Below are 57,182 nucleotides of genomic sequence, written 5' to 3'. Positions count from 1 at the left end.
CATCGACGCCGGCGTGAAGAAGGTCGTGGCCCTGTCGACTGACAAGGCGTCCAGCCCGATCAACCTGTACGGCGCCACCAAGCTGACCGCCGACAAGATCTTCATCCTGGGCAACCACTACGCCGCGGCGTATCCCACCCGGTTCGCCGTGGTCCGCTACGGCAACGTCACCGGCTCACGCGGTTCGATCATCCCCAAGTTCCGGGCGTTGCACGCCGCGGGGGAGTCGCTGCCGATCACCGACCTGCGCTGCACCCGCTTCCTGATCACCCTGCCGCAGGCGGTCCAGATGGTGCTGGACACCTTCGAGATGATGCAGGGCGGGGAGTTGGTCGTCCCGCACATTCCCTCGCACAAGGTCACCGATCTGGCCCAGGCCATCGCACCGGGCGCCAAGATGCACGACATCGGCCTGCGCCCCGGCGAGAAGTTGCACGAGGAGATGATCTCTCCCGAGGAGGGCCGCCGCGCGGTCATCGTCAACGACGGCAAGTACTACGTGCTGGAGCCCGAACTGGCGACCTGGGGTTACAAGCCGATCGAGAACGCCGTCCCCGTCCCCGAGGGCTTCCACTGCTCCTCGGACAAGAACGACCTGTGGTACTCCGCTGAGGACATCCGCGGCGTCCTGGAGTCCGGGGTCTGATGCTCCCGTACGGGCGTCAATCGATCGATGAGGACGACATCGCCGCGGTGGCCGAGGTGCTGCGCGGCAACTGGCTGACCACCGGTCCCGCGGTCGCGCAGTTCGAGAAGGACGTCGCGGCGGTGGCGGGCGTGACCGACCCCGCGGTCGCGGTGACCTCCGGGACCGCGGCCCTGCACACGGCGTACGCCGCGTCGGGGGTCGGTGCCGGCGACGAGGTCATCACCACGCCGCTGACGTTCTTCGCCACGGCGACCACCGCCATGTGGCAGGGCGCCCGGGTGGTCTTCGCGGATGTCAGCGAGGACACCGGCAACCTGGACCCGCAGGCCGCTGCAGCCGCGGTGACCGATCGCACGAAGGTGATCGCCGGCGTCGACTACGCCGGGCACCCGATCGACGCGCCCGCTTTGGCCAAGGTCGCGCACGACGCGGGGGCGCTGTTGCTGGAGGACGCCGCGCACAGCGTCGGCGGTTCGTTGGACGGCGTCCCGGTCGGTTCGCTGGCCGACCTGACCACCTTCTCGTTCTTTCCGACGAAGAACCTCACCACCGCCGAAGGTGGCGCGGTGGTCTCTCCGAGCAGCGAACTTCTTGCTGCGGCAAGGGATTTCAAGGGTATCGGCTACACCCGCGACGAGGCCAAGCTGCGGGTGACGGACGAGGGGCCGTGGTACTACGAGGTGCACAGCCTCGGTCTGAACTACCGGCTGCCGGACGTGCTGGCCGCCCTGGGCTCCTCCCAGCTGACCCGCCTCGCGCAGTTCAAAGCGCGCCGGCAGCAGATCACCGATCGGTACAACGCCGGTCTGGGCGGCATTGACGTCCTGCGCACCCCGGCGCACCGCGCTGGAGCCGAGCCGGTCTGGCATCTCTACCCGCTGCGGATCCTCGACGGCCGCCGCCGGGAACTGTTCGAGCACCTGCACGCGGACGGAATCGGGGTGCAGGTCAACTACATCCCGGTCCACACGCAGCCGATCTTCACCGACCTCGGCTGGCGCAAGGGTCAGTTCCCGATCGCCGAGGCCTACTCAGCCCAGGAGATCAGCCTGCCGATGTTCCCTGATCTCACCGACGCCGACGTGGATCGGGTGATCGACTCAGTGCGCACCTTCGTGGGGGCCTGATGCATCACGCAAATCATTTCTACGGGCACGCGCACATCATGGCCCGCTACGTCGGTCTCGAGGAGCCGCCGCGGATGTGGGGTTACCTGCAGCACGGCTGGAACATGCACGACGGGTTCGCCGTGGGCACAGTGTTCGCGCCGCGCTACCCCAAATTCGTCTGGTCGCAGGCCTGCGCCCGGCGCGGTTGGGCCGATGGATTGCGCGACTACGTGACCGTCGGCGCGCCCTGGCTGTACCTGCTGGAGTTGGAGAAGCAGCGCGAGTGGCTGGCCAACGCGCCGGAACGGACCGGGACGATCGTCTACCCCTTCCACGGCTGGGAGGGCCAGCAGGTCGTCGGCAGTCACACGGAGTACGTCGAGGAGATCAAAGCCGCTGAAGGCGATGTGCCGATCACGGTGTGTCTGCACTGGAACGAGTACGACAACCCCGAGGTGCGCCGCGAATACGAAGAGGCTGGGGTGCGGGTCATCACGCACGGCCAGCGCGGGTACCTCTGGCAGGACACCGACGTGGCGTTCCTCTACCGGCAGTTGGCCGAGATGCGCCGTCACAAGCGCGTGGTCTCCAACCGGATGAGCAGCGCGGTGCTCTACGGGGCGACCGCGGGCAACGAGGTCGGGGTCTACGGCGACCCGATGGAACTCGAGTCCGACCACGCGATCCTGGGCGGCGCCAGCAAGCCGCGCCGGATGTGGCCGCAGATGCACCAGTTCTCGGTCCCGCGTGACTACGCGTACACCGTGGCCGCGGACGAACTCGGACTCGACCACGTGCTGCCCGAGACGGAGATCATCGACGTCTTCGGCTGGGGCGATGTGTTGACCCACCCGCTGCCGCCGCCTCCGGCGCCGCCGTTGGAGGAGAAGCACAGCAACCGCGCCGCGTCCCGGCGGGCCCGCAGCAACGCGCACCGCGCTCCCGTCGACGCCGAGCCCACCGCCGGTCTGGTCATCGACGTGGACGAGCAGATCGCCGACGACGGGCTGGCAGAGGCTCCGGCGGCGGAGACGCCCGCGGAGACCGCCGAACAGCCGGAGGTCAGCGCTGCTACCGAGCCGGCGCGCACCGACGCCGAGCCGCTGCCGCCGCCGGTCGCCTGACTGCTTCGCGCTAGTCGCCCAGCCGCTTGGCCAGGTTGCGGGCCTTGCTCATCGCACCGGGCGGCAGCACCTGATCCGCGGTCGACTTGGCCATCGAGACGGCCCGGTTGGTCGCGATCCGGCGCGGCGCACGCATCAGGTCAACGGCCTTGTAGGTCAAGGTCATCTCGTAGGTCTCGATCGTCTTCTCCAGGCGCCGGATGTAACGGTCGCGGTGCCGCAGCGTTCCCTCCAGCCACAGGATCTGACCGTCCTTCTGGCGCATCTCGCTGGCGACAGCGCGCAGCCGGGTCAGAAGTTCGCGGTAACCGGCCTGGTCGGCAGCGGGCAGGTCACGAGCGTGCCGACCGCTTTCCAGATCCAGCTCCAGCAGTTCATCGGCCAGCTCCGGCGTGCCCAACAAGGTGGCCCGGATGTGCGTGGAGGTGGCAGCGACCCGCGCGATGTCGGCCGGGGTGACGGAGAAGCCGGCCATGGCGGCCAGCGTGACCGTGAGCTCATCGGGGGTGACGCCCACCCGCCACGGATGCGCGCCACCGGTGGCGAGCAACCGGGTGGCAAACGTCCGCAGGCCGCGCACGAGGGTGTCTCCAGCGGAGGCAATGCCCGCCCGGGTCCAGGTCTGGTCGAGCATCGCTAAGCCGTCGTCGGCGACCAGCACGTTGTCCGGTGTGGCAAAGACCCGGTGGCTGGCGGTTGCGGGAGTCCAGATGGACTCATCGGCCAGCCACTCGGCGTACGTGCGGACAAGGGGCCGGACCGCCGACTGCTGGCGGGTCGCGGCGGCGGCACGTAGGCGGGTCTCCAAGGTGACTCCGGCGGGGAACTCGGCTCGCAGGGTCCGGGTCAGATCCGTCTCACTGCGGTCGGCGTCCCGGCCTCCGTCGCTCCAGGAGCGGGTCAGCGAGTCGCCGTCCAGCACGAGCCGCTGGGCCCATCGGGTAGGCCCGGACTCGACGTAGACGGCATCCGGCAACGTCGTGTCGACGGGTGCGCCCTTCCCGGCAACGATCAGCCAGGCAGGGGCCAGGTCGTCCAGTTGGCCCGCGGCGGCCACCCGGTCCAGCGTGGCGTGCACATCGCGAAGCATCGGCAGCTCGCTCAGTTCCTGGGTGGTGACCTGCGCGGCGACGGCGCGGACCGCGTCCACGCGATCGGCGTCGGTCGCGATGTCCCGTGCGATCAACAGGTTGTGCGCGTCCAGGTCCGGCAGCGCGGCGTACGTCGAGTGGCAGGTCAGTCCGGCGGCGGCCAGCAACCCGTCGCGCTCTCGGGCGTAGGTCGCACGAGTACTGAAACCGTCGGCCCCGATCCACCACGAGACGTCCTCCTCGGCCTGCGGGTCGGGTACGGCGCGCACCAGGTCGGTCAGCCCCAGCTCGTTGGCGAGGTCGGTCACCAACAGACCGTCCGCGGTCAGCGCATCACCGAGTCGGCTGATTGTCCCGCCGATCGTCAGTCCGGCGCGATCGGGGCTGAGCAGTCGCTGGGGACCACCAAGAGCCACGATCAGGTCGTAGTCCCGCTCCGGTTCGAAATCGAGGAAACCTCCGCAGTAATAGGACACCCGCGAGTGCATCCCGCCGAGGATCTCCAGGGCGCGGATGTCGTCGAGCGAGCGGGTGAGAACGTCGATGCGCGACGTCGTCGGCAGTTGGGGCAGGAGCAGACCGGCGCGGGGACCGGCCAGCAGCACCTTCTGCGGGACGCGCGCACTCACGAGCCGCTCGATCACGGCAGCGGTGGCCGCCGGAGGGGTCAGGTCCTGCAGATCGGACCAGGCGATCATGTCACCGACGATCACGGTTGCCCCGGAGACGGAGTCCTGTCGGATGCCAGTGTCGGTGAGCTCAGCCTGTTCGGTCATGGGGGCCAGCTTAGTTGGGCGCTTTCAGATCAGATCCCAGGACAACGCCGTACCGCGTTTCACATCGGTGGCGAAGGTGCGGCCCTCGACCACCCGGAACAGGTCGGGCGCCAGGCCCAGCGCCGGCCGGATCGAGCGGACGTTGGCCGGAGTGACGACGTCACCGGCCTTGACGTCCTCGACGACGTAGAGCGAGCGGCGGAACCGAAGTCCTTCGCGCTCACCGGCTTTCGCGCCGATCCGGGCCTGGCCGAGGCACTGCCAGGCGACCTCGGACTCGCGGACCAGCGCGGCCAGCTCGTCGGGTTCGAGGGAGAAGGAGGAATCCACCCCGCCACCCTCGCGGGCCAGGGTCACGTGCTTCTCGACGACCACCGCGCCGAGCGCGACGGCGGCCAGTGGGGCGCCGATGCCGGGGGTGTGGTCGGACAGGCCGATGTGCGCATCGAAGGCGTCGCGCATGACCGGGATGCCGCGCAGGTTCGACTCCGCCGGGTTGGCGGGGTAGTCGGCAGTGCAGGAGAGCACGATGATCTGCTCGTTGCCACTTTCGCGGGCGGCCGTCACGGCGGCGTCGATCTCGCTGATGGAGGCCATGCCGGTGGAGATGATGATGGGCTTGCCCTTGCTCGCTGCGAGCCGGATGAGCGGCAGGTCGACGATCTCAGAGCTGGCGATCTTGTAGGCCGGGGTGTCCAGCGACTCCAGCAGGTCGATCGCGGTGGCGTCGAACGGGCTCGAGAAGCACACCAGGCCGAGGTCGTTGGCCAACCGGAAGATCGGCTCGTGCCATTCCCACGGGGTGTGTGCCTCGGTGTAGAGGTCCCACAGGGTGCGCCCGCCCCAGAGTTCGTGCCCGTCGGACAGGCGGAAGTCGGGGGCGTCGGAGTCGATCGTGATCGTGTCCGGCTTGTAGGTCTGCAACTTGATCGCCTGGGCGCCGGAGTCGGCGACCATGCGCACGATGTCGAGGGCCTTGTCCAGCGATCCGTCGTGGTTGCCGGAGACCTCGGCAATGATGAACGGCGCGTGGTCGGGGCCGATGGAGTGTTTGCCGATCGTGATGTCGGGGAGTTGCGTGCTCATGTACCTAGCCTTCGTCACGGGTGCGGCAGTGTCCAACTGCGATTGCCGATCAGCCTATCCGCCGGGCCGATAGGGCCAGGTCACCGCAGTGGCTTGTTGCCCAGGTCGGCCAGCTGCTGTGCGTAGGAGGCGGGGAAGCGGGTACGGCGCTCGGTCTCGTCGGTCAGGACGGCAACACATGCGTCTTCGCGGATGGTGATCGCTGCCACCTCGGGCCACGGGATGTCCTTGTGCGCGAAGCCGCGGATGCCGTTGTCGTCGGCGACGCCCGCCGAGTCGCGGTACTTGACCACCAGCAGCAGGAACAGGCCGATCAGGATCAGCCACAAGATCGATTCTGGTGCGACGTCCTCGAACGGTTGGCCGCGGACCAGTTGGTAGACAACGATGCCCACCACGAGCACGGCGTATGAACCGGCCACCGTGAAGTAGCCCCGCCGCTCGCGGGGTGTCTGCCGGGTGTACCGCAGTTCCCTGGCGTCGTCGCTCATTTCAGCGGCTTGTTGCCGATGGCCGCAAGGCGCTCGGCGTACTCGGGCGGAAACCCAGTGCGTTTGGTGCTGCCGTTGCGCATCATGACGAAGGCGCCGTCCGACCATTGGCTGGGTGCCAGCACATGATCCACATCGGCCCACTGAAGATCGCGCAGAACGCTGGGTCGGCGGATGGCGGTGGCGTCGGCACGGAAACGGACGCGTCGTCGCGACAGAAAGCGCTGATAGATGAGCCCCGCCAGGCCGAGCACGATCCACACGATCGCGGTAATCGAAATACGGTGCTGGGTGAACCACCGACCGACCAGGGAGGCCAAGCTCAGCACAATCGCGGCCAGGGCTAACCACGCTAGCCATCGCGGAAGTTGCGCCCGTTCCATCTCGTATTCGAGCGATTCTGTCTCCCCCACGACGCAGAGCATGGCGCGACTGGAGGCCGGGTAGGTCACCCTCGGGGGTGGATGATGGCCGGGATGGACGTTGATTTCGAACTGCTCGAGGACTTCCTGGCGGTGGCGCAGGAGGGTACGACGGTTGCGGCGGCCCGTGCGCGACACGTCTCCCAGCCAGCGTTGTCCGCGCGCATCGCGCGTCTCGAAAAGGTCGTCGGCACAACGCTTTTCGACCGTGTTCCCCAGGGGATGAGGTTGACCGCCGACGGGCAGACGTTCCTCCCGTACGCCGAGCGCGCCCTGGCCGCGGTGCGCGACGGTGTCGCCGCACTCGCTGGGTCCACGCCGCTGCGGGTCGCAGTCGTCGACGACGAACTGGCTGTGCCCGCAAGGGTTATCGCCGCTCTGGGTGGACCGGTGCAGGTCATCCGGGCCGGTGAGGCCGAGCAGGACCGATTGGTCCGTGACGGCCAGGTCGACGTGCTTGTCACGGGCGATCAGGCCGGCCGCCCCGCCGTCCGGTTGGGGCACGAGAATCTGGCACTCGCCGTACCCGCAGATGACGCATTAGCCGCGCTCGACGAGGTGGACCTGAAAGACACCGGCGACCGGGTGCACTACCTGCCCCGGGAGGCGTTCGCGCCACACTGGGTCGCGCTGTTACGCCGGATCTACGCCGAGGCCGGGATCGAGCCGAGAACGTACGCCGCGCAGGCAGATTCGAGCACAACTCCCCTTCGCTGGGTGGCGGCCGGGGAGTGTGTCGCGATCAGCCTCGCGGGGACGCCGGTCCCCGCCGGCGTTCGGCTTGTGCCGCTCAAGGGAAGTCCGACGTACGACTGGTTTGCTGTTGCGGCCAACGACCACTCAGCCACGCGAGCCGCCCTCGACCGCCTACAGCGAAGCGCCCGGAAATTGGCTGGAATCGGCTGACCCGCTCTGTAAGAGTCGCTGATCGTGATGAGCGACGAAGTGCTACCCACCCCCGCAGACACTCGCGACGACGGCCCGATGCTGGGCTCCGAGCGCGAGGTTCTCGACCACTGGCTCGATCTGTATCGCCAGACGGTCCTGCTGAAGATCGGGGGTTTGACGGCCACGCAACTGTGCGAGCGCTCGGTACCGCCGTCAGCGATGAGCCCGATCGGGATCGTGCGGCATCTCACCGAGGTCGAGGCGTACTGGGTGCGCGTCGTGGTGATGGACGAGCAGGACGTGCCGGACTACTACTGCGTGCCGGAGAGCACGGAGGGTGACTTCGACGATGTTTCGCCGGACACTGCCGTCGCTGACGTCGCGACCTATGAGAGCGAAATCGAGCGATCGAGAGGGCTGTTGGCTGGTTGGACAGACCTCGCGGATCCGGTCCGCGGCCAGCGGCGCGGCCGTCCTGTGAACCTGCGGTGGGTGATGGTCCACCTCATCGAGGAGTACGCGCGGCACCTGGGGCACTTGGATCTGCTGCGGGAGCGGATTGACGGGCAGACCGGTTACTGACGAGCGCTACGGGCTGGGTGTAGTCACGGCGCAGGTCGAAGGCGGAGACTCACTGGGTGGCCATCAAGGTGCGATTCGCCCGCGTCGTCGCGTTGGCGGTTCTGGCGGTACTGGCCGCTGGCTGCTTCGCCCTGGTCGCGGCGTACGTCATCAATTGGCACCTGCCGGTGCTGTGGGGCAGGTACACGGCGTCCAAGACGGTGTGTTCGGGCTCTGGACGGTTCACGCAGTGCATCATGACCGGCGACTGGGTGAGCACCGATGGTTCGAGGGCGGTCACGGATCTCACCCTGGATCGCCGGTTCGCACCCTCGGGGACAGTCGCTGCGGGCTATCGCGACGGTGGCCTGCTCGACGGTCAAGGCTTGATCGTCACGCAGTCCGGGGTGCAGATGACTCCCGGCCCGTGGGTCGTCCTGGCGGCGGGGGCCGTGTGCTCGGTGGCGTTCTACCGGACCCTGCGACGGGAGTGACGCCGACTCAGCGGTCGCCGGGTTGCACTGATCGCCGGATCCGGTGCACCACGGTGACCAAGCCGTCGATCTCGACGTCGTCGACACCGACCTCCTCGAAACCGTTGCGTTTGTTCATCGAACGGACCGCCTCGTTGGCTTCGAGCACTTCACCTTCGAGCACGTCCAGCGCCAGGCCGCCCTTGTCCGTGGGGCCGAAGGCGAGTTTTACCGCTTCGCGCTGGATCTTGATCCACGCCGGGAGCAGTTGTCCTCGGGCTTCGAGGCCCTCGTTGTCCAGGTAGTAGCCCCACATCGCGTAGCCGTCGTCGATGTCGAAGAAGGTGACGACGCCGGCGGGCGTGTTGTCCAACTCGTAGATGTAGACCTTGCGGTGCCGGTTGTCCTTCAGCGAGGCCCAGTACTGCGCGTGCTCGTCCTCGCTGATCGGCTGCTGCTGGAGAGACACCGCCCGCACCACCGGGTGATTGCGCCACTTCAGCGCCAGGTCCTTGTCGTCGTCCGTAGCTGCTCGCAACACATCGCTAAACTACTCGGTGATTCCCGAACACAACCACGGAGGTTGAAAGTGGCCACGCTCTCGCGCGACCAGGTACGCACCCTGATGGGGGAGGTGCTCTCGGCGCAGGGCAAGCAGCTTCCCGCCGACGACTCGACATTGCTGACGGAGATCGGCTTCCGCTCGCTGGACTTCTCCGAGCTGGCGCTGCGCGTCGAGGACGAGCTGGACGAAGAACTCAACTTCGACGCTCCGGGCCTGCGTTCCATCGAGACAGTGTCCGACGTGTTGGATTTCGTCGACCAGTTGCAGACCGCGTGACACAGCCGGCGGGCGCCGGTAACCGGGTTGTTGCCGGTGACACGGCGACGACCTGGGAGGACCTGGGCGGCGCACCGGCCGGCTTTCCCAAGGCCGCCGCCTTCCTGACCGCGAGCAACCTGCAGGCGGCGCACGCGGTCTGGGCGCACGTGCTCGACCCCGGCCGGGAAACTCTCATCGCGGCCCGCACCCGGATCGACGCCCAGCAGGAGACCGAGCTGCGTGAGGCCGGTCTGGCGATCATCGAGGGCCACGACATCACGCCTGCGCTGACCGACCGCCCTGCAGAAGCGGGCCGGATCTGGCTGCTCACCAGCGGTTCCACCGGTCGCCCCAAGCAGGTCGCGCACACCCTCTCGTCGCTGACCACGGTCGGTGGAGAGCAGCCGCCGCGCACCTGGCTGTGCCCCTACGCGACCGGCGCATACGCCTGGTGGCAGGTGGTCACCCTCTCGGTGAGCCTGCCGGGCCAGGACATCGTCTTCGTCGAACCGTCCGAGCTGGACTCCTGGCCGGCGAAGGCGCAAAAGTACGGCGTGACGGCCGCCTCGGGGACCCCCACCTTCTGGCGGCAGGCGATCTTCCGCTCCGGCGAGACCATGGCCACCTTGCCGCTGGAGCAGATCACCCTCGGTGGTGAACCGGTCGACCAGGCGATCCTCGACCAGCTGCACGAGCTCTACCCGCAGGCCCGGATCTCCTGGATCTACGCCTCCTCTGAAGCGGGTGCCGCGATCGCGGTGCACGACGGCCACGCCGGCTTCCCCCGCGCCTGGCTGGACCGGGACACCCCTGGCCGACCGCGGTTGTCCGTCGAGGGCGACGAACTACTCATCGCGTCCTCACACGCCGCCGAAGGAATGGATGCCGTCATCCGCACGGGCGACCGCGTGGAACTGACCGACGACCGTGTGCTGATCACCGGCCGCCTCGCCTCCGACGAGATCAACGTCGGCGGCTCCAAAGCCTCGGCCGGCAAAGTGCGCGACGCATTGCTGAGCCACCCCGGCGTGGCCTGGGCCGCCGTACGCGGACGCAAAGCGCCACTGGTCGGCAACATGGTCGTCGCCGACGTCGTCCTCACCGACGGGGCCGAGGTCAGCGACCAGGACCTGGTTGCCTATGCCAGCGAGCGCCTGCCCGACTACTCCGTGCCGCGGCGGATCCGCGTGCTGCCGCAGATCCCGATCAAGGAAAGCCTGAAGAGCGATGTCTGAATCCACTCCCATCCCGGCCGCGAAAGTCGTTCTCGTCTCAGGCGGTTCGCGCGGACTGGGTCTCGACCTGGTCCGTGGCGCCCTCGACGGTGGCGCCAAGGTCGCCACGTTCGCCCGCACCATCACTCCCGAGTTGGAGCAGCTCGCGAAGGAACGTCCGGACGATGTCCACATCGGCTCGGTCGACGCGACCGACGAGAAGGCGGTGCGTGCGTTCATCAAGGAGGCCGCCGAGCACCTCGGTCCGATCGACTCGCTGATCAACAACGCTGCCATCGGGCAGGATTCGCTGCACGTGCACACCTCCCCGGAGCGGATCGCCGACATCATCGGCACCAACCTGACCGCCCCGCTGTTGCTCACCCGGGCCTTCCTCCGGCACGCGATGGCCAAAGTCGGCCGCGGCCGGATCATCATGGTCACCTCGATCTGCGCGCAGCGCGGCTACTCCGGTCTGGTCGCCTACTCGGCCACCAAGGGTGGCCTCGACTCCGCGATGCGGGCACTGGCCCGGGAGATGCACGGCCGCTTCCTGGTGAACTCCATCGCGCCGGGTTTCTTTGCCTCCGAGATGAGTTCGGTGCTGGGCACCGAGCAACTGTCGACCATCACCCGACGTACGCCGACCGGTCGCCTTGTCGAGCCGGCGAACGTCACGCCGTTGGTCAAGTCCCTGCTCTTCGACGACACCAACCTCAACGGCCAGGTCATCGTGGTCGACGGTGGCGGCAGCATCTGAGCCGGTGTCGGAGCAGCCGCGCGTCGTTCCGGCGGCCCAGGCGCGAGCACGCGAGACGGGCGCAGCGAGCTATCTCGCCGACGGTCGCGCCGTCGTGTGGGACGTTCCTGCCGACAACCACGCGGTCGATGCGGAGATCGCAAGCCAGCCTGTCCCGCCAGCCCTCGCGCGGCGTACGGGGATTGAGGATCCAGCAATCTTCTGGCCGGCCTGGACCCGGGCGGAGGTCGTCGCCAAGCTCACCGGCGAGCCGATCCTGCTCCTGGTCACGCGCGCGGGGCTGCCGATCGACGTACCTGAGGGGATCGAGGTGAGCACGATCGAACGCGAGGATCTGGTGATTAGCCTGGGCACCATGACGGACAAGCCCACGGTCGGTGTCGTCATGCTGCACATGGGCGACCGGCCGGTCGAACTGGCCACGGCCCTGGACACCCTGAAGGCCCAGCAGGGCGTCGAACTTGATGTCGTCCTCGTCGGAAACGGTTGGGCGCCAACGGGATTGCCCGACTGGGTGCGCACTGTCCACCTCACCGAGAACGTCGGTATCCCGGAGGGCCGCAACGTCGGCGCCAAGGAAGCGCGCGGTGAGTTGCTCTACTTCTACGACGACGACGCCAGCTTGCCGACCACGGACGTGCTTGCCCGGCTCGCTGCGGTGGTCCTGGCCGAACCGGATATCGCGGTCGCGCAACCCCGCGGCGAGGATCCGACCGGCAAACCCGCGCCGCGTCGCTGGGTGCCGCGCTTCGACGTGTCCGACGGGGGAGCCGCCGGTGAGGCGACGTGGTTCTGGGAGGCGGTCTTCATGATCCGCCGCAGCGCGTTCGAGCAGGTCGGCGGCTGGCCCGGACAGTTCTTCTTCGCCCACGAAGGCATCGATCTGGCCTGGCGGCTGGTCGACGCGGGCTGGCGGATCATCTACGCGCCCGACATCGTCGTGAACCACCCCTCGACCGACGCCGCCCGGCACGCGGTCTACTACCGCACCAACGCCCGCAACCGGGTGTGGGTCGCGCGGCGCAACCTGCCGTGGCCGCTCGTGCCGATCTACCTGGGCAACTGGACCGCGATCACGCTGCTGCGAGTGCACGACAAGGAGTCGCTGAAGGTGTGGTTCAAGGGATTCGGGGAAGGCGTGCGGGAGCCCGCGGGGGAGCGGCGGCCGATGTCGTGGAAGACGGTGGCCCGGTTGACGCGGGCGGGGAGGCCCCCGGTCGTATGACGGTGCTTGTGACTGGCGTCCGCAGCCGGACCCACCTGGTCTACGTCGCCTCCTACCTGCGCACCCTGCCGCCGGACACGACGGTGCGCTACCTGGAGGGCGGCAGCTTCCTGTCGGCGACCGTGAGCCGCGACGACGTGATCAACGCGTTGCCGTTGTCCGTCGAATTCACTGACAGCACAACGGGTTTGGCGCCCAAAGGACCCGTCACGTACGTCGCGGTCGGAGCTCCCGGATTGCGTCCCCTGGCCGCGTTGCGGCGATCCGACCCGCTGCGCCGGATCACCACCGTGGTGGTGGACGAGGGGCTCGGGACGTACGGCGACTGGCGGACCCGGCGCGCGGCGTACCTTCGTCAGGGTGGTTCGCAGGCCCGCTCCACGGTGCGAGCGGGCGCGATCGCTACGGGGCAGCGGACGCTGACCAACCTGCGGTGGCCGCTGTATCGCAAGGAAGCCGACTGGGCGGTCTTCGAGCCGGTTGCGGCGGAGTTCCACCGGGCGCTGGGGCCGGTCGATGCGACCGCGTTCGAGCCTGATCGGGCCATCCTGCTGACACAGCCGTGGGTCGACCTGGGGTTGGTCGACGCAGCCACCTACGCCCGGCACGTGGCGGCGCTGGCCGCGGAACAACGGGCTGCGGGGCGGCAGTTCCTGGTGCGTTCCCACCCGGCCGAGGCCCCCGGACGGTACGCGGACTACGAAACCCTGCCGATCGACGTACCGGCCGAATTGGACCCAGCGGTCGTGACCGCAGACCTGCTGATCGGCGCCTCCAGCACCGCTTTGCTCAACCTCGCGGCCCTGCATGACCGGCCGGTTCTGCGCGTCCTGCCTCCGGGGACGGAGGCGTTGGAGCGGGCGTTGAGCGCCGACCAGCGCAGTTTGCTGTCGCGTTATCTCCCGCCCCCTGTCAGTCCCGTCGTCTAGGGTCAGTGCTGTGAAGGCCAACCCCAAGACGGCCGCGCTGATCGCGTCCGCGCCTGTAGTCCGCAACGCCTTCGATCGAGCCCGCACCGCCGCCCGGGATACGGCGGCCCGGTTACCGCGCAACAGCGGGCCGCTGGACAAGTCCCATCTGGCCGGAGTGCGGCCCACCGCGCTGCTGGTCGACGGCAGCCAGGCCAAGGCCGCGCGCCGCGCCGGTCGGCTGTTGCGGATGCCGCGCACGATCGACGACACAGCGGCCTGGGCCGCGCTGGGCGCCCTGGCGGCCCTCGTGCGGGTCGTCGATGACGGTCGGCACCGCTCCGTGGTGGTCGACGCGGCCGGCCCGCGGTCGGTCTTCACCCGCTGGGCGTCCCGCGCCGGCTTCGCCCCTTTGTCACTCAACGTCATGCGAGCCGACGTGGTGGGCACTGACCTCGACCCGGGCACGGTGGACATGGTGGTCCGCCTGCACCCGCACTCGGCGACGCCGGACACCATTGATCTCGATCTGGCCCACGGCAGCGCAGCGCTGCGGCACGGCGGGCTGATCAGTCTCACCGCCCGCCTGGGTCCCGCCGACGAGGGGTCCTTCTCCGTGGCGGACCTGCGCGGCGTGATCGCCCGGGCCGACGAGCAGGGACTGGGTCTGATCGGCGACGTCGGTCTGGTCGAGGGTCAGTTGGCGCGTCGGATCGCGGACTCCGGGGCGTCGTACGGGCTGGCCCTGCTCACCTTCCGGCGACGGTGACGCCGCTCACCACCACCTTCCGGCCCGGGCGGCCGGTGCCGTTGCGCTCGATCCTGGGTTTGCTGCGCCGCGGGGCCGGTGACCCCACCTGGCGAGCCGACTCGACTGGTCTGTGGCGCGCCTCCCAGACACCGGACGGCCCGGTCACCACGCGGTTCATGGCGCGGGCCGATGGAGTGGACGTCGCCGCGTGGGGTCCCGGTGCCGCGTGGGCCATCGCCCAGGTCCCGCGACTGCTGGGCGACGTCGACGACCCGTCCGGTTTCCAGGTTCACCACGCGGTCCTGCGGGACGCTGCCCGGCAGCACCGGGACTGGCGCATCGGGCGCACCGACCGGGTCATGGACGCGCTGATCCCGGCGATCATCGAGCAGCGGGTGACCGGCAAACAGGCGTTCGGAGCCCACCGCAGACTGGTGCAGCGGTACGGCGAGCGGGCGCCCGGACCGCGGACCGACCTCTTCGCGCCGCCTGCGGTCGGGACGTGGGCCCGGATCCCGTCCTGGGAGTGGCTGCGGGCCGGGGTTGATGCGGCGCGCTCGGACACGATCATGCGAGCTGTGCGGGTGGCCGAGCGTCTCGAAGAGGCCGTGTCGTTGCCGGTGGCCGATGCCTGGCGCCGGTTGCGGGCGGTGCCGGGCGTCGGGGTGTGGACCGCGGCCGAGACGCTGCAGCGGGCCATCGGAGATCCGGACGCGGTCAGTTTCGGGGATTACCACGTGGCCAAGGACGTCGGGTTCGCTCTCACCGGCGCGCCGGTGGACGACGCCGGGATGGAGGAGTTGCTCGCGCCTTATGCCGGTCATCGCTATCGCGTGCAGTTTCTGGTCACCGCCGGTGGGCTGGGCGCGCCCCGCCGCGGTGCCCGGTTGACGCTGCCGACCCATCTGCCCACATGGTGACGCCGTCCTGGATCAGGATCTTCCTCGATGTGCCGGCGCCTTCCTGGGATGCTGCGCTTGCCTTCTGGCCGGCGGCTTCTGGTTGTTCGTCCGTTGAAATCCTCGGGGAGACAGGGCAGTTCGCCCGGCTGGTCCCGGCGCATGGAGACTCCTGGGTGGAGATCCAGCGCATCGACGACGCTCGACCGCGGGTTCATCTGGACCTGGACAGCACTGACCGACCCGCCGCGGTACGCCGATCGCTGGACCTTGGCGCGCAGCCCGCCTGGACCCGGCGCGGGGAAGTGGCGGTCATGCGCTCACCGGGCGGCTTGCTCTACTGCCACACCGTCGACCTACCAACGGAGGGCATGGTCCGGGATGGGTTGGACATCGTCCTCGACCAGGTCAGCATCGACATCCCCGAGGCGTTGTGGGAGGCGGAGGTGGCGTTCTGGCAGCAGCTGACCGGCCGTTCCTTGGAACGCGGCCGACGACCGGAGTTCGCGTTCCTCGGGGACCCCGATCCGGCTGGTGCGGTCCGGATTCTGCTGCAGCGTGTGGGGTCTGGTGACACCGTCACGGCGCACCCGGACTTCGCAGTGGCTGATCGTCCGGCGCAGACGGTGCGGCACGAGTCGCTCGGAGCGGTCGTCGAGCAGGTCTTCGAGCGGTGGACGGTTCTGGTTGCTCCAGACGGTCGTCGCTACTGCCTGACCGATCGCGATCCCGCGACCGGACGGCTCGCGTTCTGACCGAGCCTGGCGACCGCGAGGCACATCTCGACGAGTTGTGGTCGGGGATGACGGGCAGCCAAGGGTCGAAAGCTAGGGTTGGCCGCATGTCCCAGGCGCACGACGTACGTCAACAACTCGCTGACCGGACCGGGACGCAAGCAGAGGACTGGCACCTGGTCTTCAAGGCCCGGCACGGCATGCAGGTGGTCTTCGAGGAGATCGCCGTCGACGGTCCGGGACGGGTCGCGACGCAGCTGCTGACCTGCGCGACAGCGGTGGATCCGATCCTGGTCGCGGGTCTCACCCCGGCGTACGGGGAAGTGCATCCCGACTCGTTGGCCCTCGACCCGGAGACGCTGCCCACGGACACCCGAGCCGTCGTGCTGCAGCACACCTTCGGGATCGTCGACGAGGCCCGCGCCCGGCAGATCAAACAGACAGCGCAGGGTGCGCTGCTGGTCGAGGACTCCTGCCACTGCGTCACGCGAATGGCCCGCGCTGAGGACGGGACGCCGCTCGCGGACATCTCCGTGCACTCCTTCGGGATCGAGAAGATGCTGCCCACCCGCTTCGGCGGCGCGATCTGGGTGAACCCCGAGTTGAGCGACCGCGACCTGCACGCGCGCATCACTGGCCGCCTGGCCACACTGCCCGTCGTCGACGGTCGCCTGGAACTCGCCGTACGCAGCTATCGCACCCAGAACGGTCTGCTGAACCGGCTCCCGGCGGCGGTGTCCGGCCGTGCTCGTAAGGCGTTGGTCGCCACGGGAGCCCTGGAACCGGCGATCGCGCCCGTCGAAACCCGGGGCGGGCTGAGCCACGCCCCGCTGGCCCCGAGCGAATCGGTGATTGCCCAGATCGCGCAGGCGCTTCCCGGTCTCGACGCGACCGAAGAGCGGCGCGCGGCCGCGGTGGCCATCTACCGGGAGCTCCTGGCCGACGTCGTACAGATCCCCGAATCGGCCACTGCCACAAGTCCGTTGGTGCGCTTCCCGTTCTTCGTGGCCGACCCCGCGGATGCCGAGCCGACGTTGCAAAAGCTCACCGCTGCCGGTCACTACGCCGGTCGTTGGTACCGGCCCGCGCTGTTCCCGGGCGCCGCCAACCCCGCCGACTACGGCTACACGCCAGGAGACCCGTCGGTCGCCCGCACCGAGGACCTGATCTCGCGGATCGTGAACCTGCCGACCGACGTGACGCCGGACCGTGCCCGGGCCGCTGCCGACGTACTGGCCGAATCCCTTACTGCGAGCGCGTCTTCGCGTACTTGAAGTAGGCCAGCGTGTGCCGGGCGTCGATCCGGGCGATGTCGATGCGCCGGGCAGGACTCAGGTCGGGCGCGTAATCCAGCGTGTGCACCTTGCCGTTCTTGGCAGCCGACTTGTATTGCGCCCGAAGGGATTTCGGCGCGAACTTGAGCACCACCGGGTAGGGCACATTCAGCCAGAGCCGTTCTTCGGTAGCAACCGTGAACGGCACCGGCCGGTTGTAGACCAGATCCTGAACGACCGGTCGGATCAGGTTCCCACCGCCGGCCATCGCGTAGTACGACGTGGCGCCCGGTCGCAGGTTCACCTCGAGGAGTTTGCGCAGCCCGGTGCGGTTGTCGTGCATGACGTCGAAGTTGGCCAGACCGACGTACCCGACGCCGTCCAGGAAGCGCCGCATCGACTCCACGAGGTCGTCGTCACGCACCGAGATGATCGCGTTGTTGTTGCCCACCAACGCCGGATCCCACTCGGTGAGCACCACCTGCCCGCAGGCGGCGAACCGCATCGAACCGTGCTGGTCTGAATAGGTGTTCGCGACCCGCATGACCGCCTCGTCGCCGGCGAGGTACTCCTGCACCACCAGATCGTCGTCATAACCCGCCACGAAGATCCGACCCGCGATGTCCCGCAGTTCCGCGGCGTCCTGCACCACGTAGACCTTCTGCTTGCCGGCGAAATCCAGCCGCGGGTAGATGTCGGTGTTCGACGGTTTCAGGATCACCGGGTAGGGGAACGGCAGGTCGGTGCCGAACGTGTCGCCCAGCGGAGTGTCCGGTCCGACGATGACCGTCTCCGGGTGGGGCACACCCAACTCGGCACACGTGCGGTAGAAGTCGGTCTTGTTCATCAGCCGGTCGGTGACGTCGCGACCGGGCAGCGGCACGACGTACCGCTCATCCAGCTCGCCGCGGCGGTCCAGCACGACGTTGGTGTAGAACTCGATCGTCGGGATCAGCAACAGCGTGCGGTCGGGGAACTCGCGTGCCACCTCGTCCAGGACGCTCACGATGACGTCGGCGTCGGCGAAGTCGGCGCGGGCCCGCACCTCGACGATCGTCGAGTCCGCCGTCTCCCGGACCGCGAACCGCCCAAGGGCCAGCGACCGCACGCCGTACGCCTCGTGCAGCGACCGGGAGATGTTGTACGCGTTGAGGTTGGTGCCCAGGATCACCGGGACGAAGTCGTCGTTGCCGAGTTGCACCCGGCCGATTCTAGAGCGCGTCCTGGTCGCGCACCGTGAGCCGGACCCGGTCCGGGGCGAGTCGCTGCGCGCTCCAGGCCAGGCGTTCACCGGCCAGGGCCACCTCGACGCGGGCCCAGAACCGGCCCAGCGCCACCGGGTCCTCATCGGTGAACTCCACGGCGTCGTCGTCGACCTGGGCGGCGATGAGCGGCTGCCCGTGTGCCGCTACGCGTACGGCGCGCTGCAACCTGTCCGCCAGCGGCTCCGCGCTCACGGACAGCAGACCGATCCGTTCGGCATCCGGTGAACCGGGGGTGACTCCGAGCGCGTCCCGGACCGCTTCGTGCCAGCCGAGGGCGAACCAGTCGGTCGGCCCAGTGCGCACCAGCGACGGTTGGGGATCGTCGGTGAGGAGTGAGGCTGATCCGCGTACGACGGCCACGGGCACCCGATCGACCTTGCCCTTGACTAGGTCTGCGGCAGAGGCGATTTCGTCCGCGAGGTTGCGCACAGTGACGGCGAGGTCGCGACCATGGGTGTCCGCCAACCCCCGCAGATCGTCCAGGCGTCGGAGGCCGGACGTGCCGAGCGCGAAGTCCGACAACCCTTCCCGCCAGGGGCGTGAGGAAGTGTCCGAGAGCACGACGGCTAGGTGCACTCCGGTGGCGGCTTCCAACGCAGAGCGCAGCTGCGAAGCGGCCGCATCCGGGTCCGGCGGCAGGAGCAGCAGTTCCTCGCTGTTGGAGGCGTCGATGCCCGCGCCGGTCATCACCGGTCCGGCCGAGGCGGCCACGACGCGGGTTACCCCCGTCGGTGTAGAACGCTCGGCCACCACCGCGGTGGACTGCTGCAGGACCAACGTCTGACGGTCGTCGGTGAGCACCCCCAGGCCGAGCGCCTTGGAGACCACTTTGCTGGTGATCACCACGATGTCGCCGTCCTGCAACACCACAGCGCCCGCGATCAACGCAGCCAGGTCGTCGCCGGCGCCGATCTCCGGCAGGCCGCTGACCGGCAGCACGGTGAGGGTCACGGTCGCACGGCAGGGGTGGCGCCGGCGAGGTCGATCGCGGCCTGCGCGATATCTGCCGTCGCGTCGAGATCAGTCATCAGCACGGGGCGGGCCAGGACCCGCACGCCCGGCAGATCGGCGTACGCCGAGAGGTCGTCGTCCTCATCGACCAGCCAGCCGGACAGGAAGTCGGCGTAGAGACCCGCCACCGCGCGCGACGTCGACTCGACGCCGATCGCGGACAGGCAGGCATCGGCGTACCCGCGCACGGGGCGACCGGAGATCAACGGGCTGACCCCGACCACGGGTGCATTCGTGCCGCGCAGCGCGTCGCGAACGCCGGGCACGGACAGGATGATCCCGATCGAGACCACGGGATTGCTCGGCGGCAACAGCACGACGTCCGCCTGTCGGATGGCGTCCAGCACACCGGGTGCCGCCGCCGCGCGGTCCATCCCGGCCACGACGAAACGTTGCGCGGGGATCGCTGCGTGCTCTTTGACCCACCACTGCTGGAAGTGCACCGCCTGCGGCCCGGAGCCGTCGTCGATCACCACGTGCGTCTCGACGGGGGAGTCGGTCATCGGCAGCAGGGTGACGCCGCGGCCGGGCAGGCCCCAGCGATCCGCGAGCCGCGCCGTCACCTGCGACAGGCTCTGCCCCTGCCCGAGCCACTGACTGCGCACGATGTGCGTGCCGAAGTCCTTGTCGCCCAGCCCGAACCATTGGGGTTGGGCGCCGTACGCCGCGAGCTCACCCTGCACGGAGAATGTCTCGTCGGCGCGTCCCCAGCCCTGCTCCTCGTGGATCCCGCCGCCCAAGGTGTAGAGCACCGTGTCCAGATCGGGGCAGACGCGCAGGCCGAACAGGGTGATGTCGTCGCCGGTGTTGCCGATGACGGTGAGGTCGGCTGGCTCGCCGGAGCGTTCGAGTGCGTGCAGGACGCCACGTAGGAAACGGGCGCCACCGACGCCACCGGACAGGGCCGTAATCCGCATTCCGACAGTCTCGCAAACGCCCTACACCATCGTGCGGGCGCATATCTTCCGGTCTCACGGGGTTGACCTTTGGGAATGACACGCGTGTAATTGCATTGCTGTCATTCGCTGAGGAGCCCGCCATGACCCAACAGGCAATGCACGAACAGACAACAATCACGTCTGGAGCAACCGTCCTGCCCCTGCCCGACCAGAACGCCGTGCTGCGCGAGCTGACTATCGCCGCTTCGACCTCCGCCATCGAGGAGGAGGACGAGCTGGGGTGGCAGCAGCGTGCCCTGTGTGCCCAGACCGACCCCGAAGCGTTCTTCCCCGAGAAGGGCGGCTCCACCCGTGATGCCAAAAAGGTGTGCGTGGGCTGCGAGGTGCGTTCGGAATGCCTGGAGTACGCGCTGCTGCACGACGAGCGGTTCGGCATCTGGGGCGGCCTGTCCGAGCGCGAACGGCGCAAGTTGAAAAAGCGCGCGGTCTGATCAGCGCGCTGCCCTCGCGGCCCGGCCCGCTCCTCTGCGCCCACGCGGTTCACCCATGACCACCCTCAGCACCGTGACCGACAGCGATTCCGCCAGCGTTTCAGACAGCGTCGATGCGACGGCCGTCCAGGTGACGGCAGTCCTGGTCGTCCAGGACTCCCGGCCCGAACTCCTCACGGGCACCTTCAGCGCGCTCAGCGCTCTGACCCGTCGCCCCGACCGCCTTGTCCTGGTGGATGCCACACCGGACCGCAGCTTGCGCGAGGTCCTTGACGGTCCCGCGGCGGCCCAACTGCGCGCGGCGTACGCCGACCTGCCGGTGATCACCGCAGCGTCCGGTGCCGCGTTCGCCGACATCATCGACGAAGCCGTCGAGGCGTTACCCGACCCGGGCGAGGAAGTGGTCGTCGGCAAACGCCGGCGCTCGCGGGCGCACCGGCGCCCGATCCGGCCCCGGGATCGCCGCGAGTGGTTCTGGCTGTTGCACCAGGACGATTGCCCCGCTCCGGACAGCCTGCAGATGCTGATGGCGGTCGTCAGCCGGTCGACCCGCGTCGGCATCGCTGGCGGCAAAGTCGTGGCTGGCGATGACAGCCGCCGGTTGTTACACGTCGGTCTCGACATCACCCGCAGCGGTCGCGTCGTGCCGTTGCTGGGCGCGGACGAGACCGACCAGGGCCAGCACGACACGCGTCGCGATGTCATCTCGGTGAGCACCTCGGGGATGCTGGTCCGCCGCGACGTCTACACCAGCCTCGGCGGCTTCGACCCGGCGTTCGACGGTGACGGTGACGCCCTGGATCTGTGCTGGCGCGCGCACCTGACCGGACATCAGGTGGTGATCGTGCCGCAGGCGACCGTGTTCACCGGCACCACCGAGTCCGCGCCGACCGACCGGGAAGACACCCGGCCGGTGCGCATCCAGCGCCGGTTCCGTCAGATCGCCCTGGCCCGGTGCTCATGGCTCGCCCTGCCGTTCCTGTGGTTGTGGAGCGTGCTGGGTGGGGTTCTGCTGGCGGCCGCGTTGCTGATCGGGAAACGTCCCCGCACCGCTGGTCACGAACTCGCCACTGCCACCGCAGGATTCGGATTTACCCGGATCATGGGTGCGCGTTTGCGGTTCCTGCGCCAGCGAAGTGTCAGCCGCCGGTCGCTGCGGCAGTTGTTCGTCCCCGCCGGAGCCGCGATCAGCGCGGCATGGGCGTCGATGGGGCAACGCACCGGCGACGCCCTGTCGGTGACCGGCGGACTGAACACGCAGGACAGCGATGAGGCCCAGGAACTCCCGCAGGATCTGAATCAGACGCCGTTCTTCGCCGGGCCGGCGCCGTGGGCCGGATTGCTCACCATCGCGGCGGCCCTGGTCTGGTGGCGACACGCTCTGGGTGCCGGCGTCATCACGGGAACCGGGTGGGGCCTGACCGGCGGCGAGCTGTTGCCGTTCGCCACCGACGCCTCTGGTGTCTGGCACACGTACGTCGATGCCTGGCAGGGCGCGGGCCTCGGCCATCCGAACGTCCCGACCCCTGTCCTGGCCCTGCTCGCGCTGCCCACGTGGGTGGTCCAGGCCCTGCCGTGGGTCACGACATCGGCTGCATCCGCGGTGACCGTGTCGTGGTTGCTCATGGCGACCGTGCCGCTGTCCGGGCTGAGCGCCTACCTCGCCGGGCGGGTCGCGACCCGTGCGCCGTGGCCGCGCACCGCGGCCGCGCTGCTGTGGGCGTTCCTGCCGATCGTCACGGGTGCGCTGCGCGACGGCCGCCTCGGCCCGGCGATCGCGCACATCCTGCTGCCGCTGGCCCTGGCCGCCGTGCTCCGGATCGGGTCCAGGCGTCGACGAGTGGTTTCGACCGCCGGCGCCATCCTGTTGCTGGCGGCGTTGGGTGCGGTCTCACCGGTGTCGATGGTCGCGCTGATGGTTCTGGCTCTCGGGATCGTGGTCATCGGTCCGGGATGGGCCCGAGCTCACGCGGCGGCGGTGATCGTCGTGCCCTATTTGTTGCTGGGTCGGTGGAGCTGGCAGGCACTGACGGCCGACTGGCGGATGGTGCTGGCCGGGCCGGGGCAGTTGGCCGATCCCGCACAGCTGGTGCCGTGGCATCTCGCCCTGCTGCAACCCGGTGACGGCGTGCCCTGGCTGGGGGTCCCGGTCGTCGTACTCGGAGTGCTCGGCCTGCTGCGCGCCGGTTTCGCCCGGGGCCACCTGGCCCTCATCGTGCTCGGCCTCGGCGGTCTTGCCGGCGCCCTGTGGGCACCGCACCTGCTGCTGGTCGACACCGCCGGGGGAGCGCGGACGCCCTGGGCCGGCACCCCGCTGGACCTCTACGCGGCGGCGCTGCTCGGTGCCGCCCTGTTGGGGGTTCGCGGTTGGTCCCGCGCGGACGGGCGCGTCGTGGCGCCTGGTCTGCGCCGCTCGCTTGCTGTGTTCTGCGGGCTGTCCGTGGTAGCCGGGCTGGGCGTGGCCGGGTACCAGATCTGGCGTACGCCGCAGCGCACCGTGGTCGCCGCCAGCGACACGGTGCCTGCGTTCGTCCGTACGGCGATGGAGGGCCCTCGCGCTGAGCGCGCGCTGATCCTGCGCACGGGGTCCGCCACGTCGTTCGAACTGGTCGGGCGCGAAGTCGGAGGTCCCGCCCGTGACCTACGCGCGTCGTTGGCGGGAGGCGCGCCCACGGCGGCGGTCGTCCGCTCGTTGCTCGACGGAGGTAGTTCCGGAGCGACACTGACCCAGCAACTGCACGATCTGGGGGTCGGGTATGTGCTGGTCGATGGTCCGGGATCGACCGCTGTCGCTGCGTTGAAGGTGTCCGGGGCGGTCACCCAGGCCGGTGATGGTGACCGGGTGTGGCGGGTGCTGCCCATCGAGGATGGCTCGCGAAGTGTCGGTGTGAGCCGGGTGGTGTTGGCCTCCGGTGACGACCCGTCGACGGCTATCGACGTCGTGGACGTCACCGGAATGCATTCCCGCACAACGGCGGACCTATCTACGGACGAGGGTGCGCGCACGGTGGTGCTCGCCGAGGGTCAGGGCTGGTCGCGACACGGCACGGTCACCCTTGATGGCACCCGCCTGTCCGCAGTGCCCAGCAGCGAGTGGCCGGCCTACCGGTTGCCCAGTGACGCGACGGGTCGCCTCAGCATCGACCCCGGTGTGTCTGAGGGTCGCTGGCTGTGGATCCAAGGGGTTCTGCTCGCGCTGGTGACCTACTTCGCGATCCCGTTCGGCGGCCGCAGAAGGGACCGGCCATGAAGGTCACCGGTGTGGCCCGTGCGATCGCCGCGGTCGCAGCTGCCATTGGGCTCGTCGTGGCTGCGGGAGCAGCAAATGGCACGGTGCGCGCGACCCGGCCGGCCGACGTACCGACGATTCCGGCGTTGTCCGCCGCCCAGATCCAAAGTCAGGTCATCTGCCCCGGTCCGGACCGGCCCGGGAGTGCGGCGCCGGATGCGAAGCAACAGGTCGGGGTCGCGGTCGCCGCAGCGCCGGCGCAACTGGTGCAGACCGCAACCACCGGCGGGTCCGTCACCGGTCAGCGGCTTCCGGGTTCGGCCGGCTCGGCACCCTCTCCCGTGACGGCGGCTGGCGCGGTCGTGAGTACGACGCTGACCGGTGCGGGGGCAATGCTGGAGACCGGTTCCGGCGCCTTGGCCGCCGGACTCACCGGGACCCAGAGCAGCCTGGAGAAGTCGGCAACGGTGCGCGGGCTGACGACCTTGGCCTGTCCTTCGACACCGACCACGGAAGCGTGGTTGTTCGCCGGCGGCTCCGATCCGGGTCGGGTGGTGCGGGTCGTCCTGACCAACCCCAACAACACAGCGGTCGTGGCCCGCCTGCAGGTCGTCGGCCGCTCCGGTCTCGACGCAACCGCAAGCGTTCCCGCGGTGACCGTTCCCGCAAAGAGCCGCAGCGTGGTGACCCTTGGTGCGTTCCCGGCGGCGCTGGCGACCGCGGCCATCCGGGTCACCACCGCGGGTGGCCCGTTGGCCGTTGCTGCGAGCGACAGTTGGTCCAAGGGCGAGACGCCGGTGGGTCTGGAACTCAGCGGCCCCGCTGCTGCGCCGGCGACGGCGATCGTGATCCCGGCCGTGGGTGTTGTGGGGTCCGCCCCGGTGGTGCGCGTGGCCGTTCCCGGCACGCGGCCAGCGATCGTGCGCGTCCAGGCAATTGATGCGAACGGTGCCGTTGCCGCCGACCAGGTGGCGACGGTCGCTGCGCAATCCAGCGATGAGATCACGCTGAAGGACGTGCCGGACGGGGTGTACGAATTTCGGGTCAGCGCTGATCAGCCGCTCACCGCAGCGGCGTTCACCGCGTCCAAGACAAGCGACTTCGCGTGGGCGCCGGCCACTGCTGCGATCAACGACAGTTCTGCGTTCGTCGTGCCGGCCCTGCCGTCGGGCTCGCAAGCGACTCTCCTGCTGGGCGCCGGCAGAGCCGCCAGTGTCGAACTGACCAGCGTCGACACGTCCGGCGCTGCGACGACACGCACCGTGACGGTGGCCGCTGACCGGCCCACGGTGGTGCCGCTGACGCTTGGCGGCGGCGTGTGGTTGAAGGTCACCAGCGGTGCCGTGAATGCCGGCGTCTTCCTGCGCAGCCCGGACGCCAGCGGTGACGTGATCGCTGCTACCGGTCTAGGTCGAGTTCTGCTGCAGCCCAACGGTGTTGACGTGACAGAAACTCCACGGTAAGGGCTTGTCAACGGTTATCCCCATACCGGCCTCGTGACTCCTGCAGGCTGTCGGTGGTCGAACATATGCTCGGGTCATGATGATCGCAGCGGCCACCTCCGGCCCCCAGGTGGCACCCGTGGTGGGTGCGCGTGCGGTGGCGGGTAACGGTCGGGCGGTGGGCGAGTTCGGGTTGCAGGTTGCGGCGTGGGCCAGCAGCAATCGGCGGTCAGCGGCGGTGCTGCGAGGTGTTGCTGGCGCGATGGTCGAGCCTGAGCTCATCGACACGCTGCAGGCACTGGGTCGGGCGCGTGCCGCGCTCGATCGGATCGAGGTGGAGCTGGTCCGCGAGGGCATCACCCGGGGGTTGCCAGCCCAGCACGGGCAGCGTCCGGTGAACTGGGTGCGGGAGATCGAGGGCCAGGATGCGCCTCCGCCGGATGCTGGCCAGGCGACTCGCACGGTGCGACTCGCGACTGCGGCTGCGCTGGGTCCCGATGCGATGACGGAACGGACGATGGAGTCGTTCTTCGCGGGCGGACTCAGCGCGGTGAAGACCGATCAGCTCCTGCGGTTCGTCGACGATGTGCAAGCGGTCACCGACCCGGTGGAGCTGGCCGGGGTGGTGGAAGCGATGCGAGCAGGTTCGGTCGATGGTCCCGACGCCCTTCCTGTCACTGACGACTCCGAGGCTTCGCCCGTGTTGTCGGCCCTACCGGCGTGGGTCGGTACTCCGCCGCCTGCGGCGGCCGGTGTCGGCTGGGGTCTGACCAGTCGCGAGTTGGGCAAAGCGATCGGGCATACCCGTCGCCACCTCAAACCCGCCGACCTGTTGGCCGAGGAGGAGAGTGCCGCCCGTCGAGGCCGCGCGCTGCACAGCCTGCCGGGCCCGGGTGGCCTCACCCAGTACCAGTTGACGCTTGATGCTGAAGGCGCTGCGCTGATCGACGCTGCGGTTGCTGCGTTGTCTACGCCGGTGCCAGGTCCTCATGGCGAGCCGGACCCTCGTCGGGCTGCCCACCGTAGGGCCGACGCGCTGCTCGCGATCGTGCAACGAGGGATGGAGGCCGGTGGGTCAGTGCCGGGACAGGCCAAAGCGCAGGTCGTGGTCACCATCTCCCTGGCCGATCTGCTCGCTGAGGCCAAGGGCGCCGGTGTCACCGGAACCGGGCAGGTGCTCTCGCCTGAGGCGGTGCGTCGTTGGGCTTGTGACGCGGGGATCATTCCCATGGTGCTGGGCGGCCTCGGTCAGCCACTGGACGTCGGCCGGATGAAGCGATTGATCACCGACGCTCAGCGGCTCGCGTTATGGCAACGGGACCGCGGTTGCACGTTCCCGGGCTGCAACTGTCCACCGCAGTGGTGCGACGGGCACCACCTGACCGCCTGGGCCAGGGGCGGCAAAACGAACCTGGATCAGCTGGCGCTGCTCTGCCGGCGCCACCACACCTACGTGCACGAGCACCAACTCACCGCGACCCTCACGCCGACCGGTGTCCGTTGGAACCTCCAGACCTGACCGGCAGGCGTGCGCTTTCGATACGGGGGCGCTATGACAACCATGAATTAACCGAATCGCGTGCCCGAGACCCGATGCGGTTTACAGTGGGGGCCGGGCATTCCTGCGTAGCCCGGACGCTAGTGATGACGGTCAACGTGCAGCACCAGTGAGCACCTTCTCGACGAAGCCGGGACCCATTAGGCCGTCCCTGGGTCTCTGCTCGGCGGCGCCAGGCAGAATGCGATCCTCGCGGACCAGCCTGCTGGGATCATCCTCGGCGTAGGTGACCTTGAACGACCGACCGCTCAACTCCTCGTACCGAACCAGCGCAGGCATCGGCCAAGCGTCCCGACTCCAGTTCGCTAGCCGGCCAACAATCGGCCACCGGCCCTGCTCAAGACCAAGGTGGCCAAACCGGCCGACCAGGAGCGCGTCTCCCTGCGCCAGGTCGTCGACGTCGGTGAGGGACGGAATTTCGTCACGGCGGGGTCCGAAGAAGTACCCCAGCAGAATGCCGTCCCTGCTTGCGCGAGCCACTAAACCGATCGCGTACCCGCCGGTGCGTAGGGGCACAGCGAACCAGTCACCCTCCTGGTAGTTGGTCCTGCCCATCAGTCCGATCCCATCCGGTAAAGCGTGCCGCGAGCACTATGGCTGAGCGCGAGTAGCCAGCCACTCGGCGTACGTCGATCCACCCCGCTGCGCGGTCGGCCCCGGCAGGTTGCTGCCGTCCCGGAACGCCCGCAGGGTGGCTCCGAAGGCCGGTGCCGGCAGCCGGAACGGCGTACGGCGCCCCTCGACGTGCGCGGTCAGTGCCGCCAGCTCCTGGAAGCTGAACGTCTCCGGCCCGGCGTACTGCGAAAGCTCTGGCGGATCCTCCGCCAGCGCGAGGTCAACCAGGCGAGCGGCGAACCACGCCGGATCGAGGGGAGCGAAGCGCAGGCCGGACACACCCACGCTCACCCCTGCCCGCGGTCGCAGCAGGTCATGGACGAACGGGTGGAACTGGGTCCCGCGCGCCACCACATGCGGCACCGGCGCCTCGTAGGTCAGGCGTTCGGCGTCAGCCTTGGCGCGGTAGTACGGGAATGGATTGTCGAAGACGCCGACGATCGACACGTGAACCAGACGGGCGGTCGGGTTGTGCTGCTCCATCGCGTTGATAAGGTTCCGCGTGCCGTCAACGTCGACCCGCTGAGCATCGGATGGGTCTGTGGCGCAATGGATTACCGCCGCAACCTCGGCCAGCGCAGCCTCGAGACCAGTATCGAGTGCTAGGTCGGCCTGCAGCCAGCCTTGGGCTCGCTGCGCCGCGTCCGGATGCCGGCTGATCGCGCGCACCGGAGTGTGCGAGGTCGCCAGTTCGGCAACCACGGCTCGGCCGAGGACTCCCGAGGCGCCGGTGACCAGGACGGGGCGACGACCGAGGCCGGGAACGTAACTGACCAGCGACGGCGCATCCGTGGGATCGGTCACTCGCGACCCAGGTCCTCGGGAGGTACGCCGATCAGATCGGCGACCTGTTCGGTCACCACCTCGTCGATCAGGTCCGCGAGTTCTTCCTCACGGCCCGCGCGCGATTCGATCGGACGTCGGTACAGCACCACGCGCGCGGGATTACCGTGCTCGGCCGGGAACGTCCGCGCGAGGGCGATCTGGGTCTCCCACGGGGCCGGGTCGCTCGGCGGAACATCCTCAACGGCGAGTTCGATCAGGCCCAGCGGCTTGCCCAGGCGCGCTTCAATGCGTTCAAGGGCGTCCAGCACCAGTTCGTCGAAAAGCGCCGCCCGGGGACGCATGGCAGGCACCGGGGGCCAGGCCAGCGGGCCGCGAATACCGCGTCCGTGCCGGTTGTGCTGCATGGAACGACTCTAGATCACCTGGGGGCACCCTGCCGCGCGCCGCCACGGCTGGGTGCCACGGGTGACCTAGCATCGGGAAGCGCCTGGTCGGTAGGGCCGTGGCGCGCAGAAACTCGGGATCACGAAGGGACGTGCGGTGCGGTTGAAGCGGCAGTGTGATCGGACGGCGTGCAATGCCGGAGCGGTCGCGACCCTGACCTTCGTGCAGTCCGAGGGGACCGCAGTCGTCGGTCCGCTCGCCACCCATGCTGAACCGCACACCTACGACCTGTGCGCTGTGCACGCAGCACGCCTCACGGTGCCCCGCGGTTGGACTGTTGTGCGGCTGGCCGTCGAGGAACAGGAGCCGCAGCCCAGTGACGATGATCTGCTGGCCCTGGCAGACGCCGTACGTGAAGCGGGACGGGTCACCCCGGCGGCGGACCTGGGACGCGTAGCCAACGGTGCGGGATCAGCGGCGCCCGCACGGCCCGCCCTGCGCCTGGTCTGAGTGAGCGAGGACGACTCCTCTGGCACGCTGGGTTGGTGGTCTACCTGCCCGAACACGACGCCGCTCCGGATGCGGCGGCGGTCATCGATCTGATCCGCAATGCGCCGCTCGCTGCCCTCGTCACCAACGACGGCCAGCAGTTGGCCGCTGATCACCTGCCGTTGCTGCTGGAGGGTGATCTCGAGACCGGTCGCCTGATCGGGCACGTTGCCCGGGCAAATCCTCTGTGGCGCAACGGAAATCACGCCGGGGAGTCCTTGGCGATCTTCGGCGGCGCGCACCATTACGTCTCGCCGAGCTGGTACCCCTCCAAACAGCAGCACCACCGAGTGGTTCCCACGTGGAACTACCTGATCGCGCACGTGTACGGCCGGGTCGTCGTGCACGACGATGAACGATGGGCACGGGGCGCGGTCGCCAAACTGACCAAGGCGATGGAGGCGCAGCGGTCACAGCCCTGGCGGATGTCTGACGCACCGGCGAGCTACCTGAGCGAGCGACTTGCGGAGGTGGTCGGGATCGAGATCGCGATCACTCATGTCGTCGGCAAGTTCAAAGTGAGTGCGGCTCGATCAGCCGAGGACCGGCTGGGTGCCGCGGAGAACATCGCGGCGGAGACGGACGCACCGGCGGCTGATTTGGTCAGTGCGATGCGGAACGTGCCAGTCGCCGACTAGGCTCGCGCACTGTGGAACTCGCCTCTTTCGTCAAGGCCTACGACGTGCGCGGCGTCGTTCCCGATCAGCTCAACGACGCGGTCGCCGAGTCCTTCGGCGCTGCGTTCGCGGCGGTCGTTGCCCTGCCGGACCGGGCCAGCGGCATCGTCGTGGGCCACGACATGCGGCCCAGTTCGCCGGCCCTGAGCGAGGCGTTTGCGCGCGGCGCAGCCAGCCAGGGGGTCGATGTCACGGTGATCGGGCTGTGTTCCACCGACGGGCTGTACTACGCCAGCGGCGCCCTCGATGAGCCCGGGGCGATGTTCACCGCCAGCCACAACCCCGCTCAGTACAACGGCATCAAGATGTGCCGCGCGGGTGCGCGACCGATCAGCCTCGAGACGGGTCTCGCGCAGATCCGCGACCTCGCCCAGCAGCAGGTCGACGGTCAGCCGTTGCCCGTGGCGGCCCGCAAGGGCACCGTCACTACCAAGGATCTTCTCGCCGACTACGCGGCCTACCTGCGGGGCCTGGTCGACCTGAGCGACATCCGTCCACTCAAGGTGGTCGTCGACGCCGGCAACGGGATGGGCGGCTACACCGTGCCCGCCGTGCTCGGCACCGATGCCGGGCTGCCCGCGTTGCCGCTGGAGATCGTGCCGCTCTATTTCGAGCTCGACGGAACCTTTCCCAACCACGAGGCCAATCCGTTGGAACCGGCCAACCTGGTCGACCTGCAGGCGGCCGTGGTCAAGCACGGCGCGGACGTGGGCCTGGCCTTCGATGGCGACGCCGACCGGTGTTTCGCCGTCGATGAGCGCGGCGAACCGGTCAATCCCTCGGCCATCACCGCGCTCGTCGCAACCCGGGAAATTACCCGCGACGTCGCCGCTGGTGTCCCGGTCGCCCAGATCAGCATCGTGCACAACCTGATCTCCTCGGCCGCCGTACCCGAGATCGTCGCCGAAGCCGGGGCCACGCCGGTAAGGACCCGGGTCGGTCACTCGTTCATCAAGGCCGAGATGGCCCGGCACAACGCGGTGTTCGGCGGCGAGCACTCGGCGCACTACTACTTCCGCGACTTCTGGTTCGCCGACACCGGCATGCTGGCCGCGATGCACCTCTTGGCCGCCCTCGGAGAGAGGGATCTGCCCTTGTCGGAGCTGGCCGGGCAGTTCCAACGCTACGTAGCCTCAGGTGAGATCAACTCCACCGTCGAGGACCCGGCGGCGGCGACAGAACGGGTTCGCCGGTGGGCGGCGCAGCAGCCTGGGGGAGAGCTCGATGTCGACACCCTTGACGGCACCACGCTGACCTTCCGTGGCACCCCCATGTGGTGGCTGAACCTGCGCGCCAGTAACACCGAGCCGCTCCTGCGGCTGAACGTCGAGGCAGCCGACGAAGCGACGATGAGTGCCGTCCGGGACGCGGTCCTTCCGCTGATCCGGGCAGCGGACTGACTAGGCTGCGTTGTTGTGAACGACGTCATCGAACCCTGGCTGCGCGAGATCCTGCGCTGCCCCATCGGAAAACACGAGCTGGCTGACGGTACGGCCCCCGACGGCTCGGCCGAACTGCAATGCACCCAGGACTGCGAAGGCCCTGGTCAGCGACGCGGCTACCCCATCCAGGACGGCATTCCGGTGCTGCTGGGCGATCAAGCCCGCGTCTTCACCGTCTGAGGCCGCGCCCCGATGCCCAGGCTGGAAGAGGCCTGGATCGACGATCCGGAGCAAGTCGCCGCACGTGACTCCCGCGGCACTCTGCGTGCGCTGGCCACCGCCGGCGCCCAGGTCCGCGAGTCCATGGCCCTGGCCCACGAGGCCGGGATTGATCAGGTCGCGTACGGCGAGCGCCCCCGCAGCGTGCTGGTCAGCGCCCTCGGGGGCAGCGCCGTCGTCGCCGACATCCTGCAGGCCCTGGCCGAGCAAGGCTCTCCCGTCCCGGTGACCGTTCGCCGCAACGTTCCGGTACCCGCGTGGGTGGGCCCGCTGGATCTGGTCGTGGCGGTGTCGTTGTCCGGGGCCGCTGACGGACCGGTGGCCGTCGCCGCGGAAGCGGCACGGCGGGGTGCCGCCCTGCTCACCGTCGGCGCGCAGGATTCGGTCCTTGCCGACATCAGTCGGCAGGCTCGCGGCGTCCACGTGGACGTCGGCCGCGGGCGCACCTCGAGCCGTACCTCCCTGTGGTCGTTGCTGACACCGGTGCTGATGGCCGGCGACCGGCTGGGCCTGGTCGACGTACCCGACGAAGCGCTCGCGGCGGCCGCTGAGCGGCTGAACGAGTGGGCCGAGGCCTGCCGGCCGAGTTCCGAATCGTTCGTGAACCCTGCCAAGTCCATGGCACTGTCGATCGCCGAGAGCGTTCCGGTCGTCCTCGGCGACGGTCCGCTGACGGGCGTGGCCGCTCTGCGCGCGGTGTCCATGCTGTCCCGTACGGCGCGCATCCCGGCTACCTGGGGTGAGTTGCCGGACACCGCGTCGCAGGTGGTCTCCCTCTTCGACGGTCCGTTCACCGCCGGCGGCGGCGCCGGGGTGGCCCCGGTCAAGGACATTTTCGCCGACCCGTTCCTCGACGGCCCGGAGCAACCGGCGCTCGGGGTGGTGATGTTGCGCGATGCGGAACCGGGCGAGACCGCCGACGCGCTGACGGATTCCCTCCTGGAGACCGCGCGCGACGCAGGTGCGACCGTCGTCGAGCACCGGCCCGCTCCCGGGCCGCCCATCGCCCGGTTGGCGGAGCACGTGGCTCTGACCGACTTCGCAGCGACGTACGTCGCGCTGGGACTTGGCGTGGACCCTGCAGTCTCCCCGCATCTGGCCGACTATCTGGAACGGGTGCGCGCGAAGGGACTGTGATCGCGACTCTTACGCTGGCAGGGTGACTACAGAGCACTTCGATCTGGCCGTCATCGGCTCCGGCTCCGGTAACTCGATCATCACCCCCGATTTCGATGGGAAACGGGTCGCGATCATCGAGCGCGGTACCTTCGGCGGCACCTGCCTCAACGTGGGGTGTATCCCGACCAAGATGTTCGTCTACGCCGGGGAGGTGGCCGAGCACATCAGGTCCGCTGCGAGGTACGGGGTCGATGCGCATATCGACGCCATCCGCTGGCGGGACATCCGGGACCGGGTCTTCGGCCGGATCGACCCGATCTCCGAAGGCGGCAAGGACTACCGGGTCAACGGCCCCAACACGACTGCCTACTTGGGGTCGGCCCGGTTCACCGGATCGCGCGCTCTCACGGTCGCCGTGAATGGCCAGGACCACGACCTCACCGCCGACCAGATCGTGATCGCCACCGGGTCGAGCCCGTTCATCCCGGACGCGATTCGCGACTCCGGGGTCACCTACTACACCAACGAAGACATCATGCGAATCAACGAATTACCCTCTCGCATGGTCATTCTCGGGGGCGGATTCATCGCGGCGGAGTTCGCCCACGTCTTCTCGGCGCTCGGTGTCCAGATCAGCATCGTCACCCGCGGCGCGGCCCTGCTGCGGCAGACCGACGACGACGTGTCAGCCGCCTTCACCGAGTTGGCGGCGAAGCGGTGGGATCTGCACCCGTCCGCCGAGGTCATCGCGGCCCGGCAGGATGCGGCCGGCGTCACCGTCGACCTGACCACGGGGGAGTCGGTGACCGGGGACATCCTGCTGGTCGCGACCGGCCGCCAACCCAACACCCCCGACCTGGACCTGCCGGCGGCGGGGGTCGCGACGCACCCCGACGGTCGTGTGGTCGTCGACGAGTACGGCCGGACCAGCGCGGAGGGCGTGTGGGCGCTGGGGGACGTCAGCTCGCCGTACCAGCTCAAGCACGTCGCCAACCACGAGGCGAGGGTCGTGGCGCACAACCTGGCCCACCCGCGGGAACTGCGTAGCGTCGACCACCGGTTCGTGCCGTCCGCGGTCTTCACCCACCCGCAACTGGCCGGCGTCGGTCTCACCGAGCGGCAGGCACGCGACGCCGGTCGCGAGGTGGTCACCAAGACCCAGAAATACGGCGACGTCGCCTACGGCTGGGCGATGGAGGACACCACCGGCTTCGTGAAGCTCGTCGCCGACCGGCGCACCGGAGAGTTGCTGGGCGCCCATCTCATGGGCCCGGAGGCCAGCAGCCTGATCCAGCCGCTGATCCAGGCGATGTCCTTCGGGCTCGGGGTGCACCAGATGGCCCGTGGGCAGTACTGGATCCACCCGGCGCTCGCCGAGGTGATCGAGAACGCGCTGCTCGGCCTGGAGTTCGGCGACTAAGCCCGCGCGGGCGGCCCTAGACTGCCGGTCATGTCCACCGGCGGAGGAAATAAGGCCATCATCGCTGCGCTGTCGGCGAACCTGGGGATCGCGCTGACCAAGCTGGTCGCCTACCTACTCACCGGTATGTCCTCGATGCTGGCCGAGGCGGTGCACTCCTTCGCCGACTCCGGTAACCAGTTGTTGCTGCTGGTGGGGGGCAAGAAGGCCAAGCGCACAGCCGACGTCGACCACCCGTTCGGTTACGGCCGGGAGCGGTACGTCTATGCCTTCATCGTCTCGATCGTGCTGTTCACCATCGGTGGCGTATTCGCCCTCTACGAGGCGTATCACAAGTGGCACGAGGCGGTTTCGGGTCACGGGGAGCGACCGGGCACCGATCAGCAGTGGTGGTGGGTGCCGTTGCTGGTCCTGGTGGTGGCGATCGGGATGGAGGGATTCTCTTTCCGTACGGCGATCGGCGAGGCCAACCACACCCGCGGCGGTGCGTCGTGGGTGCGTTACGTGCGTGGTGCCAAGGCCCCGGAGCTACCGGTCGTCCTGCTGGAGGACTTCGCTGCGCTGATCGGTCTGATGTTCGCGATGTTCGGCGTCGGGCTGGCGATCATCACCGAGGACGCGCGCTGGGATGCGGCGGGCACCGCGATGATCGGTCTGCTCCTGGTCGCGGTGGCGGTCGTGCTGGCGATTGAAATGAAGTCGTTGCTGATCGGAGAAGGGGCAGCTCCCGAGCGGGTGCGGTCCATTCGCGATGCGATCGAGTCCGAGGAGGTCATCGATCGGGTGATCCACCTCAAGACGCTGCACCTGGGCCCGGATGAGCTCCTGGTCGCGGCCAAGATCGCGATCGACACCGGTGATTCCGGGGAGGAGATCTCGGCGGCGATCGACGCTGCCGAGGCGGCGGCGCGGGCCGCGCAACCCGATATGGAGTTGCTGATCTACCTCGAACCGGCGCTGGACACGGGGGAGGCCGGCGCCGATTCGATCGGACACATCAGGTCAGGAAGCGGAAGCTGACCGATCCCGGATCGAGCCGTTCGATCTCCAGGGGCGTGCGCGACATCCGGTCCAGAAGGTCGGAAATGTCTGCGGCGCGGGCCAGTTCGATACCCACCAGGGCCGGTCCGGTCTCGCGGTTGTTCCGCTTCACATACTCGAACAGCACGATGTCTTCGTCGGGCCCCAGCACCTCATCGAGGAAACGGCGTAAGGCACCCGGCTCCTGGGAGAAGTTGACCAGGAAGTAGTGCTTGAGTCCCTGATGGATCAGGGAGCGTTCGACGACCTCTCCGTACCGCGACAGGTCATTGTTGCCGCCGGACACCACGACGACCACCGCGTCGCCGGCGTGCACCGGTAATGGTGCTGCGTCCGGATCGGTCACGGCGGCCGCGGCCAGCGCGCCGGCCGGCTCGGTGATGATGCCTTCGTTCTGGTAGAGCTCGATCATCTCGGTGCAGATCTGTCCCTCGGCGACGGTGCGAACCTGCACACCGTGCTCGCGCAGGATGGCGCTGGTGAGGTTGCCGACAGTGCGCACCGCGGCTCCGTCGACGAACGGGTCGATCGCGTCGATCGTCACAGGATGTCCTGCGGCCAGGGCGGCCGTCATCGAGGCAGCTCCGGCGGGCTCCACCCCCAGGACGCGTACGTCCGGCTGTCGTTCGGACAGGTACTGGGTCACTCCTGCGGCCAGGCCACCACCGCCGATGGGCAGGACCACGAGAGCGGGCGGTTCGCCGAGTTGGTCCAGGATCTCGCGGGCGATGGTGCCCTGCCCGGCGATCACCAGGGGGTGGTCGAACGGCGGCACGAGGGTGCGTCCACTGCTGAGCGCATCGGCGGCGGCGGCTTCGGCGGCCTCGTCAAAGGTGCTGCCCACCAGGTGCAATTCGACCCACGGGCCGCCGTGGTGCTCGATCCGGTTGCGCTTCTGACGGGGGGTGTTGCGCGGTAGGTAGATGCGACCGGGGATCTCCAGCGTGCGGCAGGCCAGTGCGACACCCTGGGCGTGGTTGCCGGCGCTTGCGCAGACCACCCCGGTGCGACGGGCTTCGGGGTCGAGGCCGGTCATCAGGTTGAACGCGCCGCGCACCTTGTAGGAGCGCACCGACTGCAGGTCTTCGCGTTTCAGGTAGACCCGGGCCCCGGTGGCAGCCGACAGGCGCGGGCTGAACTCCAGAGCCGTCGGGCGTACGACGGAGTGCAGGCGGTCCGCTGCGGCATCGATGTCGGCGGCGGTGACCGGTGAGGTCGTATCGGTCCGGGACTGCATGTCTGCATTGTCCCGCCTGCCGGCGCGTTGCTACCTCAGTGGTTCAGATGGCGAGCAGGTGTACTGACCCAGGTCACGAATGCTGGGTCAGCGTTCCTGGGTCGTGGTGGGCGACGGCGGCTGGTGTGCGGACGCATCGACGACACGGGTGACGCCGAACAGCAACAACAAGGCAAGCAGGTAGATACCCAGGTGGTATCCGGCGCGATGGGTGGCGGTCATGCCCATCAGGAGCAGCGACCTGAGCGCCGAATACGAATACGTCAGCGGCGTCGCCCGGGGGGACGACGCCGCTGACGTACTTGCTGGTGACGAGTGCTACTTGACGGTCACCGTCGCGATGGTGACCGGACCGCCGACAGGGGTGCAGCTGATCGGTAGCGTGGTGCCCTTGTTGGTCTTGAACGTGCCCGACACGGACGTCGTCGCGTAGGTGACAGTGCCAGCCTTGTTCGCGGCGGTGTCGGTGATCGGTCCGCCGACCAGAGCCACACCGAGCGCGTTGTTGGACGAAGGCACCACGGCCAGCGGCGCCGCAACAGTGGTGCTGCGGGCACCGGGGTTCGCGACGGCGCCGGTCGCCGAGTACTTCACGGTCACGGTGCCCTGCATGTACACGATGCCCTTGGCCTGCAGGAGCGCGGCGGCCTGCGCCGGAGCACTGATCACACCGGTGACCAGCGGAGTCGAGATGGTGGCGCCCCTGGCAACCGACGACGGGCTGAACGCGGCGACCGCAGCGGTCCAGGTGCCCACCGAGATCGGGCTGCCCTTCAGAGTCGAGGTGCAGTTGTACTGGCCAGTACCAGCCCCGACGGCGTGAGCCGCCGGTGTCACGAGCGCCGAGGCGGAAGCCACGAGGGCACCCGCTCCGGCGAGAACAGCAGCGCGGCGTACGGCGGAATTCATGAAGCCTCCTGCGATATCTGGACACCGTCCAGAACTGGTTACGGTTACGTAGGTGGATTAACCATGGCACGGTGTGTGCTAAATCACAAGAGGTTCTTTTCCGCAGGCCAGCGGGGGCGGAGCCGGTCTTCGTCGGCCCCTGCGGGTGGCCCGGAGGGGCAGTGGCGGCCGTGCCGCACGTCACATTACCTACACCTACGGTGGCGTAGGCGAACGGGCGGCCACGGGGCGCCTCCGTGAGCCGGCTCACAAGAGATCGACGGAAGTCGCCGGACACTGCGCGAAATTGTGAACCTGATCGCGTGTCCTCACCGTAGGAAGCGGCACTGCGGGCAGACCTCGCTAGAATCGATGCGCCGGCGCGGGTGATGACCGCCGCAGTAGCGAGGCCCAGAAGGGCAGCGCCGGGTAGTCCACCGAACCATCACCAGGAGTTGTCTATGTCCGTTGACACCACACCCGACACCAAGCCTTTTGACTTCAAGGTCGCCGATCTTTCGCTTGCTGAGGCCGGCCGACACCAGATCCGCCTCGCCGAGCACGAAATGCCCGGCCTGATGTCGCTGCGTGAGGAGTACGCCGCAGCCCAGCCGCTGCGCGGCGCCCGCATCGCCGGTTCGCTGCACATGACCGTGCAGACCGCCGTCCTCATCGAGACGCTGGTCGCGCTCGGTGCGCAGGTCCGCTGGGCCTCGTGCAACATCTTCTCCACCCAGGACGAGGCCGCCGCGGCGGTTGTCGTCGGCCCGAACGGCACGCCAGAGGACCCGCAGGGTGTCCCCGTCTTCGCGTGGAAGGGCGAGACCCTGCCGGAGTACTGGGACTGCACCGAGCAGATCCTGACCTGGCCGGGTGAAGAAGGCCCGAACATGATCCTGGACGATGGCGGCGACGCCACGATGCTGGTCCACAAGGGCCGCGACTGGGAGATCGCCGGCGCTGTCCCGGCCACGACCGAGGAGGACTCCGAGGAGTTCGGTGTCTTCAAGGACCTCGTGCGCCGGACCCTGGCGCAGGACCCGAAGAAGTGGACGACTGTCGCTGAAGGTATCCGCGGTGTCACCGAGGAGACCACCACCGGCGTCCACCGCCTGTACGAATTGGCGGGCACCGGCGAACTGCTCTTCCCGGCGATCAACGTCAACGACTCGGTCACCAAGTCCAAGTTCGACAACAAGTACGGCTGCCGGCACAGCCTGATCGACGGCCTGAACCGGGCGACCGACGTGTTGATTGGTGGCAAGGTCGCGGTCGTGTGTGGCTACGGCGACGTCGGCAAGGGCTGCGCGCAGTCTCTCGCCGGTCAGGGCGCGCGGGTCATTGTGACCGAGGTCGACCCGATCTGTGCGCTGCAGGCCGCGATGGAGGGCTTCCAGGTCGCGCGCCTCGAAGACGTCCTCGACATCGCCGACATCTACGTCACGACGACGGGTTGCTACGACGTCATCCGCGCCGAGCACATGACCAAGATGAAGAACAAGGCGATCGTGTCCAACATCGGTCACTTCGACAACGAGATCGACATGGCCGGTCTGGCGAAGGTCCCCGGCGTCATCAAGACCGAGATCAAGCCGCAGGTGCACGAGTGGACCTTCGAGAACGGCGACAGCATCATCGTGTTGTCCGAGGGCCGACTGATGAACCTGGGTAACGCGACCGGGCACCCGAGCTTCGTGATGTCCAACAGCTTCTCCAACCAGACCATCGCGCAGATCGAGTTGTTCACCAAGAACGGTGACTACGACAAGCAGGTCTACGTGCTGCCCAAGCACCTCGACGAGAAGGTCGCCCGGTTGCACCTGGGTGCCCTGGGAGTCGACCTGACCGAGCTGACCAAGGCCCAGGCCGAGTACCTCGGTGTGGACGTGGCGGGTCCGTACAAGCCGGAGCACTACCGGTACTAATTGGTTCCTCGCTCACCGAGCCAACCCGCGACGTGGGGTACGCCGATCACTGGCTGATCGGCGTACCCCAGTGCGTATGTGACACTTGGGGCGATATGAACGCACGGGTATTGGTGGTCGACGACGATCCGTCGCTGGCCGAGATGCTGGGCATCGTGCTGCGCGGTGAAGGCTGGGATGTTGGTCATTGCCCCGACGGCAGTGGCGCCCTCGAAGCGTTCCGGTCGTTCAAGCCCGATGTAGTCCTTCTGGATGTCATGCTGCCCGGCCTGGATGGGGTGCAGGTCTGCCAGCAGTTGCGCGCCGAGTCCGGGGTTCCCATCGTGATGCTGACCGCTCGCACCGACACCGTGGACGTAGTTGCCGGGTTGGACGCGGGGGCCGATGACTACATCACCAAGCCGTTCAAACCGCAGGAACTCATCGCCCGGGTGCACGCCCGGTTGCGCCGTACCGACGAGCGCGACGGTGTCGACGACACCCTGCGTATCGGTAACCTGTCGATCGACATCACCGGGCACTCGGTGCACCGGGGGGACGAGGCGATTGCGCTTACCCCCTTGGAGTTCGACCTGGTGGTCACCCTCGCGCGCAAGCCGTGGAAGGTGTTCAGCCGCGAAGAGCTTCTGCAGAAGGTCTGGGGTTACCGCCACGCGGGCGACACCCGACTGGTCAACGTGCACGTGCAGCGCCTGCGGGCCAAGATCGAGCGCGATCCGGAGCACCCGGAGATCGTGCTGACCGTGCGGGGAGTCGGCTACAAGGCCGGCGCCCCCGCCTGATCGTCCGGCGGGCTGAACCCCATGCGGTCCCTGGCCCGGTTCTGGCGCCGCTCGCTGCATTTCCGGGTGGTCGCCATCACCACCATCGTCGGTGCGCTTTTCACGCTCGCCATTGGTTCGTACATGTACCAACGCATCGCGGACGGCCTGGTCACCAACGCGATCAACTCCGCGCAGCAGGAAGCGCAATCGCAGCGTCAGATCGCCCAGAACACGTTCTCCAACGGAGACCGCACGGACCTCACATCGCTGCGCGTGGCTGCCCGGCAGATCGCCCAGCAGGTCGCCTCGCCAGGTTCGGACACCTCGCGGCGGGTCGTCATCATCCAGGCCGAGGGCAACACGGCGGTGTCGCTGGGCGATGTCAGCACCCAGGGCGCTGATCCGGAGATGATCCCGGCGGATATCCGGCTCGCGCTGAAAGAGGATCCCGATCACGAGCAGGTCAAGATCATCACCGTCCCGGACAGTGGTGGTCGCAGCAAGATCCCGGCGGTCCTGATCGGCAGTCGGTTGGAAGTGCCCAACGCCGGTGCCTACGACCTCTACTTCATCTTCCCGATGGACGTCGAGGCGCAGACCCTGACCATCGTGCGCAACACCTTCGTCTTCGGTGGGATCGCGCTGGTGCTGGCGCTCGCGGCCCTGGCGTATCTGGTGACCCGGATGGTCGTCGCGCCGGTGCGGTCGGCTGCTCACGTGGCCGAGCGACTGAGCGCCGGGGCGCTGAATGAACGGATGCCGGCTGGCGGCGAAGACGACCTGGCCCGTCTGGCGACCTCCTTCAATGCGATGGCCGACAGCCTGCAACGGCAGATCAGACAGTTGGAGGATCTGTCGACGCTGCAGCAGCGGTTCACCTCCGATGTCTCCCACGAGCTGCGGACACCGCTGACGACCATCCGGATGGCCGTCGACATGATCTATGCCAGTCGCGACGACTTCACGGCGCCGGTGGCGCGCTCGGCGGAGTTGCTGAGTCGCGAACTGGACCGGTTCGAGGGTCTGTTGACCGATCTGCTGGAGATCTCCCGGTTCGACGCCGGTGCGGCGGCCGTGCAACTGGAACCCGCCGATCTGCGCGATATCGCGGCCAGTGCCGTCGATGCGGCCGCTGCGCTCGCAGCCCGGGCGCACACCAGTCTGCGGTTGCAGGCGCGTCGCCCGGCGGTCGCCCCGATGGACAAGCGCCGGATCGAGCGCATCGTGCGCAACCTGGTCAGCAATGCGATCGAGCACGCGGAGGGCCGACCGATCGAGGTGGCCGTGGCCTCGAACGAGACCGCTGTGGCCCTGACGGTCCGCGACCACGGGGTCGGGCTGGCCCCGGGGGACGCCGCCCGGGTGTTCAACCGCTTCTGGCGCGCTGATCCGGCACGTGCCCGCACGACCGGTGGGACGGGGCTGGGTCTAGCGATCTCCCTGGAGGACGCACGGATGCACGATGGCTGGTTGCAGGCGTGGGGGGAACCAGGAAACGGCGCCTGTTTCCGGTTGACGCTGCCCACCCGCGCCGGCGTCCCCATCGCCCGGTCCCCGCTGCCGTTGGCGCCGGATGACTCCGAGGTCGGGCGGGTGATGCCGCCGGGCAACAGCCTGACCATCGGAAGCACTCTGGTCAGCGGTGCCGCGCCCAGGGGCGGCGAAGGCGGTCAGTCCTGATGCGCCGTACCCGCCTCCTGCTCGTTCTCCTGGCGCTGGCCATGGTCGGGACGCTCAGCGCCTGCAGCGGTCTGCCGTCGAGCAGTCCGGTGCAAGCGCGTGCCTCGATCGCGCCCGAGCCCGCTCCCGTGGTCAACGTACGACCACCGGGTCCGGCGACGGATGCCTCCGCCCGCGACATCGTGCGCGGTTTCCTGCGCGCCAACGCCTACACGACCGATGACTACTCGGTGGCCCGGGAGTTCCTCACCGGTGCGGCCTCTGCGACCTGGGATCCGAAGAAGGAGCTGTCCATCAACACCGGGGAGCGCGACTTCGTGGACTCCATGACCGACGCCCGGACCGTCTCGGTGACGGCCCGCCAGAGCGCGCTCCTGGATGCCGACGGACGACTGCGCGACACGGCGACTCCGCAGACCCGCACCGGTTCCTTCACCATGCAACGGGTCGATGGGCAGTGGCGCATCAGTGCACTTCCCAAGGGTTTCGGAGCATGGATCAGCCAGGACGACTTCGACGTCAGCTACACCGCACAGAAGGTCTATTACGCCGTTCCGGCCACCAAGACGTTGGTGGCCGATGTGCGGTGGTTCCCCTTGAGCGGCCTGACAACAGCGCTCGCGCGTGCCGTGCTGCGGCCCCCGCCGGCCTACCTGTCGCCGGTCGTGACCGCCCAGATGCCGCAGGGCACCCTGCTGCGGGTGGACGCGGTCCCGGTGGACACCTCGACCGGCGTTGCGACAGTTGACCTGACCTCGGCGGCGCTCACTGCCAGTCCGGCGCAGCGCACCGCGTTGTGGGCGCAGATGCTCGCGACCCTCTCCCTGACCCGTGGCGTGCGCTCGGTCGTCATCACGGTCGATGGTGCGGCGCGGCTGGAGACACCTGACCTGCCGCAGGACCCGACGTCACCGGAAGATCTCGGGTACACCGTGGTGCAGGTGAACCGCACCGAGCTCATCGCCCGGTCCGCCGACCAGTTGCGCTGGTTCAATCCCGCCGCCGGCGCCTCCGCGGGTGGGTCATCGTCGGTGGCGCTGCCTTCGGTCGCCAAGACATGGACGCAGCTCGGGGTATCGGCGGACGGACGCCAAGTGGTCGCAGTGTCCGCGGATGGGACCACCATGTCGCGGTGGGTCGCGGGCCGTCAGTTCACGCGACCGGTCTTCGGCACGCAGTTGACCAGACCCAGTTTCGCCAGCCGCACCCCGTCGGAGATCTGGGTGGCCGGTACGCCGCTCACCCCCGCCCCAGGTAGCGCCGGTTCGGCCGTGTGGTTCATCTCGACCTCCGACCCTCCGCAGTCCGCGCCGCCGCAACCCGTCGACCTCCCATGGCTGGGTGCGGCCACCATTACCGCCATTGCGGTTGCTGCCGACGGTGACCGGATCGCGATGGTGGTGCGATCGGACTCCGGAGCGACCCATATCAACGTGTCATCGATCATCCGGGACGCCTCGGGGCATCCCACGGCGCTCTCGACGCCGCTGGTCGTCGGTGACGGGCTTCAGGAGGTGCGGGACGTCACCTGGTTGGACGACAGCACCCTGGGTGTTTTGGCGCGCAGCATCGCGGACAACGGTGCGGTGCAGGCGGTCCAGGTGCCGATCGGTGGCCTGCTGGAAGATCTCGGGCAGGACCCGAAGCAGCCGCTCCTGGCGATCCGGGGCGTGGGCGACGGCCCGAGCGACGTCTATCTGATCACGACCGCAGGGCAGGTTCTCATTCACGAAGGGGCCACCTGGTCGCCGATGAGTGGGCTGAGCGACCTCGTGGTCCCCGGCACCTGAGGTTTTCCACAGTCACGCGAGGCGCCCGCGCAGCGCACCCGGCACGCTGGCCGGATGAGCTGGCGACACGGTGTGAGGACGTTGCTGGCGGAAGTCGCCGATCTGGCGATGCCCAGACGGTGTGCGTGCGGCGAGCCCGGAGTGCTCATCTGCGCGCTGTGCGCCCACCAGGTGCGTGAAGCGGGCCGGTTGTCGCCGTTCTGGTCCGTCCCCGACCCGTGCCCCCACGGGTTCCCGCCCACCTGGTCCGCGACGCCGTACGCCGGGGTCGTGCGCGAGTTGCTCCCGGCGTACAAGGACCAGGGGCGGACCGATCTGCGGGAGCTGCTCGGCGCGTGGCTGGGTCGCGCCCTGCGGGCCGGCGTTGGCTTGGATGACGTTGTCGCTGAACGTCTTTCGTCGGGTCGATGCGTGTACGTCGTGCCCGCACCCTCCAGCCCCGCGGCCCGTCGTGCGCGGGGCCGGGACCCGCTTCGCGACCTGGTGCTCACCGCTTCGGGCGCAGACCCGGTGCTGCCGGTGATCGATGCGCTGGGCTATACCCGCCGCGTCCGGGACCAGGCTGGTCTGCACAGCGCCGAGCGAGCACACAACCTCGCAGGTGCCTTGCGGGTCCGCCAGCGTGCTGCGGACGTCCTCGTCGGCCAGGTCTGTGTTCTCGCCGACGATGTGGTGACCACGGGCGCCACGCTGGCGGAATCGGCGCGCGCATTGCGCAGCGTCGGAGTCGCACACGTGGTCGCCGTCACACTGGCCGCTACACCACGCACCACCGGTCCGCGGCGAGGTCCGGCGCCTGGGATGAACCTGTTCGAAGAGTGATCAACCACCACGACGCGCCGGATAACGGTTCCGTCACGGGCCTTTGCGAGTTAACGTCAGGTCATGAAGAACCTCACCGTCGGCCGGGCGCCGACGGAGGGGTGCGACTGCTCCCGGACCGGGAGGTGATGTGGCGACCAGCGGCCCCGCCCGCCTGCGACGAATCACCGACACCACGGCCCTAGGAGGTCGCCATGGAGATCACCATCACCGGACGTCACGTCACGGTGCCCGAACGCTTCCGTCGCCACATCGCCGATAAGCTCGCGAAAGTTCCGCAGCTCGACCCGCGCGTCACCCGCTGCGATGTCGTCGTCACCCACGAGGCGAATCCGCGACAGGCCAAGGAAGCTGAGCGCATCGAGATCACGTGCTACGCCAAGCGATCGGTCATCCGTGCTGAAGCGGCAGCTGGCGATGAGTACGCCGCACTCGACCTTGCGACCACGAAACTCGGCGAGCGGCTGCGTCGGCGCCACGACAAGCGAGTCGTGCACCGCGGTCGCAAGAGCGCTGAATCCCTGCGCGACGCGGCAACGGTTCTGGACGAGATCGCCGCCCCACCGGAGCCGGTTACGGACGAACTTCCTGAGCACATCCGCAAGGTCGGCGGGGACGAGGGGTGCCCGATCGAACTGCGTGAGAAGGTGCACGAGTCCGAACCCATGACGGTTGACCAGGCGCTGGCCGAGATGGAACTCGTCGGGCACGACTTCTACCTCTACCACGACGCCGACACCGACAAGCCGTCCGTGGTGTACCGCCGACGCGGCTGGTCCTACGGCGTGATCCACCTCGATATCGAGGCCGCGACGAGCGAGCAGGACGAGCACGCCGACTCCCTGGTCGCTGGCTGACCTGTCACCTCACACGTGCCCACCCCGATCCGGGGTGGGCACGTTTTGTCGTATACGTGGCGATCGTGCGGTCATATCGTAAGAAAGATGACCACCAGCACCGAAACTCCCCGGGCGGCAGGCCAGGTCCGTGAACTGACAGTCCGCAGTGTGATTCTCGGCGGAATCATCACCTTGGTGTTCACCGCCGCGAACGTCTATCTGGGGCTGAAGGTGGGCCTGACCTTCGCCACCGCCATCCCCGCGGCCGTCATCTCGATGGCGGTGCTGCGCTACTTCGCCGATCACTCCATCGTCGAGAACAACATCGTGCAGACCATCGCCTCGGCGGCGGGCACGCTGTCAGCGATCATCTTCGTGCTGCCCGGCCTGATCATGATCGGCTGGTGGACCGGCTTCCCGTACTGGATCACCGTGGCCGTGTGCGCGGTGGGCGGCACGCTGGGGGTGATGTATTCCATCCCGCTGCGCCGGGCGCTGGTGACCGGGTCGGATCTGCCCTATCCGGAAGGGGTCGCCGGCGCCGAGGTGCTCAAAGTGGGCGACAGCAGTGGTGGCGCCGAAGAGAGCAAAGCCGGTCTGCACGTCATCGTCATGGGTGCCGTCTCCGCCGCAGCCTTCTCTCTCCTGGCGTCGCTGAAGGTCGTCAGCAATTCGCTGGCGGCAGCCTTCCGGGTCGGGTCCGGCGGGACCATGTTCGGGGCCAGCTTGTCGCTGGCGCTGATCGGTGTCGGACATCTGGTGGGTATCACCGTCGGGATCGCGATGCTCGTCGGCCTGGTCATCTCCTTCTTCGTGATCTTGCCGATCCGCACCAGCGGCAAGGTCCCGGCCACCGGCGACATCATGGACACCGTCAGTGGGGTCTTCGCTTCGGACGTGCGTTTCGTGGGTGCCGGTGCGATTGCCGTGGCGGCGGTGTGGACCTTGCTGAAGCTGATCGGTCCGGTGGTGCGCGGGGTGGTGGAGGCGGTCGCCTCGTCCCGCGAGCGGCGTACGGGCCACGAGGTGGACATCACCGAGCGGGACATCCCGATCCAGATCGTCGCCGCGGTCTCGGTGCTCTTCCTGATCCCGATCGGTCTGCTCCTGTGGGATTTCGTCAAGGACACTGCTCTGGCCGGCAGCGCCGGGGGCATCATCGCGGTGAGTGTCGTCTTCGTGCTGGTGGCCGGGCTGCTGATCGCGGCCGTCTGTGGCTATATGGCCGGGCTGATCGGCTCATCGAACAGTCCCATCTCCGGCGTCGGCATCCTGGTCGCGATCACCGCGGCCCTGCTGATCAAGGTGACGTACGGCGGAGCCAGCGGCAACGAGTTGGAAGCACTGGTCGCCTACACGCTGTTCACGACGGCCGTGGTCTTCGGCGTGGCGACCATCTCCAACGACAACCTGCAGGACCTCAAGACCGGACAACTGGTCGGGGCCACCCCGTGGAAACAGCAGGTCGCGCTGATCATCGGCGTGGCTTTCGGATCGCTGATCATCCCTCCGGTGCTGGAGCTGATGCAGACCGCCTTCGGTTTCCAGGGCGCGCCGGGGGCAAAGGCGGATGCGCTCGCCGCACCGCAAGCCGCGCTCATCTCCGCGTTGGTCAAGGGTGTCTTCGGCGGTTCCTTGAACTGGTCGTTGATCGGCCTCGGCGCACTCATCGGTGCCGTGGTGATCGCGATCGACGAAGTCCTCGGCAAGACCACGAGCAACCTGCGGCTGCCGCCGCTGGCCGTCGGTATGGGCATGTATCTGCCGATGGCGCTGACCTTGATCATTCCGATTGGTGCCTTCCTCGGCCGGATCTACGACAACTGGGCGGCCCGGGGCCCGAACCCGCAGTTCCGCAAGCGGTTGGGCATCCTGATGGCCACCGGGTTGATCGTGGGGGAGAGTCTGTACGGCGTGCTGTTCGCCGGCATCGTGGCGGCCACCGGCAACGACGAGCCGCTGGCGGTCATGGGGGACGGGTTTACCACGATCGCCAACTGGCTGGGCGTCATCGTGTTCGCCGGCCTCATCGTGTGGCTGTACGCCCGGACGCGCTCGATCGCCAGCCACACCACGGCGCCGGAGACGCCCCACGACTGAGTCCGGAAAATTCTTGCGCGGGCATGTCCGTAGGTCCCCGGTCGGTGCCTCCTGATCGGTGAGTTGTGGTGGCCGGTCGCGGACCGGCCGGCCACCACAGCCGGACGGAGGAGCCGTGATCATTCGTGCCGGACTACCGGTCGCGTTTCCCGCCGAGCAACGCCACGCCCGCGGCCGCACCCTGGCCGCGTTGATCATCGCCATCACTGCGGGGGCGGTGGTGCTGGCCTGGTGCCTGGCGCACCACCAGGACGTGGGCCTCGCAGATCCCCGGCCGGTGTCCGCACCTGCACCCAGCCTGCTGTACCCCGTTGGTTATCTGCTGCTGCTCGGCGGGTGGGGGACACTTGCCTACTGCTTCGCGTGGACGCCATACGCCCGCTGGCTCGGTGGCGGCGCTGCGCTGTGCGCGGTGGGCGCAGCCCTGGCCCACCTGGTGCGCGACGTGTTGTTGATGACCGGTACGGCGGCGCCACCGATCCTCGCCGTCCTTGCCACGGCGGCGCTGGTGGGGTTGGTGCCGGCATCCATCGCGCTAATCGTCGGCCCGTTGGTCCTCGCGCGGGTGCTCACCGCGCGACGGCGCCTGAGCGATCGGCGTACGCACGCCGGGAACTACGTCGTGCAGATCGCCCCGCACTCCGCGGCTGCCCCGGACGGCGACCAGCAAGGAGCGCGATGGCGCCGGGCGTATGTGCCTGCCGCCGTGACGCCCTTCGGACCCGGATCCGGGCCTGGTACGGCGATCTGCCTGTCCGGTGGTGGCGTGCGTTCGGCCAGTGTGGCCCTCGGCGCGATGCAGCAGCTGACCCGCCCTCCGAAGGACCTGCATCCCGCGGTCGAGCCCGACTACGTCGTGTCGGTCTCCGGCGGCGGCTATACCGCGGGCGCTTATCTGCAGGCGTTGGGTCGCAACGACGAGCCGCCGGCGCCGCGTCGGCTCGGTCAGGTCTTCGGCGAGAGCAGCGAGGAGTACGAGTGGATCCGACGGCACTCCAGTTACATCGCAGACACTCCCGGTGCGCTCGTGGTGGCCCTGGGAACGCTGGCGCGGTGCCTCGTGGTCACCCAACTGCTGTTGTGGTGCCCGGCCGTGGTCTTCGGCATCCTCGCCGGAGCGTTGTACGCGAGAGTGCCGTTGGCTGCGATCAGTCCGGTCGGCAACCGGGACGTGCCGCTCAACCAGGGCGCGTGGTGGTTGGTGGCGATTCTTTCGGTGACGTTCCTGGTCGCGATCTTCGGCGCGTGTGTGTGTGAGTACGGCCGGTTGCCCGATTCCACCGCGGGCAGCACGGAGCGCACGGGGCCCGACCGGTGGCGCTGGCTGATGATGCGGCTGGCCACCGGGGTCTGCGCTGCGCTCCTACTCACCGTCCTGGTGACCATCGCCGCACCCAGCGTCATGCGCGTTGCCGATGCGCTGTTCGAAGGATCGACGCGTCACCTGGTCTGGACCGGCTCGGTCGTAGCTCTGGTGAACTACGCCGCCGTCGTGGCGACCATCCTGTGGCGCAGGCGGGGGATTTTCGCCAAGGTGGCGGGCTGGTTCGGCAAGGGCGGTCAGGGCGCACCCGCTGCGGTCCCACGCGGCATGTTGCAACTGCTGATCGTCGTTGCGACGCTGGCGGTGATCGCACTGGCCTGGGTGGTGACCTTCGGCGGCGTGGCCGTCTGGGCATTCGAGAACCGGTTGTCCGGTGGCGACGGCCGGGCGGTGCTCGCGCTCCTGATCGCGATCAGTCTGCTGTGGTTGATGCTGGCCAACCTCGACGTCACCAGCAGCAGCCTGCATCCGTTCTACCGGCGGCGGCTCGCACGGGCCTTTGCGGTCCGGCCGCCCGCATCCGGCCGACCCGGTGCCCGGCCCTACGACTTCGGTGAGTTCACCCAGCTGCAGAAGTTCGGCACGACGGCGACACCACAGTTCGTCTTCGCCGCCGCAACCACGCTCAGCGGTGCCGCGCAGGGTGAAGCCGGCCTGACCGCGACGTCGTACACCATCGGTCCCGACTTCGTGGGTGGCCCCGACGTCGGGTGGATCGCGACGGGCGACCTGGCGCGGTTGGTGCGCGGGCGGGTCCAGCGGGATCTGACCGTTCAGGCAGCCGTGGCCACCAGCGGCGGCGCATTCGCCTCCAGCATGGGCCGCTCGAGCACCGGCATCGAGAAACTTCTGGCCATCTCCGGTGCCCGGCTGGGCACGTGGTTGCCCAATCCGGAGTTCATGGCCCGCAGCAGTCAGGTGGCGGCCAGCGAGCGCGGCCCGGGCTACGCGTGGCGGTTCAATCTGCCCACCTACCGTGGCGCCGGATATCTGTACGCCGAGTTGCTGGGTCTGCATCCGGCGTGGGGACGTCTGGTGCAGGTTACCGACGGGGGCCACTACGAGAACCTCGGGTTGGTCGAGGCGTTACGGCGCCGCTGCCACACCATCGTGTGCATCGATGCGGGTGGCGACACCCCACCCAACCTGTCCGGCCTGGGGGAGGCCGTGCGGCTGGCAGAAGCCGAACTGGGTGTGCAGATCACCTTTGACGACGGCGCGCTGCAGGATCTCGCACCGGGCACCGGGGCACCATTCGGCCCTGCTGATGACTTTGCCGCTCTGAACGCCCGGATCACCAAAGGTTGTGTGCTCGAGGGACGTATCGACTACCCGGCTGCTTCCGGCCTGGATCCGCAACACCGCCGTGGACGTCTCATCTTCGCCAAAGCGGTGCTGTGGCAAGGCTGCCCGCCGTGGTTGATGACCTACGCCAATACCAAGGGTCATGAGGTGTTCCCCTACGACAGCACCGCGGACCAGTGGTTCGACGAGGGCCAGTTCGCGGCGTACGCCGAGTTGGGGCGACTCATCGGGCAGGAGGCCCTCGGTGTGCTGCACCAGCCGGTGCGCACGGGTACGGCGCGCCCCCAGACCCCGGGGCTGGCGGCCTGAGCGAGGGCCGGCCGATCTAGTCGACCTCGGGCGACCGGCGCCCGGAATCCCACTGCGGCAACGTAATCCGGTCGGTCGCGAAGACTTGACCCAGCCGGCCCCACTCGCTGCGGCCGAGGCGGGAGAGCGGGTCAAGAGCACGTGCGTCGGGCAGTCCGTCCTCAGCCAGGACGGCCGGATCCACCGACAGGTGCACCACCTCGCCGAAGACCATCACGCAGTCGCCGATGACGTGCTCGCCGCTGGCCCGGCACTCAAAAGCGACCGGCGCATCGGCCACCCGCGGGGGCCGCACCACGGTGCTGGGTGTCGTGGCGAGGTGCGCAGCCGTGAACTCGTCCTGGTCGGCCGGAAACGGGGTGGCACTGTCATTCATCTGGGCCAACTGCGACCAGCGACCGATCTGCAGCACGAACTCGCCGGTCGCGCGCACGTTGGCCAGCGTGTCCTTGGCGCCCACCGACACGAAGCACAACGTCGGCGGATCCACGCCGGCCACGGTCGTGAAGGAGTGCGGCGCGAGATTGGGCACCCCATCGGCGCTGATCGAGGACACCCAGGCGATGGCCCGGGGGATGAGGCTGGCGGTGAACCACGGATAGAGGTTGCCGATCTCGGCCCCCGACCGTTCGAGGCGTTCGCTCACGCGTCTGGACGCTACGGCACCCGGTCGAACGCGAGGAGATCGACCACCCTTCCGTCGCCGAGGACCTCGCGCTGGTGCCACGCTCCGACCGGTCGGTAGCCGGCGGCGAGCGCGACCCGGATCGAGGCCTCGTTGCCCTCGGCGACCTGCACCGCGAGGTGCCGGAAGCCGCCGTCGGCGAACGCCCACCGGGTCACTTCGCGCAGTGCTGCGCTCATCAGACCCTTGCCGCGGGCGTCCGGGTGCATCCAGTAGCCGATCTCGGCCTCGCCGTTCTCGATGTTCTGGATGCTGATCCCGCCGGCCAGCTCATCGCTACCGGGTGCACAGATCACCCATCCGATTCCCCACCGGCCGGTGTCGATCAGCGACCGCTGTGCGGCGCGCTCGCGGTTGAGTTCGACTGATCGAGGGGTCGAGTTGAACCAATGCCGGAAGACAGGGTCGGCCTGCGCCTGCGTCATTCGTTCGGCATCGTGGCGCGAGAACGGGCGCAGCCACACGCGGTCCGTGTGCAGCGTCGGCGGTGGCGTGGCCCGCTGCGCTTCTCGGTCATCGGTGGCCAGCAGTTCGAAGAACGTGCCGTCGGACGCGGTGCCGTCCATCCGGGTCCAGTTCTGCCGATCGCTGCCCCAGAGTTTGAAACCCGCTCTGCGCAGGACGTTCTGGGACGCGACGTTATCCGTGTCGGTGCCCGCGTGCAGCCGGGTCAGGCCCCCGTCGGCGAACGCCCAGCGCACGACCGCCTCGACTGCTTCGTCGACATAGCCGTGCCCACGAGCATTCGTGTGCAGCCAGTAGCCGAGTTCCGCGTTGCCCTTGACGTTCTCGTCGAACCCGAAGAGCAGGATGTCGCCCAGCGGTTCGTCGGTGGTCGCGTCGGCGATGCACCAGCACGTGACCTCGCCGCTGTCGGTCAGTCGCTGGCGCCGCGCGAACCACTGCTCCCACGGCAGCGCCGGCCCGGGTTGGGCGTTGGCCGGCATGAAGCGCTCGCTGAGCTCGTCTCTCTCCTGGCCCGGGCGAGGTGCGTCGTCGGATCGCCACGGCCGCAGCCGCAATCGCTCGGTGAGGAGCACCGGCGCGATCCGCGGTTCGACCCGCTGCGCCTCGCGATCGTCGGAAGCGGACACCTCGAACTGGACGGCGTCGCTGACCCGGGTGCCGACGTACGTCAGGGCGTTCTTCTCCGTGCCGATGAGCCGGAAGCCCGCCCGGCGCAGCACCCGCAGCGAGGCGGTGTTCTCCTGGTCGACCCCGGCTTCGAGGCGTTGCAGACCCAGCTCGCCGAACGCGTGCGGAATGAGCAGCTCCAATGCCTTCCCGAGCGCGCCTCGGCCACGGGCCGACGGGTGCAGCCAGTAGCCCAAGCGGCCCCGTCCCCACCGGTCGTGGGTCGCCAGATTGACCAGTTCGATCCCGCCGAGCGGCTGGTCGTCGATCGCCGACGCGGTGCACCAGAAGATCGCGTCACCCCCGGCCATCCGCTCCTGCTGGCTGGTCAGCACCTCGGCAAACGAGCCAGCGCCGGGTGCGGCGCGACCCCAGAACCGCACCGTCGTCTCGTCGTCGGTCTGCACGCCCGCGTCCGATTCCCGCCACGGCCGCAGCCGGACCCCGTCGCCTTCCAGGACCGCTGGCTCCCACCACGGCAGTTTCGGTTCCCCCGGATCGGTCGCGTGCCGGTGACCCAGCCACGTCCCGGCGACCTCGCCGTCGCCGACCGGGTGGCTGGCCGGCCAGGTGCCGTCCACGGTGAAGCCGTTCGCCCATGCGACGCGACGGGAGGCCCAGTTGCCTACCGCGGCGCGCCACAGGACGGTGCCCAGCCCGAGCCCGTCGTACGCGTAATCCAGCACCGTGCGCACCGCCCGGGTCATCAGACCCTGCCCGCGGTACGCCGGGTGCAGGCTGAAGCCGATCTCCCGGGTCCCGGGGGCCACCAGTTTGAGATTCACCGACCCGGCGAACGATCCGTCGACGTCGATCGCCCAGGCCAGGATGGAATCGTCGCGCCAGCCGGCGGCCACGGAGTCCAGGAACGCGAGGGCCTGGGGCCCGGCGTACGGGCTGGGCAACGGCACGAAGCGGCGCATCCGCTCATCGGTGCACATCGCCACGATCGCCGGTACGTCGCGCGGTGCGTGGGCGCGCAGCGTCACGTGGTCACCGGTCGGGGAGGGGACGGTCAACACGGGGACGGTCGCGGCCAGGAAGGCGTCATCCACCCCAGCAGGCAACCACGGACGCGGCCGCACGCGCATCCGGTTTTGGTGTGGGAACGGTGATCCGGCCCACGCCCGTTAGTCTTGGTAGGTCTGTCCACCCATTGCAGGAGAGCTTGTGCCCAAGGTTGTCGAGAAGGTGCTGCGTGCCGGCGAAGGCCGCACCCTCAAGAAGTTGCAGGCGATCGCGAACCAGGTGAACCTCCTCGAGGAGGACTTCGAAGCGCTGTCCGATGAGGAGTTGCGCGAGGAGACGGACAAGTTCAAGAAGCGGCTCGCCGACGGCGAGAGCCTTGATTCCCTGCTGCCCGAGGCGTTCGCGGCGGTCCGTGAGGCCAGTAAGCGCACCATCGGCAAGCGGCACTTCGACGTGCAGATCATGGGTGGCGCGGCGCTGCACCTGGGCAACGTGGCCGAGATGCGCACCGGTGAGGGAAAGACCCTGGTCGCGACCCTGCCGAGCTACCTCAACGCCCTGGAGGGCAAGGGCGTCCACGTCGTCACGGTCAACGACTACCTCGCTGGCTACCAATCGGAGCTGATGGGCCGCGTGCACCGCGCCCTCGGCCTGGAGACCGGGGTCATCCTGGCCAGCATGACCCCCGACCAGCGACGGGCCGAGTACGCCAAGGACATCACCTACGGCACCAACAACGAGTTCGGCTTCGACTACCTGCGCGACAACATGGCCTGGTCGACCGAGGAACTGGTCCAGCGCGGCCACCGCTTCGCGATCGTCGACGAGGTCGACTCGATCCTGATCGACGAGGCCCGGACCCCGCTGATCATCAGCGGCCCGGCGGATGCCGCGACCAAGTGGTACGTCGAGTTCTCCAAGATCGTGCAGCGGCTGGACCGCGCGGAGAAGGACAAGGACGGCAAACCCGGTCGCGGCGACTACGAGGTCGACGAGAAGAAGAAGACCGTCGGCATCCTGGAGCCCGGGATCGAGAAGGTCGAGGACCTGCTGGGCATCGACAACCTCTATGAGGCCGCGAACACCCAGTTGATCGGCTACCTGAACAACGCGATCAAGGCCAAGGAGTTGTTCAAGAAGGACAAGGACTACGTCGTCATGAACGGCGAGATCCTGATTGTCGACGAGCACACCGGCCGCATGCTCGCCGGCCGGCGCTACAACGAGGGCATGCACCAGGCGATCGAGGCCAAAGAGGGCGTCGAGATCAAGAACGAGAACCAGACCCTGGCGACCGTCACGCTGCAGAACTACTTCCGGATGTACGACAAGTTGTCCGGCATGACCGGTACCGCCCAGACCGAGGCGGCGGAGCTCTACCAGATCTACAAGTTGGGTGTCGTGACGATCCCGACGAACAAGCCGATGATCCGTAAGGACCAGGCCGACCTGATCTACCGCACCGAGGAGGCCAAGTTCGCCGCGGTGGTCGAGGACATCGTCGAGCGGCACCACGAGGGTCAGCCCGTACTGGTCGGTACCACCAGCGTCAACAAGAGTGAGTACCTCTCAGATCAGTTGCGCCGCAAGGGGATTCCGCACGAGGTACTGAACGCCAAGCAGCACGAGCGCGAGGCGACGATCGTTGCCGACGCCGGTCGCAAGGGCGCGGTCACCGTGGCCACCAACATGGCCGGTCGAGGCACCGACATCATGCTGGGCGGCAACCCCGAGTTCATCGCGGTCGCTGCCCTGAAGAAGCAGGGGCTGGACCCGGAGGAGACGCCGGATGAGTACCAGGCGGCGTGGGACGAGGCGCTGAAGAAGGCCGAGAAGGCCGTGGAAACGGCCGGCCACGAGGTCACCGAGCTGGGCGGCCTCTACGTGCTGGGCACCGAGCGGCACGAGTCGCGCCGCATCGACAACCAGTTGCGCGGTCGCGCCGGCCGTCAGGGTGACCCGGGGGAGAGCCGGTTCTACCTGTCGCTGCAGGACGACCTGATGCGGTTGTTCAACGCGGGTCTGGTCGATCGGTTCATGGCCGGCGCCGGGATGGACGACGACGTGCCGTTGGAGTCCAAGATGGTGTCCCGCTCGATCCAGAGCGCGCAGACCCAGGTGGAGAGCCAGAACTTCGAGATCCGCAAGAACGTCCTGAAGTACGACGACGTGCTCAACCGGCAGCGCGAGACGATCTACCGCGAGCGGCGCCAGGTGCTCGAGGGCGTCGAACTCGAGGAGTCCGTGCGCGGGTTCATCAACGACACGATCGACGCTTATGTGCAGGGCGCGACCGCCGAGGGCTTCTCGGACGACTGGGACCTGGACGCGTTGTGGAGCGCGTTGAAGGACCTCTACCCGGTCTCGATCACGCTGGGTGAGTTGGAGGACGAGGTCGGTGGGCGTGCGGGGATCACCGCCGAGCACCTGGCCGAGGAACTGCGCTCCGATGCTCAGCACGCGTACGACGCCCGCGAGGCGGCCCTGGGGGAGAAGGTCACCCGGGAGGTCGAGCGCCGCGTCATCCTGACCGTGCTGGACCAGCAGTGGCGTGAGCACCTCTACGAGATGGACTACCTCAAGGAGGGCATCGGGCTGCGGCAGTTCGCCCAGCGCGATCCGCTGGTTGAGTACCAGCGCGAGGGCTTCCTGCTCTTCGATGCGATGAACGACGCGATCAAGGAAGAGACCGTCCGGTTGCTCTTTAACGCGCAGATCGACCCGGCCGAGGTCGAGGCGTCGCTGCCCGAGCCGAAGGAGGAGCGCCTGACGATGGTTGCTCCGAATGAGGACGGCGAAGCGGAGTCCTTCGCGATGGACGACGAAGGCCGTGCGGTGGCGCCGGAGGGCAAGTTGTCCCGTCAGCAGCGTCGGGCGAAGGCTCGTTCGGACAAGAAGACGGACAAGAAAGCCCAGACCAAGCCGAAGGCCTCGACCAAGTCCTGACCCGGCGTACGCCCTGGTGACCGTGAGGCACCACTGGACGTCAACAGGTCGGGCGGTGGTTGTCACGGTGACCGTTAGCCACCACACGACGTTAAATGGCTCGCCGGTCGGCGTCCCGCGCTCAGCCGATCTGCAGCGCGGTGACCAGCCAGCGCCCGTCCACCCCGGACAGCCGTGCGGCCACGGCGCGCACCCGGCCCTCGTGCTGCACGACCAGGGAGACCTCCGCGACGCCGTCGGCGGGTTCGCAGGCCCGGGCGCGCAGGACCGAGGACCGGCCCAACGGGCGCGTTCCCCGGCGCTGCGCGGTCGTGTAGCGCCGCGCGACCATCTCCCGTGGAGCGGTGTCCAGCCATCGGGCGAGCTGGGTGACCGGGCGTAGGCCGGTCGTGCATTCCAGCACCGCGCCGATGATCTGACCGGCCCATGCGGCCGGTTCGGGCAACTCGCTGCGCCTGGTCGCCTGAGGTCCGAAGACCGGGTCCTCCCCGGACTCGCGGAAATCGATCGCCAGCGCCGATTGCACGTACGCCGATCGGCGGCGGTCCTGCCGCGTGGCCTGCTCGGTGAAGAGCTGGGTGACGGTCGCCGTCTCCAGGGGTTCCGGATCGGCACTGGGTGCCGGCACCACGCGTAGCGGCGGGAACTTCTCGTACGGCTGGGCGGCGTGCGGTGTGGTGCTCATCGTTCCCCCTGGGTGGTGTGTTCGGTCGGTGCGGTGTCCGGGATGTGCAGGCGTTGGCCCACCAGGAGCAGGTCCGGGTCGGGCCCGATGACGGACCTGTTCGCGGCGTACCAGTGCGGTACCGCGGCGGCGATCACGGCGGCATCGTGGGTGTGCAGGTGCCGGGAGATCAGCGACCACAGGCTGTCCCCGCGGTGCACGACCACCTGCGTTGACTCCTGGCGGCTGGGGCAGCCGGCGATCAGTCGGGCGCCGGTGGCACACCGTTGACTGGTCGGTGAGGGTGCTGGCGTCACCCATCCGGGCTGGGGGATGTCCTTGGTGTCCGCGGCCGCCGGCGCAGGGGGGGTTACCGGGGGCCGCGGACACCAAGGA

Annotated in this window: 53 protein-coding genes (1 of these 53 running past the window's edge); 35 read left to right on the top strand and 18 right to left on the bottom strand. The window is 68.6% G+C overall.

What is annotated here, in order from left to right; all coding sequences use genetic code 11:
* The 3 genes in view from pseB to AZH51_RS17580 are tightly spaced (at most 38 nt apart) and all read left to right on the top strand, a layout consistent with a single transcriptional unit that may run on beyond the window.
* Positions 1 to 646, top strand: the 3' portion of a protein-coding gene (pseB, locus tag AZH51_RS17590; protein WP_291526160.1) for a UDP-N-acetylglucosamine 4,6-dehydratase (inverting). 344 nt of this gene lie to the left of the window's left edge; only the last 646 of its 990 coding nucleotides appear in the window; its start codon lies off the left edge, out of view; the stop codon is at positions 644 to 646.
* On the top strand, positions 646 to 1,776 hold the full coding sequence (locus AZH51_RS17585) for an aminotransferase class V-fold PLP-dependent enzyme (RefSeq protein WP_291526159.1): 1,131 nt from the start codon (positions 646 to 648) through the stop codon (positions 1,774 to 1,776). Before pseB ends, AZH51_RS17585 begins: the two co-directional genes overlap by 1 nt.
* A gap of 38 nt (positions 1,777 to 1,814) precedes the next feature.
* Positions 1,815 to 2,882 carry a hypothetical protein gene (locus AZH51_RS17580; RefSeq protein WP_291526158.1) on the top strand — a complete coding sequence of 356 codons (1,068 nt, stop codon included), beginning with the start codon at positions 1,815 to 1,817 and terminating at the stop codon, positions 2,880 to 2,882.
* A 10-nt stretch (positions 2,883 to 2,892) separates the two neighbouring features.
* On the opposite strand, the gene AZH51_RS17575 is transcribed toward AZH51_RS17580, so the two are convergent.
* From AZH51_RS17575 to AZH51_RS17560, 4 genes are all read right to left on the bottom strand, one after another.
* Complete coding sequence (locus AZH51_RS17575) at positions 2,893 to 4,749, bottom strand: hypothetical protein (protein WP_291526157.1); 1,857 nt, start codon at positions 4,747 to 4,749, stop codon at positions 2,893 to 2,895.
* Positions 4,750 to 4,773: 24 nt separating this feature from the next.
* The gene (pseI, locus tag AZH51_RS17570) at positions 4,774 to 5,835 is read right to left on the bottom strand and encodes a pseudaminic acid synthase (protein WP_291526156.1); all 1,062 of its coding nucleotides are present in this window, start codon (positions 5,833 to 5,835) and stop codon (positions 4,774 to 4,776) included.
* Between the two features lie 80 nt (positions 5,836 to 5,915).
* Positions 5,916 to 6,326 carry a hypothetical protein gene (locus tag AZH51_RS17565; RefSeq protein WP_291526155.1) on the bottom strand — a complete coding sequence of 137 codons (411 nt, stop codon included), beginning with the start codon at positions 6,324 to 6,326 and terminating at the stop codon, positions 5,916 to 5,918.
* A complete protein-coding gene (locus AZH51_RS17560) occupies positions 6,323 to 6,778 on the bottom strand; it encodes a hypothetical protein (RefSeq protein ID WP_291526154.1) in 456 nt (151 codons plus the stop codon). Before AZH51_RS17560 ends, AZH51_RS17565 begins: the two co-directional genes overlap by 4 nt.
* 24 nt (positions 6,779 to 6,802) lie before the next feature.
* Here AZH51_RS17560 and AZH51_RS17555 point away from each other — a divergent pair, with 24 nt between their 5' ends.
* From AZH51_RS17555 to AZH51_RS17545, 3 genes are read left to right on the top strand one after another with little or no spacing between them, the layout of a single operon-like run.
* Positions 6,803 to 7,654: a LysR family transcriptional regulator gene (locus tag AZH51_RS17555; protein WP_291526153.1), complete on the top strand. Its 852-nt coding sequence runs from the start codon at positions 6,803 to 6,805 to the stop codon at positions 7,652 to 7,654.
* Positions 7,655 to 7,681: 27 nt separating this feature from the next.
* A complete protein-coding gene (locus tag AZH51_RS17550) occupies positions 7,682 to 8,218 on the top strand; it encodes a DinB family protein (protein WP_291526152.1) in 537 nt (178 codons plus the stop codon).
* 56 nt (positions 8,219 to 8,274) lie between these two features.
* Positions 8,275 to 8,691, top strand: a complete 417-nt coding sequence (locus AZH51_RS17545; RefSeq protein WP_291526151.1) for a hypothetical protein — start codon at positions 8,275 to 8,277, stop codon at positions 8,689 to 8,691.
* A 7-nt stretch (positions 8,692 to 8,698) separates the two neighbouring features.
* Here the strand turns inward: AZH51_RS17545 and AZH51_RS17540 are convergent, their stop codons facing one another.
* Complete coding sequence (locus AZH51_RS17540; protein WP_291526150.1) at positions 8,699 to 9,211, bottom strand: GNAT family N-acetyltransferase; 513 nt, start codon at positions 9,209 to 9,211, stop codon at positions 8,699 to 8,701.
* 48 nt (positions 9,212 to 9,259) lie between these two features.
* Between AZH51_RS17540 and AZH51_RS17535 the strand changes: the two genes are divergently transcribed.
* The 9 genes from AZH51_RS17535 (at position 9,260) to AZH51_RS17495 (ending at position 17,258) form a co-directional block, all read left to right on the top strand.
* Positions 9,260 to 9,511 carry an acyl carrier protein gene (locus AZH51_RS17535; RefSeq protein ID WP_291526149.1) on the top strand — a complete coding sequence of 84 codons (252 nt, stop codon included), beginning with the start codon at positions 9,260 to 9,262 and terminating at the stop codon, positions 9,509 to 9,511.
* Positions 9,508 to 10,728 (top strand): AMP-binding protein, encoded by a 1,221-nt coding sequence (locus AZH51_RS17530; RefSeq protein WP_291526148.1) that lies wholly within the window; start codon positions 9,508 to 9,510, stop codon positions 10,726 to 10,728. The genes AZH51_RS17535 and AZH51_RS17530 overlap by 4 nt, the downstream gene beginning before the upstream one ends.
* Positions 10,721 to 11,467: an SDR family NAD(P)-dependent oxidoreductase gene (locus tag AZH51_RS17525; protein ID WP_291526147.1), complete on the top strand. Its 747-nt coding sequence runs from the start codon at positions 10,721 to 10,723 to the stop codon at positions 11,465 to 11,467. The genes AZH51_RS17530 and AZH51_RS17525 overlap by 8 nt, the downstream gene beginning before the upstream one ends.
* Entirely contained in the window at positions 11,451 to 12,692 is a 1,242-nt protein-coding gene (locus tag AZH51_RS17520; protein WP_367188072.1) for a glycosyltransferase family 2 protein, read from the top strand. Before AZH51_RS17525 ends, AZH51_RS17520 begins: the two co-directional genes overlap by 17 nt.
* Positions 12,689 to 13,621 carry a hypothetical protein gene (locus AZH51_RS17515; protein WP_291526146.1) on the top strand — a complete coding sequence of 311 codons (933 nt, stop codon included), beginning with the start codon at positions 12,689 to 12,691 and terminating at the stop codon, positions 13,619 to 13,621. The genes AZH51_RS17520 and AZH51_RS17515 overlap by 4 nt, the downstream gene beginning before the upstream one ends.
* Positions 13,622 to 13,631: 10 nt before the next feature.
* On the top strand, positions 13,632 to 14,369 hold the full coding sequence (locus tag AZH51_RS17510; protein WP_291526145.1) for a hypothetical protein: 738 nt from the start codon (positions 13,632 to 13,634) through the stop codon (positions 14,367 to 14,369).
* Positions 14,366 to 15,271 (top strand): DNA-3-methyladenine glycosylase 2 family protein, encoded by a 906-nt coding sequence (locus AZH51_RS17505; RefSeq protein ID WP_291526144.1) that lies wholly within the window; start codon positions 14,366 to 14,368, stop codon positions 15,269 to 15,271. Before AZH51_RS17510 ends, AZH51_RS17505 begins: the two co-directional genes overlap by 4 nt.
* Complete coding sequence (locus AZH51_RS17500) at positions 15,265 to 16,005, top strand: VOC family protein (protein ID WP_291526143.1); 741 nt, start codon at positions 15,265 to 15,267, stop codon at positions 16,003 to 16,005. The genes AZH51_RS17505 and AZH51_RS17500 overlap by 7 nt, the downstream gene beginning before the upstream one ends.
* Before the next feature lie 86 nt (positions 16,006 to 16,091).
* Positions 16,092 to 17,258 (top strand): DegT/DnrJ/EryC1/StrS family aminotransferase, encoded by a 1,167-nt coding sequence (locus AZH51_RS17495; protein WP_291526142.1) that lies wholly within the window; start codon positions 16,092 to 16,094, stop codon positions 17,256 to 17,258.
* On the opposite strand, the gene AZH51_RS17490 is transcribed toward AZH51_RS17495, so the two are convergent.
* The 3 genes from AZH51_RS17490 to cofD are packed head-to-tail and all read right to left on the bottom strand — an operon-like array spanning position 17,230 to position 20,451.
* Positions 17,230 to 18,459, bottom strand: a complete 1,230-nt coding sequence (locus tag AZH51_RS17490; protein WP_291526141.1) for a hypothetical protein — start codon at positions 18,457 to 18,459, stop codon at positions 17,230 to 17,232. The two genes, AZH51_RS17495 and AZH51_RS17490, sit on opposite strands and share 29 nt — an antisense overlap.
* Positions 18,460 to 18,469: 10 nt before the next feature.
* Positions 18,470 to 19,474, bottom strand: a complete 1,005-nt coding sequence (locus AZH51_RS17485) for a coenzyme F420-0:L-glutamate ligase (RefSeq protein ID WP_291526140.1) — start codon at positions 19,472 to 19,474, stop codon at positions 18,470 to 18,472.
* Complete coding sequence (gene cofD, locus AZH51_RS17480) at positions 19,471 to 20,451, bottom strand: 2-phospho-L-lactate transferase (protein WP_291526139.1); 981 nt, start codon at positions 20,449 to 20,451, stop codon at positions 19,471 to 19,473. The genes AZH51_RS17485 and cofD overlap by 4 nt, the downstream gene beginning before the upstream one ends.
* Before the next feature lie 203 nt (positions 20,452 to 20,654).
* On the opposite strand from cofD, the gene AZH51_RS17475 reads away from it, so the two are divergent.
* The 4 genes from AZH51_RS17475 to AZH51_RS17460 all read left to right on the top strand — a co-directional run bounded on the left by AZH51_RS17475 (position 20,655) and on the right by AZH51_RS17460 (position 27,114).
* The gene (locus AZH51_RS17475) at positions 20,655 to 20,924 is read left to right on the top strand and encodes a WhiB family transcriptional regulator (protein ID WP_291526279.1); all 270 of its coding nucleotides are present in this window, start codon (positions 20,655 to 20,657) and stop codon (positions 20,922 to 20,924) included.
* Positions 20,925 to 20,979: 55 nt separating this feature from the next.
* On the top strand, positions 20,980 to 24,174 hold the full coding sequence (locus tag AZH51_RS17470) for a glycosyltransferase (protein ID WP_291526138.1): 3,195 nt from the start codon (positions 20,980 to 20,982) through the stop codon (positions 24,172 to 24,174).
* Positions 24,171 to 25,616: a DUF5719 family protein gene (locus AZH51_RS17465; RefSeq protein ID WP_291526137.1), complete on the top strand. Its 1,446-nt coding sequence runs from the start codon at positions 24,171 to 24,173 to the stop codon at positions 25,614 to 25,616. Before AZH51_RS17470 ends, AZH51_RS17465 begins: the two co-directional genes overlap by 4 nt.
* A gap of 76 nt (positions 25,617 to 25,692) precedes the next feature.
* Positions 25,693 to 27,114, top strand: coding sequence for an HNH endonuclease signature motif containing protein (locus AZH51_RS17460; protein WP_291526136.1), 1,422 nt, complete (start codon positions 25,693 to 25,695; stop codon positions 27,112 to 27,114).
* 132 nt (positions 27,115 to 27,246) lie between these two features.
* On the opposite strand, the gene AZH51_RS17455 is transcribed toward AZH51_RS17460, so the two are convergent.
* From AZH51_RS17455 to AZH51_RS17445, 3 genes are read right to left on the bottom strand one after another with little or no spacing between them, the layout of a single operon-like run.
* On the bottom strand, positions 27,247 to 27,708 hold the full coding sequence (locus tag AZH51_RS17455) for an immunity 26/phosphotriesterase HocA family protein (RefSeq protein WP_291526135.1): 462 nt from the start codon (positions 27,706 to 27,708) through the stop codon (positions 27,247 to 27,249).
* A gap of 36 nt (positions 27,709 to 27,744) precedes the next feature.
* Positions 27,745 to 28,572, bottom strand: a complete 828-nt coding sequence (locus tag AZH51_RS17450) for an SDR family oxidoreductase (protein WP_291526134.1) — start codon at positions 28,570 to 28,572, stop codon at positions 27,745 to 27,747.
* Positions 28,569 to 28,958, bottom strand: a complete 390-nt coding sequence (locus AZH51_RS17445) for a metallopeptidase family protein (RefSeq protein ID WP_291526133.1) — start codon at positions 28,956 to 28,958, stop codon at positions 28,569 to 28,571. Before AZH51_RS17445 ends, AZH51_RS17450 begins: the two co-directional genes overlap by 4 nt.
* A gap of 136 nt (positions 28,959 to 29,094) precedes the next feature.
* Here AZH51_RS17445 and AZH51_RS17440 point away from each other — a divergent pair, with 136 nt between their 5' ends.
* From AZH51_RS17440 to AZH51_RS17410, 7 genes are read left to right on the top strand one after another with little or no spacing between them, the layout of a single operon-like run.
* On the top strand, positions 29,095 to 29,448 hold the full coding sequence (locus AZH51_RS17440) for a DUF3499 family protein (RefSeq protein WP_291526132.1): 354 nt from the start codon (positions 29,095 to 29,097) through the stop codon (positions 29,446 to 29,448).
* Positions 29,449 to 29,483: 35 nt separating this feature from the next.
* Positions 29,484 to 30,125, top strand: coding sequence for an FMN-binding negative transcriptional regulator (locus AZH51_RS17435; protein WP_291526131.1), 642 nt, complete (start codon positions 29,484 to 29,486; stop codon positions 30,123 to 30,125).
* 11 nt (positions 30,126 to 30,136) lie between these two features.
* Positions 30,137 to 31,564: a phosphomannomutase/phosphoglucomutase gene (locus tag AZH51_RS17430; protein WP_291526130.1), complete on the top strand. Its 1,428-nt coding sequence runs from the start codon at positions 30,137 to 30,139 to the stop codon at positions 31,562 to 31,564.
* 15 nt (positions 31,565 to 31,579) lie between these two features.
* Positions 31,580 to 31,786 (top strand): hypothetical protein, encoded by a 207-nt coding sequence (locus tag AZH51_RS17425; protein ID WP_291526129.1) that lies wholly within the window; start codon positions 31,580 to 31,582, stop codon positions 31,784 to 31,786.
* A 12-nt stretch (positions 31,787 to 31,798) separates the two neighbouring features.
* Positions 31,799 to 32,962, top strand: coding sequence for an SIS domain-containing protein (locus tag AZH51_RS17420; protein WP_291526128.1), 1,164 nt, complete (start codon positions 31,799 to 31,801; stop codon positions 32,960 to 32,962).
* Positions 32,963 to 32,984: 22 nt separating this feature from the next.
* Positions 32,985 to 34,364 (top strand): mycothione reductase, encoded by a 1,380-nt coding sequence (gene mtr / locus AZH51_RS17415; protein WP_291526127.1) that lies wholly within the window; start codon positions 32,985 to 32,987, stop codon positions 34,362 to 34,364.
* Positions 34,365 to 34,394: 30 nt separating this feature from the next.
* Entirely contained in the window at positions 34,395 to 35,384 is a 990-nt protein-coding gene (locus tag AZH51_RS17410; RefSeq protein WP_291526126.1) for a cation diffusion facilitator family transporter, read from the top strand.
* On the opposite strand, the gene ilvA is transcribed toward AZH51_RS17410, so the two are convergent.
* The 3 genes from ilvA to AZH51_RS17395 all read right to left on the bottom strand — a co-directional run bounded on the left by ilvA (position 35,362) and on the right by AZH51_RS17395 (position 37,551).
* The gene (ilvA, locus tag AZH51_RS17405; protein ID WP_291526125.1) at positions 35,362 to 36,642 is read right to left on the bottom strand and encodes a threonine ammonia-lyase IlvA; all 1,281 of its coding nucleotides are present in this window, start codon (positions 36,640 to 36,642) and stop codon (positions 35,362 to 35,364) included. The genes AZH51_RS17410 and ilvA overlap by 23 nt on opposite strands.
* Positions 36,643 to 36,729: 87 nt before the next feature.
* Positions 36,730 to 36,864, bottom strand: a complete 135-nt coding sequence (locus tag AZH51_RS17400; protein WP_291526124.1) for a hypothetical protein — start codon at positions 36,862 to 36,864, stop codon at positions 36,730 to 36,732.
* A gap of 96 nt (positions 36,865 to 36,960) precedes the next feature.
* Entirely contained in the window at positions 36,961 to 37,551 is a 591-nt protein-coding gene (locus AZH51_RS17395; protein ID WP_291526123.1) for a hypothetical protein, read from the bottom strand.
* A 440-nt stretch (positions 37,552 to 37,991) separates the two neighbouring features.
* Here AZH51_RS17395 and ahcY point away from each other — a divergent pair, with 440 nt between their 5' ends.
* From ahcY to AZH51_RS17355, 8 genes are all read left to right on the top strand, one after another.
* Complete coding sequence (gene ahcY / locus AZH51_RS17390) at positions 37,992 to 39,455, top strand: adenosylhomocysteinase (protein ID WP_291526122.1); 1,464 nt, start codon at positions 37,992 to 37,994, stop codon at positions 39,453 to 39,455.
* Positions 39,456 to 39,550: 95 nt separating this feature from the next.
* Positions 39,551 to 40,237, top strand: coding sequence for an MtrAB system response regulator MtrA (gene mtrA, locus AZH51_RS17385; protein ID WP_291526121.1), 687 nt, complete (start codon positions 39,551 to 39,553; stop codon positions 40,235 to 40,237).
* 21 nt (positions 40,238 to 40,258) lie between these two features.
* Positions 40,259 to 41,899 carry an MtrAB system histidine kinase MtrB gene (mtrB, locus tag AZH51_RS17380; RefSeq protein ID WP_291526120.1) on the top strand — a complete coding sequence of 547 codons (1,641 nt, stop codon included), beginning with the start codon at positions 40,259 to 40,261 and terminating at the stop codon, positions 41,897 to 41,899.
* Positions 41,899 to 43,689, top strand: coding sequence for an LpqB family beta-propeller domain-containing protein (locus AZH51_RS17375; protein ID WP_291526119.1), 1,791 nt, complete (start codon positions 41,899 to 41,901; stop codon positions 43,687 to 43,689). Before mtrB ends, AZH51_RS17375 begins: the two co-directional genes overlap by 1 nt.
* 54 nt (positions 43,690 to 43,743) lie before the next feature.
* On the top strand, positions 43,744 to 44,511 hold the full coding sequence (locus tag AZH51_RS17370; RefSeq protein ID WP_291526118.1) for a ComF family protein: 768 nt from the start codon (positions 43,744 to 43,746) through the stop codon (positions 44,509 to 44,511).
* 194 nt (positions 44,512 to 44,705) lie between these two features.
* The gene (gene raiA, locus AZH51_RS17365) at positions 44,706 to 45,368 is read left to right on the top strand and encodes a ribosome-associated translation inhibitor RaiA (protein ID WP_291526117.1); all 663 of its coding nucleotides are present in this window, start codon (positions 44,706 to 44,708) and stop codon (positions 45,366 to 45,368) included.
* Positions 45,369 to 45,455: 87 nt separating this feature from the next.
* Positions 45,456 to 47,450 (top strand): OPT family oligopeptide transporter, encoded by a 1,995-nt coding sequence (locus tag AZH51_RS17360; RefSeq protein WP_291526116.1) that lies wholly within the window; start codon positions 45,456 to 45,458, stop codon positions 47,448 to 47,450.
* Positions 47,451 to 47,565: 115 nt separating this feature from the next.
* The gene (locus AZH51_RS17355; RefSeq protein ID WP_291526115.1) at positions 47,566 to 50,388 is read left to right on the top strand and encodes a hypothetical protein; all 2,823 of its coding nucleotides are present in this window, start codon (positions 47,566 to 47,568) and stop codon (positions 50,386 to 50,388) included.
* A gap of 16 nt (positions 50,389 to 50,404) precedes the next feature.
* On the opposite strand, the gene AZH51_RS17350 is transcribed toward AZH51_RS17355, so the two are convergent.
* Both AZH51_RS17350 and AZH51_RS17345 read right to left on the bottom strand, forming a co-directional pair.
* Positions 50,405 to 51,034, bottom strand: a complete 630-nt coding sequence (locus AZH51_RS17350) for a flavin reductase family protein (protein WP_291526114.1) — start codon at positions 51,032 to 51,034, stop codon at positions 50,405 to 50,407.
* A gap of 11 nt (positions 51,035 to 51,045) precedes the next feature.
* A complete protein-coding gene (locus tag AZH51_RS17345; RefSeq protein ID WP_291526113.1) occupies positions 51,046 to 53,298 on the bottom strand; it encodes a GNAT family N-acetyltransferase in 2,253 nt (750 codons plus the stop codon).
* 79 nt (positions 53,299 to 53,377) lie between these two features.
* On the opposite strand from AZH51_RS17345, the gene secA reads away from it, so the two are divergent.
* On the top strand, positions 53,378 to 56,122 hold the full coding sequence (secA, locus tag AZH51_RS17340; RefSeq protein WP_291526112.1) for a preprotein translocase subunit SecA: 2,745 nt from the start codon (positions 53,378 to 53,380) through the stop codon (positions 56,120 to 56,122).
* A 121-nt stretch (positions 56,123 to 56,243) separates the two neighbouring features.
* Here the strand turns inward: secA and AZH51_RS17335 are convergent, their stop codons facing one another.
* Positions 56,244 to 56,807 carry an Rv3235 family protein gene (locus AZH51_RS17335; RefSeq protein ID WP_291526111.1) on the bottom strand — a complete coding sequence of 188 codons (564 nt, stop codon included), beginning with the start codon at positions 56,805 to 56,807 and terminating at the stop codon, positions 56,244 to 56,246.
* On the bottom strand, positions 56,804 to 57,182 hold a 379-nt coding region (locus AZH51_RS17330), incomplete at its 5' end, for a LysM peptidoglycan-binding domain-containing protein (RefSeq protein ID WP_291526110.1). The genes AZH51_RS17330 and AZH51_RS17335, both read right to left, overlap by 4 nt.

The sequence above is a fragment of the Branchiibius sp. NY16-3462-2 genome (genome assembly GCF_001594145.1).
GTDB lineage: Bacteria > Actinomycetota > Actinomycetes > Actinomycetales > Dermatophilaceae > Branchiibius.
This window is presented reverse-complemented; position numbering and strand designations above follow the sequence as displayed.

What these genes read in the sequence shown, in the direction of transcription:
- AZH51_RS17585 (WP_291526159.1), top strand. Translation starts at nt 646, where the DNA reads ATGCTCCCGTACGGGCGTCAATCGATCGATGAGGACGACATCGCCGCG.
- AZH51_RS17580 (WP_291526158.1), top strand. Translation starts at nt 1,815, where the DNA reads ATGGCCCGCTACGTCGGTCTCGAGGAGCCGCCGCGGATGTGGGGTTAC.
- AZH51_RS17575 (WP_291526157.1), bottom strand. Translation starts at nt 4,749, where the DNA reads ATGACCGAACAGGCTGAGCTCACCGACACTGGCATCCGACAGGACTCC.
- pseI (WP_291526156.1), bottom strand. Translation starts at nt 5,835, where the DNA reads ATGAGCACGCAACTCCCCGACATCACGATCGGCAAACACTCCATCGGC.
- AZH51_RS17565 (WP_291526155.1), bottom strand. Translation starts at nt 6,326, where the DNA reads ATGAGCGACGACGCCAGGGAACTGCGGTACACCCGGCAGACACCCCGC.
- AZH51_RS17555 (WP_291526153.1), top strand. Translation starts at nt 6,803, where the DNA reads ATGGACGTTGATTTCGAACTGCTCGAGGACTTCCTGGCGGTGGCGCAG.
- AZH51_RS17550 (WP_291526152.1), top strand. Translation starts at nt 7,682, where the DNA reads ATGAGCGACGAAGTGCTACCCACCCCCGCAGACACTCGCGACGACGGC.
- AZH51_RS17525 (WP_291526147.1), top strand. Translation starts at nt 10,721, where the DNA reads ATGTCTGAATCCACTCCCATCCCGGCCGCGAAAGTCGTTCTCGTCTCA.
- AZH51_RS17515 (WP_291526146.1), top strand. Translation starts at nt 12,689, where the DNA reads ATGACGGTGCTTGTGACTGGCGTCCGCAGCCGGACCCACCTGGTCTAC.
- AZH51_RS17500 (WP_291526143.1), top strand. Translation starts at nt 15,265, where the DNA reads ATGGTGACGCCGTCCTGGATCAGGATCTTCCTCGATGTGCCGGCGCCT.
- AZH51_RS17495 (WP_291526142.1), top strand. Translation starts at nt 16,092, where the DNA reads ATGTCCCAGGCGCACGACGTACGTCAACAACTCGCTGACCGGACCGGG.
- cofD (WP_291526139.1), bottom strand. Translation starts at nt 20,451, where the DNA reads ATGCGGATTACGGCCCTGTCCGGTGGCGTCGGTGGCGCCCGTTTCCTA.
- AZH51_RS17470 (WP_291526138.1), top strand. Translation starts at nt 20,980, where the DNA reads ATGACCACCCTCAGCACCGTGACCGACAGCGATTCCGCCAGCGTTTCA.
- AZH51_RS17465 (WP_291526137.1), top strand. Translation starts at nt 24,171, where the DNA reads ATGAAGGTCACCGGTGTGGCCCGTGCGATCGCCGCGGTCGCAGCTGCC.
- AZH51_RS17460 (WP_291526136.1), top strand. Translation starts at nt 25,693, where the DNA reads ATGATGATCGCAGCGGCCACCTCCGGCCCCCAGGTGGCACCCGTGGTG.
- AZH51_RS17455 (WP_291526135.1), bottom strand. Translation starts at nt 27,708, where the DNA reads ATGGGCAGGACCAACTACCAGGAGGGTGACTGGTTCGCTGTGCCCCTA.
- AZH51_RS17445 (WP_291526133.1), bottom strand. Translation starts at nt 28,958, where the DNA reads ATGCAGCACAACCGGCACGGACGCGGTATTCGCGGCCCGCTGGCCTGG.
- AZH51_RS17420 (WP_291526128.1), top strand. Translation starts at nt 31,799, where the DNA reads ATGCCCAGGCTGGAAGAGGCCTGGATCGACGATCCGGAGCAAGTCGCC.
- AZH51_RS17410 (WP_291526126.1), top strand. Translation starts at nt 34,395, where the DNA reads ATGTCCACCGGCGGAGGAAATAAGGCCATCATCGCTGCGCTGTCGGCG.
- ilvA (WP_291526125.1), bottom strand. Translation starts at nt 36,642, where the DNA reads ATGCAGTCCCGGACCGATACGACCTCACCGGTCACCGCCGCCGACATC.
- AZH51_RS17400 (WP_291526124.1), bottom strand. Translation starts at nt 36,864, where the DNA reads ATGACCGCCACCCATCGCGCCGGATACCACCTGGGTATCTACCTGCTT.
- AZH51_RS17395 (WP_291526123.1), bottom strand. Translation starts at nt 37,551, where the DNA reads ATGAATTCCGCCGTACGCCGCGCTGCTGTTCTCGCCGGAGCGGGTGCC.
- ahcY (WP_291526122.1), top strand. Translation starts at nt 37,992, where the DNA reads ATGTCCGTTGACACCACACCCGACACCAAGCCTTTTGACTTCAAGGTC.
- mtrA (WP_291526121.1), top strand. Translation starts at nt 39,551, where the DNA reads ATGAACGCACGGGTATTGGTGGTCGACGACGATCCGTCGCTGGCCGAG.
- mtrB (WP_291526120.1), top strand. Translation starts at nt 40,259, where the DNA reads ATGCGGTCCCTGGCCCGGTTCTGGCGCCGCTCGCTGCATTTCCGGGTG.
- AZH51_RS17375 (WP_291526119.1), top strand. Translation starts at nt 41,899, where the DNA reads ATGCGCCGTACCCGCCTCCTGCTCGTTCTCCTGGCGCTGGCCATGGTC.
- AZH51_RS17370 (WP_291526118.1), top strand. Translation starts at nt 43,744, where the DNA reads ATGAGCTGGCGACACGGTGTGAGGACGTTGCTGGCGGAAGTCGCCGAT.
- raiA (WP_291526117.1), top strand. Translation starts at nt 44,706, where the DNA reads ATGGAGATCACCATCACCGGACGTCACGTCACGGTGCCCGAACGCTTC.
- AZH51_RS17360 (WP_291526116.1), top strand. Translation starts at nt 45,456, where the DNA reads ATGACCACCAGCACCGAAACTCCCCGGGCGGCAGGCCAGGTCCGTGAA.
- AZH51_RS17345 (WP_291526113.1), bottom strand. Translation starts at nt 53,298, where the DNA reads ATGCGCGTGCGGCCGCGTCCGTGGTTGCCTGCTGGGGTGGATGACGCC.
- AZH51_RS17335 (WP_291526111.1), bottom strand. Translation starts at nt 56,807, where the DNA reads ATGAGCACCACACCGCACGCCGCCCAGCCGTACGAGAAGTTCCCGCCG.